Genomic DNA, 57,671 nt, shown 5'->3' on the forward strand with positions numbered 1-57,671 from the left:
CGAAGTAGCTCGTCCAGCATGAGTCATCTCGGTCTGTTGGCTACTTTGCATCATGCACCAAAGCGCGCGGGCGCCCAACCCCAAAACCGAAGGGCTGTCGCGAAACGACAACTTGCAGGGCCCTGCCGCTCACGCCAAGATAGGCAGACTTTCCAGGAACCCCAGCATGAATTTCTGCAGCCAGTGCGGTAAACCGGTCACCCAACGCATTCCCGAAGGCGACGCACGCCTGCGTTTTGTATGCGATCACTGTCATACCATTCACTACCAGAACCCCAATATCGTCGCCGGCACCGTGCCGGTGTGGGGCGATCAAGTGTTGTTGTGTCGCCGCGCCATCGAGCCCCGCCTGGGTTACTGGACCCTGCCCGCCGGTTTCATGGAGAACGGCGAGACCGTGGAACAGGCCGCCATGCGCGAGACCATGGAAGAAGCCTGCGCCCATGTACGCAACCTGAGCCTCTACACCCTGATCGACGTGCCGCATATCAGCCAGGTGCATGTGTTCTACCGCGCCGAGCTGATTGACCTGAACTTCGCCGCTGGCCCCGAAAGCCTGGAAGTGCGACTGTTCGACGAGGCCGATATCCCTTGGTCCGAGCTGGCTTTCCGCACAGTCGGGCGTACCTTAGAATACTTCTTCGCCGACCGTCGCCTACGGTCGTTCCCGGTGCGCAACGAAGCTGTGCCGCCGCTGTCCCAGCCCGCCCAATAACAAACCGGCAGATCGTCGTCCAAGGGAAATCGTTTTAATGCGTTGGTTGCTTGCTTTGCTCTGCCTGTCGTTCGCCACGTTGTCCTCAGCCACCACCCTGGAAACCCTGGGCGGCAAAACGGTCGAGAAAATTCTGGTCCTCAAGTCCGCCCATCAGTTGCAGTTGATCAACGACGGCAAACCCCTCAAGACCTACCGTATCTCCCTGGGCAAAAACCCCAAGGGCACCAAGCTGATCGAGGGCGACCGTCGCACGCCGGAAGGCTTGTATTGGATCGACTGGCGCAAAACCAGCGACCGCTACAACCTGTCCATGCACATCTCCTACCCCAATATCAGCGATTCGGCCCGTGCCCGCCGCCAAGGCGTGAACCCCGGCAGCATGATCATGATCCACGGCACGCCCGACACCGCGGAGTACCCGGAGCAGTGGTTTCACACCCTGGACTGGACCGACGGCTGCATCGGCATGCGTAACGTCGACATGCGCGAAGTCTGGAACCTGGTCAAGGACGGCACCCTGGTCGAGATCCGCCCGTAACCTTCGCCCCTCGGTCAATTAACTAAAAAAAGTTTCCTGCCCTCGGCAGCGCCTGCCGGTGAATACCAATTCACCCCGCAGGCTGCGCAGCTCTGCGCGCCTTAAAGACCTCTCTAATACCACTTGATACCAGACACCGTTAATGCGCCCTGAAACCAGGAGCCGAAGCGTTTTGGCAGCATTGACATGGTATTTAAGTGGTATTAGTTTCCGGCCAATACCGGGCGACAACACACTAATAACCGCATCGGAAACCTGACAGATGAACCCCATCCTGACGCTGCGTCCCGACGACAAGCAATCCACGCCGCTGTACCTGCAACTGGCCCGCAACCTGGAAGCGGCGATCCACGCCGGCCAATGGAAATCCGAACAGGCCCTGCCGTCGGAACGCGCCCTCAGCGAGCAGTTGAGCATCTCGCGCGTCACCGCCCGCAAGGCGCTGGAAGTCTTGTTTGCCCAAGGCCTGATCCGTCGCAGCCAAGGCTCCGGCACCTTTATCACGCCACGCCTGGAACAACCGCTGTCGCGCCTGTCGGGCTTCAGCGAGATGCTGCGACTCAAGGGGTTTGTGCCCAGCTCCCAGTGGCTGGAACGCGACATCAGCGCGCCGACCCACGAAGAGCTGATCCGCCTGGGCCTGTCGCCGACCGACAAAGTGGCGCGGCTCAAGCGTCTGCGCAAGGCGGACGACACGGTGATGGCCATCGAAATGACCACCATGCCCGCCGCGGTGCTGCCGCACCCGCAAGCCATCGGCCAGTCCCTCTACGAGTACCTCGAAGGCATCGGCAAACCCATCGTGCGCGCCCTGCAGCATATCCAGGCGATCAATGCCTCGGACGAGTTCGCCGCGCTGGTCGGCATCGCCCCCGGCACCGCCATGCTGTTGATGACCCGTGTCGGCTACACCGCCGACAACACACCGATCGAAATCACCGACACCTACTGCCGCAACGACTACTACGACTTTGTCGCCGAGCTGCGTCGATAGGCCTTTGCCGCGTACCGCGGCCTTAGAGAACTGCCCATGTCCGAAGACAATATCCTCACACCCCATGGCTGGATTCGCGGCCGCCTGGTGCATGAACACGGCAAGGTGATCGCCATTGAAGGCGCACCTTGCGACCCGGCCGACAACGATCTGCCCTACCTGCTGCCGGGTTTTATCGACCTGCACGTCCACGGCGGTGGCGGCAAAGACATCATGGAAGGTGCCGACGCCTTCGAAACCATCACCCGCACCCACGTGCGCTTTGGCACCACGTCGCTGCTGGCCACCACCATGACCGCGCCGGTGGATGAAATCTCCAGCGTGCTCGGCCAGCTCGGCAGCTTCTGCGCGCAACGCCCGAGCGGCAGCGCCCGGGTCCTCGGCGTACACCTGGAAGGGCCCTACATCAATCCGGGCAAACTCGGCGCGCAACCCAACTTCGCCCACACCGCATTGATGGAAGAAGTGGAAGCCTACCTGCGCCTGGCGCCGATCCGGGTGATCACCATCGCCCCGGAAATCGCCGGGCATGACCGCCTGATCCGCGCCCTCAGTACACGCGGCGTGCGTATGCAGATCGGCCACACCCTGGGCAGCTATGAAGAAGGTGTCGCCGCCCTCGCCGCCGGCGCCACCAGCTTCACGCATTTGTATAACGCCATGAGCCCGCTGCATCACCGCGAGCCCGGCATCGTCGGCGCGGCGCTGGCCCACGCGCAGTACGCGGAATTGATCCCGGATTTGCTCCACGTACACCCCGGCGCCATGCGCGTGGCCCTGCGCGCGATCCCATGCCTGTACTGCGTCACCGATTCCACCGCCGCCGCCGGCATGCCCGACGGCGAATACAAGCTGGGCAGCCACACCGTGACCAAATGCCTGGGCGGCGTGCGCCTGGCCGACGGCACCCTGGCTGGCAGCACCCTGACCATGGATCAGGCGCTGCGCAACCTGGTGAAGATCGGCCTGCCCATCAGCGAAGCCTCACAACGCCTGTCGCAATTTCCGGCGGACTACCTGGGCCTGGAACAATGCGGCCGCCTGCAACCCGGCAGCTTTGCCGACTGCGTGCGCCTGGACCGCTCCCTGCACCTCACCGACGTCATGGTCGAAGGAGAAACCATTGTCTTCAAAAATGCTTGAAGAGGCCCTCGCCTCCAGCGACGCGGTCGCGGCGCAGCTGCAACGCCTGGCCCCGCGCCTGCAAGACATCGCCGAGCGCCTGCGCCGTCAGCCGCCGCACGTGGCGATGACTGTCGCTCGCGGCAGTTCCGACCACGCCGCGAGCTACTTCGCCTACCTGGCCATGCAGCACGTGGGCATTCCGGTGGCGTCGTTGCCGATGTCGGTGGTGACCCTGCTGCACGCGCCGTTGAAGGTCAGCGGCCAGGTCGCATTCGGCTTCTCTCAGTCGGGCCAGAGCCCGGACCTGGTCGACAGCCTGCGCCTGCTGCGCCAACGCGGCGCCTTGAGCATCTCGCTGGTGAATGCCGAAGACTCGCCCCTGGAAGCCGCCTGCGAATTCCACGTGCCGCTGTGCGCCGGGCCGGAACTCAGCGTGGCCGCGACCAAGAGCTTTATCGCGACCCTCAGCGCCAGCGCGCTGTTGATCGGCCACTGGAACCAGGAAACCGACCTGCTGCACGCCTGCCGTGCGTTGCCCGATGGCCTGCGCGAGGCGGCCAAACAGGATTGGACAAACGCCATCGACGCCCTGCGCGACTGCCAGCAGTTGATGGTCATCGGCCGTGGCGCTGGTTTTGCCATCGCCCAGGAAGCCGCGCTCAAGCTCAAGGAAACCTCGGCGATCCAGGCCGAAGCCTTCAGCAGCGCCGAGGTGCGTCATGGGCCGATGGCCTTGATCGACGACAACTACCCGCTGCTGATATTCGCCCCACGCGGTGCCGAGCAAGCCGGCCTGTTGAGCCTGGCCGCCGATATGCGCCAACGCGGTGCCCGCGTGTTGCTGGCGGCGCCGGACGATATCGCCGAACGCGACCTGCCGCTGAGCCGCGCCGAACACCCGAGCCTGGACCCGATCCTGGCCATCCAGAGTTTCTATGTCATGGCCGCCGGCCTGGCGCTCGCCCGTGGCATGAACCCGGACCAGCCGCGCCACCTGAGCAAAGTGACCCGCACCCACTGAGTGGCGTGCCGCGATTTCCTGATGAGTACCGTGCCCATGTCCAACAACAATAATGCATTGACCCTCGGCGCCCCCCTCAGCGGGCCGGTGCTGGCCCTGGGCAACGTCCCCGACGAAGTATTCGCCAGCGGCGCCATGGGTGACGGCCTGGCCATCGATCCGCTGAACGATAGCCTGTACGCACCGTGCGACGGCGAGATCATCCATGTCGCGCGCACCGGGCATGCGCTGACGCTTCGCGCGCAGAACGGCGCCGAGCTGTTGATGCATGTGGGCATCGACACCGTAGAGTTGAACGGCGAAGGGTTCGCCCTGCTGGTGAAGAACGGTGCGCAGGTGAGCAAGGGCCAGGCGCTGATACAGTTCGATCTGGACCGGATTGCGCGCCAGTGCAAAAGCCTGGTCAGCCTGATCATTCTCACCAACAGCGAGCGCTTCGAACTGACACCGCTGCCGCAGCGCTCAGTCAAACACGGTGAACCGCTGGCGCGCGTGGCGCTGCGTTCCGGCGCCGCGCTGCAAACCGCTGTGGATAACTCCGTCGCGCAAGCCAGCGCCAACGTGCGGATCACCCATCGCGGCGGCTTGCATGCGCGTCCGGCGGCATTGATCCGCAAGACCGCACAAGCGTTCAGCAGCCAGACGCAGTTGCATTTCGCCGGCAAGTCGGCGGCGTGCGACAGCTTGATCGGCCTGATGGGGCTGGGCATCGGTGAGGGCGATGAGGTGCGTGTCACCTGTCGCGGCAAGGATTGTGCGGCGGCGTTACAGGCGCTGGTCGCCGCGCTGTCTGTCGCCATCGGCGAAGAACCTCACACGCCGATGGCGGCCGCTCCACGCCGCGCGAACACCGAGGTCGGTGTGTTGCAAGGTGTCTGTGCGGCACCGGGCCTGGTGTGCGGGCCGCTGTTCCGCCTGAGCACGATCGAGTTGCCGGCCGATACCGGCAACCACTGCGCCGACGAACAGTTGCAACGGCTGGACGCGGCCCTTGAGCAAGTGCGCGGCGAAATCCGCACCACCCTGGACCTCGCCCGCCAACGCCGAAATGCCGAAGAAGAAGACATCTTCGCCGCCCACCTCGCCTTGCTGGAAGACCCCGCCCTGCTGGACACCGCCACCCGCACCATCGAGCACGGCAGCGCCGCGACCCACGCCTGGCGCGATGCGATCCAGGCGCAATGCGCGGTGTTGCTGGGCCTGGGCAAGCCGTTGCTGGCCGAGCGCTCCAACGACCTGCGCGACCTGCAACAACGGGTACTGCGCGTGCTGCTCGGCGAAGCGTGGCACGTCGAGTTGCCTGCCGGGGCGATTGTCAGCGCCCACGAGCTGACGCCGTCGGACCTGCTGCAACTGAGCGCGCAACACGCCGCCGGCCTTTGCATGGCCGAGGGCGGCGCCACCTCCCATGTCGCGATCCTGGCCCGCGGGAAAGGCTTGCCGTGCGTGGTGGCATTGGGCGCCGAAGTGCTCGATGTGCCCCAAGGCCAACGCGTGGTGCTCGACGCGGCCAATGGTCGCCTGGAGCTGACACCCAGCGCGGCGCGCCACGCCGAAGTCGAGCGGATTCGCGACACGCAGAACCTGCGTCGCCAGGAACAACAGACCCAGGCCCGACTGCCAGCGAACACCCGCGATGGCATGACCATCGAAGTCGCCGCCAATGTCGCCTCCAGCGCCGAGGCCCAGGTGGCGTTTGAAAACGGCGCCGATGGCATCGGCCTGCTGCGCACCGAGTTCCTCTTCGTCGACCGCCGCACCGCGCCGGATGAACAGGAACAGCGCCAGGCCTATCAAGCCGTGCTGGATGCGATGGGCGACAAGTCGGTGATCATCCGCACCATCGACGTGGGCGGCGACAAACAGCTCGACTACCTGCCGCTGCCGGTCGAGGCCAACCCGGTGCTGGGCCTGCGCGGCATTCGCCTGGCCCAGGTGCGTCCCGACGTGCTCGACCAGCAACTGCGCGCACTGCTGCAAGTCAGCCCGCTGGCGCGCTGCCGCATCCTGCTGCCGATGGTCAGCGAAGTCGACGAACTGCTGCAGATCCGCCAACGCCTGGATGAACTGTGCGTCGAGCTGCAACTGACCCAACGCCCGGAACTGGGGGTGATGATCGAAGTGCCCGCCGCCGCGCTGATGGCCGAACAACTGGCCAGGCATGCCGACTTCCTGTCCATCGGCACCAATGACCTGTCCCAGTACACCCTGGCCATGGACCGCGACCACGCCGGCCTCGCCGCGCGGGTCGATGCGCTGCACCCGGCGCTGCTGCGGCTGATCGCCCAGACCTGCACGGGCGCGGCCAAACACGGGCGTTGGGTCGGCGTGTGCGGCGCCTTGGCATCCGACCCGCTGGCGACGCCGGTGTTGGTCGGGCTGGGGGTCAGCGAGCTGTCGGTCAGCCCGCCGCAGATCGGCGAAATCAAGGACCGCGTCCGCCACCTGGACGCGGCGCAATGCCGGCAACTGAGCCTGGGCCTGCTCGACCTGAGCAGCGCCAAGGCGGTACGCCAAGCCTGTCAACACCACTGGCCGCTGAGCTGACAACAACAAGAAAAGGGAGACACGCCATGTACCAACACCTTATCGAAGGCCTGCAACGCCTGGGCCGTGCGCTGATGCTGCCGATCGCGATCCTGCCGATCGCCGGCCTGCTGCTGCGCCTGGGCGACACCGACCTGCTCAACATCGCGGTGATGCACGACGCCGGGCAGGCGATCTTCGCCAACCTTGCGCTGATCTTCGCCATCGGCATCGCCGTGGGCTTTGCCCGCGACAATAACGGCACGGCCGGTTTGGCCGGGGCCATCGGCTACCTGGTGATGATCTCGACGCTCAAGGTGATGGACTCGACCATCAACATGGGCATGCTCGCCGGGATCGCCAGCGGCCTGATGGCGGGCGGGCTGTATAACCGCTTCAAGGACATCAAGCTGCCGGAGTACCTGGCGTTCTTCGGCGGGCGGCGATTCGTGCCGATTGTCACCGGGTTCAGCGCGGTCGGCCTGGGCGTGATCTTTGGCCTGATCTGGCCGCCGATCCAGCACGGCATCAACAGCTTCGGCGTGTTGCTGATGGAAAGCGGCAGCCTGGGGGCCTTCGTGTTTGGCGTGTTCAACCGCCTGCTGATCGTCACCGGCCTGCACCATATCCTCAACAACATGGCGTGGTTCGTGTTCGGCAGCTTTACCGACCCGGTGACCGGCGCGGTGGTGACCGGCGACCTGACCCGCTACTTCGCCGGTGACCCGAAAGGTGGCCAGTTCATGACCGGTATGTTCCCGGTGATGCTGTTCGGCCTGCCCGCCGCGTGCCTGGCGATGTACCGCAACGCCCTGCCGGAACGACGCAAAGTGATGGGCGGGATTTTCCTGTCGATGGCGCTGACCTCGTTCCTGACCGGCGTGACCGAGCCGATCGAATTCGCCTTCATGTTCCTCGCGCCGTTCCTGTACCTGCTGCACGCGCTGCTGACCGGGCTGTCGATGGCGGTCACCAACCTGCTGGATATCCACCTCGGGTTTACTTTTTCCGGCGGCTTTATCGACATGGTGCTGGGTTGGGGCAAGTCCACCAACGGTTGGCTGGTCGTACCGGTCGGCCTGGCTTATGCGGCGATTTACTACAGCGTGTTCAGCTACTGCATCCGCCGCTTCAACCTGAAGACACCGGGCCGCGAAGATATCCCGGTAGCGCAGGCCGAAGCGATGAGCGATAACCAGCGCGCCACGGCTTACATCCACGCGCTGGGAGGGGCGGACAACCTGCTCAGCGTCGGGGCTTGCACCACGCGCCTGCGCCTGGACATGGTCGACCGCAACAAAGCGGTGGATGCACAGTTGAAAGCCCTCGGCGCGATGGCCGTGGTGCGGCCGGGCAACGGCGGCAGTTTGCAGGTGGTGGTCGGGCCGATGGCCGACAGCATTGCCGATGAGATTCGCCTGGCGATGCCAGCGTTTGTGGCCGGCCCGCCGGTGGATAAACCGGTCGCGGTCAATGTGCAGGAAGCCGAGCAATGGTTGAGTGCATTGGGCGGCCGGGGGAATGTGCGCCAGCTGGAAGCGGTGGCGATGACCCGGTTGCGGGTGGAGTTGGGGGATGATTCGGTGGTGTCCGAGGCTCAACTGACGGCGCTTGGTTGCCAAGGCATCAGCCAACTTGATAGCGGTGTTTGGCACCTGCTGATTGGTGACAAGGCCTCGGGCTTGAGTGAGGTATTGGAGCGACTGGTCAGCGGCCATGAGGTCGGCGCCAGGGTTTAAGAGAGGTAGTGGTTGTTCTGGCCTCATCGCGGGCAAGCCCCCTCCCACATTTGACCGAGTTCCAACGCTGGAATGCGGGTAAATGTGGGAGCGGGCTTGCCCGCGATGAGGCCCTTACAGCCAACAAAAAACCCACTGACCAAACTGGCCCAGCGGGTTTCTCGTTCACGCAATCAACGAATCAGAAATCCGCCAACCGCCACACCTCATACGCCGGTGTCTCATAGGGATGGCTCTGCTTCAACGCAGCCACAACAGCCACGATCAGCTCATCCGCCACCACCAGCTCAACCTTCCACTCTTCAACCACTTCAACCTGGCCGACTTGCCCGAGAAACGGCTGGCTGCCGTCCAACGCGCGGAATTGGCCCTGGCCCAGCACTTGCCAGGCGCAGCTGTCGTAGTCGCCGATGCGCCCGCCGCCGGCTGCGAAGACGGCGGCTTTCACCGCCTCCACATGACTGCCGGGCACGAAGAAGCTGAGCTTGTACACCGCCTTAGTTCACCCACACGCGCGCGTTGCGGAACATCCGCATCCACGCGCCGTCTTCGTTCCACTCTTCCGGGCGCCACGAGTTCTGCACGGCGCGGAATACACGCTCCGGGTGCGGCATCATGATGGTGACGCGACCGTCGCGGCTGGTAAGGCCGGTGATCCCGCGCGGCGAGCCGTTCGGGTTGGCCGGGTAGCTTTCGGTGACCTTGCCGTGGTTGTCGACGAAACGCATGGCGACGCAACCGGACACATCGGCTTCGAGCAAGGCTTCTTCGCTGGCGAACTCGGCATGGCCTTCACCGTGGGCGATGGCGATTGGCATACGCGAACCGGCCATGCCTTGCAGGAAGATCGAGTTGGACTCCTGCACCTGCACCATGGCGACACGGGCTTCGAACTGCTCGGAACGGTTACGCACGAAGTGCGGCCAGAACTCGCTGCCCGGGATCAGTTCGTGGAGGTTGGACATCATCTGGCAACCGTTGCACACACCCAGGGTGAAGCTGTCGTTGCGTTCGAAGAAGCCCTGGAACGCGTCGCGGGCACGGCTGTTGAACAGGGCCGACTTGGCCCAGCCTTCACCGGCACCCAGCACGTCGCCGTAGGAGAAACCGCCGCAGGCCACCAGGCCTTTGAACTCGTTGAGGTCGACGCGACCGGCGAGGATGTCGCTCATGTGTACATCGATCGCATTGAAGCCGGCGCGGTCGAACGCGGCCGCCATTTCCACCTGGCCGTTGACGCCCTGCTCGCGCAGTACGGCAACCTGTGGGCGAATGCCTTTCTTGATGTACGGCGCGGCGATGTCCTGGTTGACGTCGAAGCTGAGCTTGGTGCTCAGGCCCGGGTTGTCTTCTTCCAGGATCACGTCGAATTCCTGCTCGGCGCAGTCGGCGTTATCGCGCAGGCGCTGGATCTGGTAGCTGGTCTCGGCCCACTGGCGTTGCAGCAGACGGCGCTGGCCTTCGAACACGGTGTCGCCGTTGAAGACGATGTCGATCTGACCGTTGTTGATCGGCTGGCCGATCACGGCCACGCAATCGCCCAGGCCGGCGGCGCTGAACTGTGCCAATACGTTTGGCGTCGCGTCCTGGCGCACCTGGATCACCGCACCCAGCTCTTCGTTGAACAGGATGCCGTTGAGTTCAGAGGCGTCCTCGGCAACGCTGTCGAGCACCAGGTTCAAGCCGCAGTGACCAGCGAAGGCCATCTCGACCACGCTGGTCAACAGACCACCGTCGGACCGGTCGTGGTAGGCCAGCAGGTGGCCGTCGGCGTTGAGGCCCTGGATCACGGCGAAGAAGGCTTTCAGGTCTTCGGCGTCATCGACGTCCGGCGCGTGTTTGCCGAGCTTGCCATGGGTTTGCGCGAGGATCGAGGCGCCCATGCGGTTCTGGCCACGGCCCAGGTCGATCAGGATCAGATCGGTGGTGCCCTTGTCCATGCGCAGTTGCGGGGTCAGGGTCTGGCGGATGTCGGTGACCGGCGCGAAACCGGTGACGATCAACGACAGTGGCGAGGTGACGCTCTTGTCCACGCCTTCGTCGTTCCAGCGGGTGGCCATGGACATGGAGTCCTTGCCCACCGGAATGGTGATCCCCAGTTCAGGGCACAGCTCCATGCCGACAGCCTTGACGGTGTCGTACAGGCGCGCGTCTTCGCCGGGGTGACCGGCAGCAGACATCCAGTTGGCCGACAACTTGATGTCGGACAGCTTGCCGATACGGGACGCGGCGATGTTGGTGAGGGTTTCACCAATGGCCATGCGGCCCGACGCCGGAGCGTCCAACAGGGCCAGCGGCGTGCGTTCGCCCATGGCCATGGCTTCACCGGTGTAGACGTCGAAGCTGGTGGCGGTGACGGCAACGTCGGCCACCGGCACTTGCCATGGGCCGACCATTTGGTCACGGGCAACCAGGCCGGTGATGGTGCGGTCGCCGATGGTGATCAGGAAACTTTTGCTCGCGACCGCCGGGTGGTGCAGCACGCGTTCGATGCTGTCGGCCAATTCCAGTGTGCTTGGGTCGAAGTCATCGCCCAGCTCGGTTTCACGTACCGCCGAGCGGTGCATGCGCGGGGCTTTGCCCAGCAGCACTTCGAGCGGCATGTCCACCGGGCTGTTGCCGAAGTGGCTGTCGGTGACCGTCAGTTGCGGCTCGGCAGTGGCTTCGCCGACCACGGCAAACGGGCAACGCTCGCGTTCGCAGATGGCCTGGAAGCGCGCGAAGTCTTCAGGACCGACGGCCAGGACGTAGCGTTCCTGGGACTCGTTGCTCCAGATTTCGTGCGGGGCCATGCCCGGCTCGTCGTTTGGAATGTTGCGCAGTTCGAAACGGCCGCCACGCTCGCCATCGTTGACCAGTTCCGGGAAGGCGTTGGACAAACCGCCGGCGCCGACGTCGTGGATGAAGCTGATCGGGTTCTTGTCACCCAACTGCCAGCAACGGTCGATGACTTCCTGGCAGCGACGCTCCATCTCTGGGTTTTCGCGCTGTACCGAAGCGAAGTCCAGGTCTGCCGAGCTGGTGCCGGTGGCCATGGAGGAAGCCGCGCCGCCGCCCAGGCCGATCAGCATCGCCGGGCCGCCGAGCACGATCAGCTTGGAGCCGACCAGGATCTCGCCTTTCTTGACGTGTTCTTCACGGATGTTGCCCATGCCGCCGGCCAACATGATCGGCTTGTGGTAACCGCGCACTTCGTCGCCACGCGGGGTGGTGATGGACTGTTCGAAGGTACGGAAATAACCGGTCAGCGCCGGACGGCCGAATTCGTTGTTGAACGCGGCGCCGCCCAGCGGGCCTTCGATCATGATGTCCAGCGCGGTGACGATGCGCTCCGGCTTGCCGTAGGGCACTTCCCACGGCTGTTCGAAGCCCGGGATCTGCAGGTTGGACACGGTAAAACCGGTCAGCCCGGCCTTGGGCTTGGCGCCACGGCCGGTGGCACCTTCGTCGCGGATCTCGCCGCCGGAACCGGTGGCTGCGCCCGGGAACGGGGCAATCGCGGTCGGGTGGTTGTGGGTCTCGACTTTCATCAGGATGTGTACCGGTTCCTGCACCGCGCCGTACTGGCGGGTTTCAGGGTCCGGGAAGAAACGGCCGGCGACGCTGCCGACGATGACCGAAGCGTTGTCCTTATAAGCCGACAGAACGCCTTCGCTGTGCATCACGTAGGTGTTCTTGATCATGCCGAACAGGCTTTTTTCCTGGCTTTCGCCGTCAATGTCCCAACTGGCGTTGAAGATCTTGTGACGGCAGTGCTCGGAGTTGGCCTGGGCGAACATCATCAGTTCGATGTCGTGCGGGTTGCGCTTCAAGCCGTTGAAGGCGTTGACCAGATAATCGATCTCGTCTTCGGCCAGGGCCAGGCCCAGCTCGGTGTTGGCCTTCGCGAGGGCGGCGCGGCCACCGCCGAGCACGTCAATCGCGGTCAGCGGCTTGGGCTCGGCGTGGCTGAACAGAGCACCGGCCTGTTCCAGCTGGCTGACGATGATCTGGGTCATGCGGTCGTGCAGGCTGCCGGCGATCAGCTCGGCTTCGGCCTCGCTGAACTGGCCCGCGACATAGAAGGCAATACCGCGTTCCAGGCGCTGGATTTTTTCCAGGCCGCAGTTGCGGGCGATATCGCTGGCCTTGCTCGACCAGGGCGAGATGGTGCCGAACCGCGGCAGAACCAGGAACAAGCGGCCAGTCGGCTCTTGAACGGGAACGCTTGGGCCGTACTTCAGAAGGCGTGCCAGCACTTGCTGTTCGTCGGCGGTCAAGACGCCGGTCACGTCGGCGAAATGAGCAAATTCAGCATACAGGCCTGTAACAGCTGGAACCTTCTGGCTCAGTTGCTCAAGGAGTTTGCTGTGGCGAAAGGCAGAAAGGGCAGGAGCGCCGCGCAGGATCAACATCTTCGGGACAGCCTCGGGAAGGGGTGTGCTTTGAGGCCGTGCATTCTAACGTAAACCGTCGTCAACGGCACCCGAAACACTAACGCTGGCCGCTGCCGAACGTCAGTTGGCTGGGTTTGCACGGTGCCGGGGCGTTATCCGGGGCGGCGGGCACAGTTATTTTAACCGTCACAATCGCTCTCCAAGCCACGTTTCTGCGGGCTGCAGCACAGTTTCAAGGCGGCTAGCAGACAAGTCCCCCGCTGTCGAGATATGGCGCCGTGGGCCGTTTGCGTATACTGCGCAGATGTTCTCCCCAACTGCTTTGCGCCCGCGATGCGCCAAATGGCTCATCGCCACCGGACTCTTCCTGATGCTCAGCGCCTGTGTTGATAAACCCAGCACGCTCGAGCGAATCAAGGAGGATGGCGTATTGCGGGTGATTACCCGGAACAGCCCGGCCACGTATTTCCAGGACCGCAACGGTGAAACCGGTTTCGAATACGAACTGGTCAAGCGCTTTGCCGACGACCTGGGGGTGAAGCTGGAAATCGAGACCGCCGACAACCTCGACGACCTGTTCGGCCAGTTGGGCAAACCTAACGGCCCGGTACTCGCCGCCGCCGGCTTGGTCAGCAGCGAGCGACGCAAGCAGCAGGTGCGCTTTTCCCACCCGTACCTGGAAGTCACCCCGCAGATCATCTACCGCAACGGCCAGTCGCGCCCCACCAACGCGGCAGACCTGGCGGGCAAGAAGATCATCGTGCTCAAGGGCAGCACCCACGCCGAACAACTGGCCGAGCTTAAAAAGCAGAACCCTGCGATCGAATACGAAGAATCCGACGCCGTTGAAGTGGTCGACCTGCTGCGCATGGTCGACGAGGGCCAGATCGACCTGACCCTGGTGGACTCCAACGAAGTGGCGATGAACCAGGTGTACTTCCCCAACGTGCGCGTGGCGTTCGACCTCGGCGATGCCAGCAACCAAAGCTGGGCCGTGGCCGCCGGCGAAGACAACAGCCTGCTCAACGAGGTCAACAGCTACCTGGACAAGGTCGGCAAGAACGGCACCTTGCAGCGCCTGAAAGATCGCTATTACGGGCACGTCGATGTGCTCGGCTACATGGGCGCCTACACCTTCGCCCAGCACTTGCAGCAGCGCCTGCCCAAGTACGAGAAACACTTCAAGACCTTCGCCAAGGAAGAAAAGGTCGACTGGCGCCTGTTGGCCGCCATCGGCTATCAGGAATCACTCTGGCAACCGGCGGTCACCTCCAAGACCGGCGTGCGCGGCCTGATGATGCTGACCCAGAACACCGCCCAGGCGATGGGCGTGTCCAACCGCCTGGACGCCAAGCAAAGCATCATGGGCGGCGCCAAGTACCTGGCGAAGATCAAGGACGAGCTGGACGACGATATCGCCGAGCCGGACCGCACCTGGTTTGCCCTGGCCGCCTACAACGTGGGCACCGGGCATCTGGACGACGCGCGCAAGCTGGCGCAGAAGGACGGCCTGAACCCGAACAAATGGCTGGACGTGAAGAAAATGCTGCCGCGCCTGTCGCAGAAGCAGTGGTACAGCAAGACCCGCTACGGCTATGCACGGGGCGGCGAGCCGGTACACTTCGTGGCGAACATCCGGCGCTACTACGACATCCTCACCTGGGTGACCCAGCCACAACTGGAAGGCAACCAGGTAGTCGAAGGCAACCTGCATGTGCCAGGGGTCAACAAGACCAAGCCGCCGGAAGAGAACCCGCGGCTGTAAACCCGAAGCCCCCAAACACCACCGCCCAATGTGGGAGGGGCTTGCCCCCGATAGCGGTGTGACAGTCAGCTTGTTTATCACTGACCCACCGCCATCGGGGGCAAGCCCCCTCCCACATTTGAATAGCTACTGGCCTTGGAGGCCGGTGAGCAGATGCACGATCCCACCCGCCAGCACCATCACTCCCGACACTCCCGCCGCCTTTAACGCCGCCGCATCCACCCGCGCCGCATCCCGCAGTTGCACACGCACCCGCGTCAGCGCCACGCGTTGTTGCGACTGGAGGTTATCCGCGCCACCGAGGGCATTCAGCACATCGGCGGACAACAGGTTCTCCGCCGCCGGCACAGGCGCCGCGACGGTTTCGGCGATCAAGTCCGGGGTCAGGGCTTTCCAGAACGCCCGCTGCAATTTCTCGAACATGCTCAGTGCTCCACGACAGGTGAGGTTTCAACGGTGGCCGCGTGGTACAGGCGCAAGGCCTCGCGCACCTGCGCGGCTTCTTCAAGGCCGAGCACCTGATGGGCGATGATCTGGCAATCCGCCAGGTCCAGCTCGCGCACGGTGGCCTTGATGGTCGGGATCAGCGGTACGCTGACCGACAGCTCGTCCACCCCCAGCCCGATCAACACCGGCACCGCCGACGCTTCAGACGCCAGCGCCCCGCACACGCCAACCCACTTGCCGTGGGCATGGGCGGCCTTGACGGTGGTGGCGATCAGACGCAGCACCGCAGGGTGAAAGCTGTCGGCCTGGCTGGCCAGGCGCGGGTGATCGCGGTCCATCGCCAGGGTGTATTGGGTCAGGTCGTTGGTGCCGATGGAGAAAAAGTCCACATGGGGCGCGAACACGTCCGCCATCAAGGCCGCGGACGGCACTTCGATCATGATGCCCAGCTTCGGCAGCTCGGCGAGCCCCAGCGCCAACGCTTCCTCTTCAAGCATCGTGCGCGCCAGGCGCAGCTCCGAGAGCAGGCTGACCATCGGCAGCATGATGTGCAGCCGCGTCAACCCGGCACTCGCGAGGATCGCGCGGAACTGTTCGCGCAACAACTCGGGGCGCTCCAGGCACAAACGAATACCGCGCAAGCCCAGGAACGGGTTGGTCTCGGCATCCATCGGCACATAGGCCAACGGCTTATCGCCGCCGACATCCAACGTGCGTACCACCAGGTTGCGCTCCGGGCCCAGGGCGCGAGCGATGGCGTTGTAGGTGCCGGCTTGCTCCTCGGGGCTCGGTGCGCGATGGCGGTCCAGGTACAGAAACTCTGACCGCAGCAGCCCCACGCCTTCGCCGCCCAGGCTCAGGGATTGCTCGACCTCCTGAAGCGACGCGACGTTGGCCGTGACTTCGACGTGATGACCATCGCGGGTGATGGCCGCCAGGCGTGCCTGCGCGACGTCGCGTTAGCGCCGCACTATTTGCTCCCGGTGGGTGGCCTGCAATTGCTCGATCTCGGCCAGGTCCGGGTCCAGGTGCAACTCGCCCTTGTCGGCGTCCAGCAACACCTGCCGACCGTCGGCCAACGCCAGTACCTGCGGCGGCACCCCGCAAATCGCCGGTAGCCCCAGCGCCCGGGCGAGGATCGCGACGTGGCTGGTCGCCCCGCCGCCGACGGTGACGAACCCGAGCACCTTGTGCGTGTCGAGGCTGGCGGTCTGCGACGGCGTCAGTTGCTCGGCGATCAGGATCGCGCGCTCGGGCAGTTCCCAGGCGCGGTCGTGAATGCCGAGGATCAGTTTCAGCACGCGCTGGCCGACGTCGGCCAGGTCCGCCGCACGCTCGGCGAGCAGGGCATTGCCCAGGCCCTGGAACAGTTGGGCGGTGGCGAGCGTGGCGCTGTTCCAGGCAAAGGCGGCGCTTTTGCCGACGGCCAGCAGGTCGTGGGCTTGCTCCAGCAGGGTCGGGTCTTCGAGCAGTTCCTGATGGGCGCGGAAGATCTGCGCCTGGGCACTGCCGACCGCCTTGGCCTGCAAGCTCTGCAAGGCCTCGGTAGCGGCGTGCAGGCCACGGTCCAACGCCGCGCGTTCGAGTGCTTCGCCGCCGCCCGTTTCGGGAATGCTCAGCGCCGGCTCTGCCACCTGGACCACCTGGCCAAACGCCGAGCCCGGCGACGCACACACGCCCCGCAGCAGGCTCGTGGACGCCAGCGACACACGCGGTTCGACGTCCTCGACCGGCGCCGCGACGCTCTCGCCGCACCCCTCGGCCAACAGCGCCACCAACGCCTTGATCGCGGCGGCGGCATCCTCTCCCGCCGCGCTCACCTGCAAGGTGTCGCCCTGCACGGTTTGCAGTGCCATGATCGCCACCAGCGACTTGGCGTTGGCGCTCTGGGTTTGCTTGTGCAGGTAAATACTGGCGTCGAACCCCTTCGCTGCCTGGGCAAACACCGCCGCCGGGCGCGCGTGCAAACCGTTGGCATTGGGCAACGTCAACGGTTTGGAGAACAGTGCGTCGCCCTCCTCTTCGTCTTCGGCTTCAGCCGTCTCGCCTGGCGACAGGCGCACCAGCGGCTGGCCCAGCGTGACCGGGCCGCTGTCCGACGCCAGCAGCGCAAACGGTTCGCCGCTGACCACCAGCATCAAGGTCAACAGGCTCCGGGCATTGAGCGCTACGTAGTCGGCGTCGAACTCGATCAACGGCTGCCCGGCCTCCACCCGCTGGCCTTCCCCGACCAAACGGCTGAACCCCTTGCCCGCCAGGTTCACGGTGTCCAGGCCGATATGCAGCAGCACCTGGACGCCATTGTCAGCCGTGATGCTCACCGCATGGCCAGTGTCCTGGATATTGCTGATCACCCCGGCCAACGGTGCGCAGAGGGTCTGCGAGGTCGGGTCGATGCACAGGCCGTCGCCGATCAGGCGGCTGGAGAACACCGGGTCGGGGACCTTGTCCAGTGCCAGCAGCACGCCCGACAAGGGCGCAAGCAATTCCAGGGGTTGAGTTGCGGTCATGACTTCACCTGCTGTTTTGTTCTGTAAAAATCATTGGGTGGATACAAATCCCGAGGTGACAAAGATCAAATGTGGGAAGGGCTTGCCCCCTGCCACATTTAAGCCTGTCTACATCCGAAGATTCACTTCCACCAGTACTCGACTTGCACACCGACGTTCGAGCCATGCCGCGCGGTGCCGTAGGCGCCGGTGTCAGACAACGCCGACCCAGCCGCCAGCTCATTCGCCGCGCGTTTGGCCGCTGCGTTCCAGCTCGCATAGGTGTAGTACAGACGCACTTCCGGGCGCGCCCAGAAATCCGGGCCCTTGGGCGACCAGGTCGGGGCGAAGGTGAATTTGCTCAGTTTGCGCGTACCGCCGGTGGCGTCGACCTGATCATGACCAAGCTCGGTGACCAGTTTGAACTGTTCACTGATGGCATAGGCCGGGCGCACACCGATGGACATCCAGGTCTGGTCCTGGCTGCCGGGGCGAATGTCTTTCTGGTACACGGCCTCGATCTGCCCACCGAAACGCGGGGTGAGCTGCCAGTCGAAAAACTCCACGGCGCGGTAGCTTTTGCTGCTGTTATCCAAGGCCGTATTACCGGTGTAGCCAAGGCCGGTGCCGGGACCTTCGCCATACTGCAGGGCGAACTTGTTCTTGCCGCCGAGGAAAGGTTTTTGCACATGTTGCGCGGTCAGCGCCCAACCGCTGTTGGCATCACGCCCACCGGCTTTTTCGATGTAGCTCAAGCCCAGTTCCAGCTCGCCGCCGGGGTTGGTCTTGAAGCCGGCCACGTTGAAGTCGTGACGCGTGGCGTATTCCTTCTGGTACAGGTTGTCCTTGCGCGAAAGCGCGTAGCTGTATTTCAGGTCGCCAATCAGCACATCCTCGATGCCGCCGCCCGTGGCGCTCTGGTTCCAGTAGTAGAAATCGGAGATATGGATGTCGTTACGCTTGTAGTAACGCCGCCCCGCCCACAGCGAGCCGCCGTTGAGGCTGGGCAGGTTGGACCACTGTGCATACATCTGCGGCATGCGCGCCGAGCCGTTGTCTTCGCCCTGGAATTTAAGCGCGCGGTCGTACTTGTTGTAGAGCGAAGCCATGGCGTCGACGCTGAGCACGGAGCCGTCGTCGAGGGTCAGCAGGTCCTGGCGCAGTTCCAGTTCGGCGTACTGTTCGCATTCGTTGCCCAACCGGTACTTGGATTGCGCGCCCGGCAGTTGGAAACATTGCTGCTTGCCACTGCCGGTCGACGTCCCCGCGCCGCTACGCAAGTAACCGGCAAACTCCAGAGCCTGAGCGCCGAACGGCAGGCTCAGACACGATGCAACGAGGCCCAGCTTTATTGTTGTTTTCATGAAGTACTCCGATATTTTTATTATGTTTGTGTGAAGCGCCCGGTGCTCCCACACCGGGAATTGACCTTCTGCTTCGCGTCGCGCGGGGCAGTTGCAACGACGTTCCAGCCGTCAGTCCTTGAGGTGCAGCACAAAGGATTCGTAAGGCCGCAACAGCAGCGGGCCCGTGCTGACCTGGCAATCGGGGTAGTTGCTGATCAGCAGGCGTTGTCGGGTAGCGGCGTTGAGGACGTGATCGGGCAGCTGGATTTCGCAGGGTTTGCCGTAGAAGTTGTTCAGCACCAGCAGGCGCTCGCCATGGCCTTCGCGCAGGTAGGCCCAGACCTGGAGGTGGCCCAGCAACAGTTCGCGGTAAACGCCGTCTTGAATCAGCGGTTCCTGGCGACGCAAGGCGATCAGGCTGCGGTAGTGATGCAGCACCGAATCCGGGTCATCCCGTTGGCTGTCGACGTTGATCTGCGCCGCGTTGGCCGGGATGCCGATCCACGGTTCGCCGCTGCTGAAACCGGCATGCTGGCGGGCACTCCACTGCATCGGCGTGCGCCCGTTGTCCCGCGACTTCTGCATGATCGCCGCCATGCTCGACGCCTCGGACTCACCGGCATCGCGCTTGAGGCGGTAGATGTTGAGGGTTTCGACATCGCGGTACTGCTCGATCGTGTCGAAGCCCGGATTGGTCATGCCCAACTCCTCGCCCTGGTACACATACGGCGTGCCCTGCAGGAAGTGCAGCGCCGTGGCGAGCATCTTGGCCGAGACCACACGATGCTCACCGTCATCCCCAAAGCGCGAGACCACCCGTGGCTGGTCGTGGTTACACCAGAACAGCGCGTTCCAACCGCCGCCGGCCTGCATGCCCAGTTGCCAGTCGGAAAAGATCTGCTTGAGCTGCAGGAAATCGAAGTCGGCCTTCACCCACTTCTGCAGGTTCGGGTAGTCGACTTTCAGGTGGTGGAAGTTGAAGGTCATCGACAGTTCTTTGGACTCCGGCCGCGAGTAGCGGATGCAGTGTTCCAGGCTGGTGGATGACATCTCGCCGACGTTGATCAGGTCATGGCCTGCGAAGACTTCGCGGTACATTTCCTGCAGGTACGCGTGTACGTTCGGACCGTCGGTGTAGAAACGCCGACCGTCGCTGGCGTCCTCGGGGAAATCGGCGGGCTTGGAGATCAGGTTGATCACATCCAGGCGGAAACCGCCGACGCCTTTGTCGCGCCAGAAACGCATCAGCTTGAACACCTCGGCGCGCACCTTGGGGTTGTCCCAATTCAGGTCGGCCTGGGTGTGATCGAACAGGTGCAGGAAGTACTGGCCGGTTTGCGCTTCGTATTCCCAGGCCGAGCCGCCGAATTTGGATTCCCAGTTGTTCGGCTGGTCGCGCCAGATGTAAAAGTCACGGTACGGGTTGTCGAGGCTGCTGCGCGCCTGCTGGAACCACTCGTGCTCGATGGAGGTGTGGTTGACCACGATGTCGAGCATCAACTTGATGCCGCGCTTGGCCGCTTCACTGATCAGTTGGTCGCAATCGGCCATGGTCCCGTAGCTCGGGTCGATGGCGTAGTAGTCGCTGATGTCGTAGCCGTTGTCGCGCTGCGGCGAGCGCAGGAACGGGGTGATCCACAGGCAGTCGACGCCCAGCCATTGCAGGTAGTCGAGTTTGTCCACGATACCCAGCAGGTCACCGGTGGCGTTACCCGCGTGGCTGTGAAAGCTTTTGGGGTAGATCTGGTAGATCACCGAGTGTTGCCAGTTTTGCATGGTGGGTTCCTTCAGTAAAATTGTGTACCCGCCGCTCGGGCCTCATCGGGAGCAAGCCCCCTCCCACAGGGGGAACGCATTCAACTGTGGGAGCGGGCTTGCTCGCGAACGCGGTAATTCAGGCAACGCGATACCCAGGCCGCACGATCTTCATGCTCAATGCACAGGTCAGAACAAACGGCACGACCATCGCGATGACCATCCCGATCACAAACATCGGGATGGCATGCGGCACGATCGAGATAAACCCGGGCAAGCCGCCGACCCCGATGGCCGAGGCCTGCACCTTGTTCAGCGACAGGAAAATGCTGCCCAGTGCCGAGCCCAGCAGCGCGGCATAAAACGGGAACTTGAAGCGCAGGTTCACGCCGAACATCGCCGGTTCAGTGATGCCGAAATACGCGGAGACAGCGGAAGTCGAGGCCATGCTTTTGTCCCGCGCATTGCGCGCCATGTAGAACACCGCCAGCGCGGCGCTGCCCTGGGCCAGGTTGGACATGACGATCATCGGCCAGATAAACGTGCCGCCCTGGGTGGAGATCAGTTGCAGGTCCACCGCCAGGAACATGTGGTGCATGCCGGTGATCACCAGCGGCGCATACAACAGGCCGAAAATCGCTCCGCCGAGCATCGGCGCCAGGTCAAACAGGGTGACCACGCCCTGGGTGATCAGGATGCCGAGGTGACGGGTCACCGGGCCGATGATCGCCAGCGCGAGCACGCCGGTGACGACGATGGTGGTGATCGGCACGACCAACAGTTGGATGGCATTCGGCACTCGCGCGCGCAGCCATTTCTCGATGACGCTCATCACATACGCCGCCATCAGGATCGGCAGGATCTGCCCCTGGTAGCCGACTTTCTCGATCTTGAACCATCCGAAAATATCGAAGTACGGCAGGCTCTGGCCATCGAGGCCGGCCACCGCCTTGCCGTAGTTCCAGGCGTTGAGCAGGTCCGGGTGGACCAGCATCAGGCCAAGCACGATGCCGAGGATTTCACTGCCGCCAAAACGCTTGGCCGCCGACCAGCCCACCAGCGCCGGCAGGAACACGAACGAGGTGTTGGCCATCAGGTTGATCAGGCTCCACAGGCCATCCAGGTTCGGGTAGGCCTCCAGCAGCGTCTTGCCCTCGATGAACATGCCCTTGGCGCCCATCAGGTTGTTCACGCCCATCAACAGGCCGGCGATGATCAACGCGGGCAGGATCGGCATGAACACATCGGAGAACACCCGCACCAGACGCTGCATGGCGTTGGTCTTGTCGGCGCCCTTCTTCTTGACGTCGGCGATGGTGGCGGCGGCGAGGCCGGTCTGTTCGCGCAGGGCGGCGTAGACCTTTTCCACTTCGCCGGGGCCGATCACCACCTGGAACAGGCCACCGGTAAAGAACGAGCCCTTGACCAGGTCGACTTGGTTCAACGCGCTGCCGTTGACCAGGCTCGGGTCCTTGAGCGCCAGGCGCAGGCGGGTCACGCAATGGGCGGCTTGCTCAAGATTATCGCGGCCCCCGAGGTGCTCGAGAATTTCGCGGGCGATGTTCGAATAGTCGTGGCTCATGCTTGGTTTCCACTTTGATTTTTTTATTTGGGGGGCAGTCATTGGCAGCACGCCGAAGGCAAAAGTACTCGTACAGACGAGTTAAAGCAACAACTCATCTGTACGAGTTACATATTGTCTATTTTTTCTGGATCAGGCCCCGCCACAGCCCACAGATTTCCATGGGCCCAATGGACAAACCCCAGCCGTGCCACTAAGGTTCCTGCCTTGAACGCAAACGCGGCACAGAGCCATCCCCATGAGCAAATACAACCAGATCTATACCGATCTGCTTGCCAACATCACCACCGAACGCCTGCAACGCGGCACCCGTCTTCCCTCTGAAACCGAACTGATGGATGCCTACCAGGCCAGTCGTGGCACCGTGCGGCGGGCCATCGAGCAGCTGCAGGAGCGTGGGTTTGCGCAGAAAATCCATGGCAAAGGCACGTTTGTGTTATCGCCCAACCCCATCGAGTTCCAACTGGGCGGCATCGTCAGCTTCCACGAAACCCACGCCGACCTGGGCGATGACGTCCACACCGACGTCGTCGAATTCACCCAGTTCCCGCTGGAAGGTTCGCTGCTGCAGCATATCGAGGCCGAACCCGGCACCCTGATCACCCGTATCAAACGGGTGCGGCGCATCGGCGGCAAACGGGTGATCCTCGACATCAACCACTTCGTCGCCGACCTGATCCCCGGCCTGGACCGCACCATCGCCGAGCAGTCGATCTACGCCTTCATCGAACAGACGTTGCAACTGCACATCAGCTACGCCCAACGCACCATCGAAGCCCTGCCCCGCGGCAAAGACGACCAGGCACACCTCGACCTCGAGGGGCAAAGCCATGTGATCGTGGTAAGCAACCAGACGTTTCTGCAGGACGGGCGGCAGTTTGAGTACACCGAGTCGCGGCATACGTTGGATAAGTTCTACTTTTCGGATATTGCGCGGCGCTAAGGCCGAGCGAAGCTCAAACGTAGCCGCGGGCCGCTATCGCGAGTAAGCCCGCTCCCACACTTTTGCTGCGGCGTTTGATTTATCGTGTTTCAGATGCGCAGAACCCCGGCACATGGCCGGGGTTCTGTTATTCAGCATCCACCTGCTAGGGCAGGATCATTCCCACTCAATCGTCGCCGGCGGCTTGCTCGACACGTCATACGTCACGCGCGAGATGCCTTCGATTTCATTGATGATACGGCCGCTGACGGTTTCCAGCAGTTCGTAAGGCAGGTGTGCCCAACGGGCGGTCATGAAGTCGATGGTTTCCACCGCACGCAGGGCCACGACCCAGGCGTAACGACGGCCGTCGCCGACCACGCCCACCGATTTCACCGGTTGGAACACTACGAACGCCTGGCTGACTTTGTGATACCAGTCGGCCTTGCGCAGTTCTTCGATGAAGATGTGGTCGGCGCGACGCAGCAGGTCGGCGTATTCCTTCTTCACTTCACCGAGGATCCGCACGCCCAGGCCCGGGCCCGGGAATGGGTGGCGGTAGACCATGTCGTAGGGCAGGCCCAGTTCCAGGCCGAGACGGCGGACTTCGTCCTTGAACAGCTCACGCAGCGGTTCGACCAGCTTGAGGTTCATTTCCTCGGGCAGGCCACCCACGTTGTGGTGGGACTTGATCACGTGGGCCTTGCCGCTCTTGGCGCCGGCCGACTCGATCACGTCGGGGTAGATGGTGCCCTGGGCGAGGTACTTGATGTTGTCCAGTTTGTTGGACTGGGCATCGAATACGTCGATGAAGGTGCGGCCGATGATCTTGCGCTTCTTCTCCGGGTCGGACTCGCCGGCCAGGTTGTTCAGGAACTGATCTTCAGCGTTGGCGCGGATCACCTTGACGCCCATGTTCTCGGCGAACATGGCCATCACTTGCTCGCCTTCGTGCAGGCGCAGCAGGCCGTTGTCGACGAATACGCAGGTCAGTTGGTCGCCAATGGCCTTGTGCAGCAGCGCGGCAACCACGGAGGAGTCAACGCCGCCGGACAGGCCGAGCAGGACGTTGTCGGTGCCGACCTGGGCACGCACGTGGGCGATGGCGTCTTCAGCGATTTTCGACGGGGTCCACAGGGCTTCACACTCGCAGATATCGAGGATGAAGCGCGACAGGATGCGCCCGCCTTGCTTGGTGTGGGTCACTTCCGGGTGGAACTGCACGCCGTAGTAACCACGCTCGTCGTTGAACATGCCGGCGATCGGGCAGCTCGGGGTGCTGGCCAGGATGTGGAAGTCTTGCGGCATCTTGGTGACTTTGTCACCGTGGCTCATCCACACGTCGAGGCCGAACAGGCCGTCGGCGTCGACGTGGTCTTCGATGCCGTCCAACAGGCGGCTCTTGCCGACCACGTCGACACGGGCATAACCGAATTCACGCAGCTCGGAACCTTCAACCTTGCCGCCCAACTGCTCGGCCATGGTCTGCATGCCATAGCAGATACCGAACACGGGCACGCCCAGGTCGAATACGGCTTGCGGGCAGCGCGGGCTGTTGGCTTCGTGTACCGACTCGGGGCCGCCGGCGAGGATGACGCCTTTCGGTGCGAATTCGCGGATCGCTGCGTCGTCCATGTCGAACGGATGCAGTTCGCAGTACACGCCGATTTCACGCACGCGACGGGCGATCAGTTGGGTGTACTGGGAACCGAAATCGAGGATCAGGATACGGTGGGCGTGAATGTCGAGGGCCATGAGATCAGTCTCGTCTAATGAATCAGAAACAACTCGGGGCTGAATAAGACAGCCCCGGTTACTTAACTTTATGCTGGAAGCCTCAACCTACGCGGTAGTTTGGCGCTTCCTTGGTGATCTGCACGTCATGGACGTGGGATTCGGCCATACCGGCGCCGGTGATCCGCACGAACTCTGGCTTGGTACGCATTTCGTCGATGTTGGCGCTACCGGTGTAGCCCATCGAGGAACGCAGGCCGCCCATCAGTTGATGGATGATCGCGCTCAGGGTGCCTTTGTACGGCACACGGCCTTCGATGCCTTCCGGAACGAGTTTCTCGGCGCCTGCCGAAGAGTCCTGGAAGTAACGGTCGGAAGAACCTTGCGCCTGGGACATGGCGCCCAGCGAACCCATGCCGCGGTAAGCCTTGTACGAACGCCCCTGGAACAGTTCGATCTCGCCCGGGGCTTCTTCAGTACCGGCGAACATCGAGCCCATCATCACGCAGGAAGCACCGGCGACGATGGCCTTGGACAGGTCACCGGAGAACCGGATACCGCCGTCGGCGATCAACGGAACGCCCGTGCCTTCGAGGGCCTCGGCGACGTTGGCGATGGCGCTGATTTGCGGCACGCCCACACCGGCGACGATACGCGTGGTGCAGATCGAGCCAGGGCCGATACCGACCTTGACCGCATCCGCGCCCGCTTCGGCCAGGGCCTTGGCGGCAGCGCCGGTGGCGATGTTGCCGCCGATCACCTGGACTTCAGGGAAATTCTGTTTGACCCAGCGAACGCGGTCGATCACGCCCTTGGAGTGACCGTGAGCGGTGTCGACCACCACCACGTCCACACCGGCAGCAACCAGGGCCGCTACGCGATCACCGGTGTCTTTACCGGTGCCGACTGCCGCGCCGACGCGCAGACGACCTTGGTCATCCTTGCTGGCCAGCGGGTAAGCCTTGGCTTTTTCGATGTCGTTGACGGTCATCATGCCCTTGAGGGCGAACTTGTCGTCGACGATCAGCACGCGCTCGATGCGGTGCTTGTGCAGCAATTCGCGCACGTCGTTCTTGTTGGCGCCTTCCTTGACCGTGACCAGACGCTCTTTAGGCGTCATCACTTCGCGGACGGTGACTTCAAGACGGTTCTCGAAACGCACGTCACGGGAGGTGACGATGCCGACGAGGTCACCATTGTGCAGCACCGGCACGCCGGAGATGTTGTGCAGACGGGTCAGTTCGAACAGGTCGCGCACGGTGGCGTCAGCGTCGATGGTGATCGGATCTTTCACCACACCGGCTTCATAACGCTTGACCTTGCGCACTTCGGCAGCTTGCTGCTCGACGGTCATGTTCTTGTGGATGATGCCGATACCGCCTTCCTGAGCCATGGCGATGGCCAGACGGGCTTCGGTGACGGTATCCATGGCAGCGGAAACCAGGGGAATATTCAGCTCGATGCCACGGGTTAGGCGGGTCTTGAGACTGACTTCGTTAGGAAGCACCTCGGAATAACCGGGCACTAGGAGAATGTCGTCGAATGTCAGAGCTTCTTGGCTGATACGCAGCATCGCGGGGGCTCCCGAGCGGGAAAATGGAAGCGCGCCATTATACTCAGACACCCCTCAGGTCTCAACGTAAAACTCTGACAAACTTGGTAATACTGATAGATGGAGAAAAGATGCTGCTTTTCTGTAGGAGCGAGCTTGCTCGCGAAGAACACCAAGACACCGCGTTCAACCAGACTACCCGGATTATCGTTGACGGTTTTCGCGAGCAAGCTCGCTCCTACAAAGGGTTGAGCTTGCAGCCTACAACTCGACTTTGACCCAACTGATCTTCTGGTCCAACCAATCGGCAAATTCGTCGATAAAGCTCTGCTTGAACCCCGCCTCCGCCCAGTTGTTGAAGATGAATCCGAGGTTGGAAAACCCACATTCCTGCAGGAACAGAAAACCGTTGATGTCATCCTCATGCCCACACAGCGGGCAGGTGAAGTTGTCGGTGTGGCCGGGCATCCACTCTTCCAGGCTGTCGAACAGCGCCTCGCCGATTTCCTTGAGGCATTCCGGGCAGCCGGCTTCTTCGAGAAAACCCTTGGCCGGTGTATAGATGCAACGCTTGTAGATGATTTCCAGGCCATTGACGGGTTCGTTGAACGGCAGCGCATCCGGGTGCAGCACCACGGCGCGGGCGCCGTCGGCCAGGGCGTAGGCCATGCGGTTGCCGGTGCGCCCGCAGGTGGTCAGCTCTTCCTTGATGATGTTCTTGCGCACCAGCCAGCGCACGATCGCCCGGGCACGGGGTTCGTGGACGGGCAAGGTGGAGATTTTCGGGACAAGGATGCTTTGGGAATTCATGGGAGCCCTGCGGTATGACGTCTGGCGCCGTCGCGGGCAAGCCCGGCTCCCACCTTGCAATGCGATCGACTGTGGGAGCGGGCTTGCTCGCGAAGAAGCCCTGAAGGCAGGCAGCTTAATCCCTGCCCGACACAGGTCAAGTACTCAGGTACCGCCCAATCAAGGCAATGCCACTGGCCAGCACCAGCCACGTGACCAATCGCACAAACGCCTCACGGGACATGCGCAGCGTCAGCCGCCGCCCACACCACAACCCCAGGGCCATCGCCGGCAGCAGGCAAACCGCCAGCAGCAACAGCGGCATGTCGGCATACACCCCGGCGATCAGGAACAGGCTCAGGCGCACCACGGTGCTGCAACTGATCAACGCGCTTTGCGTGGCGCGCGCGGCGTCCTTGGGCAAACGACTGCTCAAGTAGATCGCATATAGAAAGCCGCCACTGCCGAACAACGCACCGAACAAACCGCCGACGGTGCCCATGGGAACCGCCCAGCCCGCCGCCAGTTGCGCCGGCCGGGCCTTCACCGCCAAGGTGTAAATCGCGTAGGCGCTGATAAACAACCCCATCAACAACAGCAACAGATCCGAATGCAGGTTGAGCAAAAACACCACGCCCAGGGTGCAACCGATCGCCATGCACGGCAGCAGTCGCAACAGCTCCGGCTTGTCCACATCCCGTCGCGATTGCAGCAGGTTGCCGAAGGCCGCGATAAAATCCAGCAACACCAGCAGCGGGATGATCTTCGACAGCGGCATGAACATAAGCAGGATCGGCCCCGCCACCAGCGCCGTACCGAACCCGGCGATGCCAAACACGATATAGGCCACCGCAACGCCCAGGCCGATCACCAGCCAATCTGTACCGCCAAACGACCACTGACTCATCAGCTCAACCGGGCTCATGGGTAATTCCTTGAAAGAGATGTCCATCACTTTAGCCATCGGTGAGAGTTGCGACTAATATCTTCAAAGCCCTCCACCCATCTCGAAAAGGCATGACGTGTGATTTCCACCCGCCAACTGCGCTACTTCGTCGAAATCGCCGACAGCGGCAGCTTCAGCGCCGCCGCCGAGCGCCTGTTTGTCGCGCAATCGGCCCTGAGCCGGCAGATCAAAGAACTGGAAAACCAACTGCACACCCCGTTGTTCGAACGCACCGCGCGCCAGCCTCGGCTGACCGCCGCCGGTGAAGCCTTCTACCCGCGGGCGCGCAACCTGCTGAGTGAACTGCACAAGGCCAGCGAGATGGCGACGCAAGTGGGTAACGGCCAGGTCGGCACCCTGCGCTTGAGCCATTCGAGCACCGTGCCGATGAGCGGCGCGCTGCTGCGCGGCATCAGCACCTGGCTGGAGCGCTGCCCCGGCGTATCGATGGATATCGCCAAACTGTCCTCCGAAGCCCAACTCGAAGAAATTGCCGACGGTCGCCTGGACGTCGGCCTACTGCGCCTGCCGGTGCTACGCCAGCGCGAAGGCGTGCGTGTGGTGCCTTTATACAGTGAGCAGTTACTGCTGGCCGTACCGCCGAACCACGCGCTAGCCCGCTGCCAGGCACCGGTCGAATTGGCCCAACTCAAGGACGAAGCGTTTATCTCGGTCCCCCACCCCCAGCGCGGCGGGCTGAGCTATCTGTCGGCCGAGTTGTGCATGCGTGCCGGATTTTTCCCCAAGGCTGCACGGGTCATGTCGCGCAAGACCACGCAGTTGCAGTTGATCCAGGCCGGCTTCGGTATTGCCTTGTTACCAAAATCGATGCAGGACATCGCCCCGGCCGCCGTGCATTTTTTACCCCTGGCCGACCCGGACTGCCTGAGTACCGTGGCCCTGGCCTGCCCGCACACACCGAGCGCGTTGGTGGAGCAATTCTGCCAAACCTTGCGCGAATGCCTATAAACTGCCGCCCATGATTAAAGATCCCTCTCCATGATTAAAGATCCGTTCGCCCGCCTGGGCCTGGACCGCGAGGTCCTGACTGTCAGCCAACTCAACGGCCGTGCGCGGGTGTTGCTGGAAGACGTGTTCACCAATATCTGGGTCGAAGGCGAGATCTCCAACCTCGCCCGCCCGGCTTCCGGCCATGTGTACTTCACCCTCAAGGACAGCGGCGCCCAAGTGCGTTGCGCGCTGTTCCGGCAGAACGCCGCACGGGTGCGCCAGACCTTGAAGGACGGCCTGGCGGTGAAAGTGCGCGGCAAGGTCTCGCTGTTCGAGGGCCGTGGCGACTATCAACTGATCCTCGACACCGTCGAGCCCGCCGGCGATGGCGCGCTGCGCCTGGCCTTCGATGCGCTGAAGGAAAAACTCAGCGCCGAAGGCCTGTTCAGCGCCGACCGCAAGGTGGCGTTGCCGGCCCATCCGCAGCGCATCGGCATTATCAGCTCGCCGACCGGCGCGGTGATCCGCGACATCATCAGCGTGTTCCGCCGCCGCGCGCCGCAGGTGCAGCTCACCTTGATCCCCACGGCCGTACAAGGTCGCGAAGCGGTGGCGCAGATCGTGCGCGCGCTGAAGCTGGCCGACGCGCGTGGCTTCGACGCATTGATCCTGGCCCGTGGCGGCGGCTCGCTGGAAGACCTCTGGTGCTTCAACGAAGAAGCCGTGGCCCGGGCGGTGGATGCTTGCGTGACGCCGATCGTCAGCGCCATCGGCCATGAGACTGATGTGTCGATCAGCGACTTTGTCGCCGACGTGCGCGCGCCGACACCGTCTGCCGCCGCAGAACTGCTGGCTCCGGACGCCAGCAACCTGGTGCGCCAGGTCGACAGCCTGCACCGCCGCCTGGTGATGCTGATGCGCAACCGGCTGAGCCACGACCGCCTGCGCCTCGAAGGCATGGCCCGCCGCCTGCGCCACCCCGGCGAACGTCTGCGCCAACAGGCCCAGCGCCTGGATGACCTGGACATGCGCCTGCGCCGCGCCTTCGAACGCAGCCTCAACACCCGCCGCGAACGCTTGATCCGCCTGGAAACCCGCCTCGCCGGCCAACACCCCGGCCGCCAACTGGCCTTGCTGCGCCAACGCCTGGACAGCCTCGCCGAACGCCTGCCCCGCGCCATGCGCGAAGGCCTCAAGGCGCGCCGCCTGCAACTGCAAAGCCAGGTGCAGACGCTGCAAGTGGTCAGCCCGCTGGCGACTCTCGGCCGCGGCTACAGCATCCTGCTCGACGAGCGCGGCCAGGCGATTCGCAATGCCGCGCAGACCCACACCGGCCAGCGCCTGACTGCGCGCCTCGGTGAAGGCCAATTGCAAGTGCGGGTGGAAGACAACCACCTGACACCCGTCACCCTTTCGTTATTGGATTGATCGATGCCACGTTTTTTCAGCCTGTTGATGCTGCTGTGCCTGACCGTCAACGCCCACGCCGACAGCTTCATCATCCGGGCCTTGAACAAGCCGGTGCCCGGCGGTGTGGCCGTCGTCGACCTCGGCCCCGCGGCGACCGCGCCGAAAGCCACCTACCAGGGCAAGCCGGTCCTGGTGGTCAAGGAGCAGGCCAACTGGCTGGCGATTGTCGGCATTCCGTTGACGGTCAAACCGGGCAACGAACGCATCAGCAGCGGCGGGCGCAACCTGCCGTTTATCGTCGGCTACAAGCAGTACCCGGAACAGCGCATCACCCTGAAGAACAAAAGCCAGGTCAACCCCGCCCCGGCGCAACTCAAACGCATCGAGGCCGAGCTGGCGGTGCAGATCAAGGCTTACCGCAGTTTCAGCCCTAACCTGCCAAGCAACCTGCTGCTGGACAAACCGGTCAACGGGCCGCTGTCGAGCAAGTTCGGCGTGCGTCGCTTCTTCAACGGCGAAGAACGCAATCCGCATTCAGGCCTGGATTTCGCCGTCCCCGCCGGCACACCGATCAAGACCCCGGCGGCGGGCAAGGTGATCCTGACCGGCAACTACTTCTTCAACGGCAACACCGTGTTCGTCGACCACGGCCAGGGCTTTATCAGCATGTTCTGCCATATGTCGAAGATCGATGTCAGCGCGGGCCAGCAACTGGCACGCGGCGCGGTGGTGGGCAAGGTCGGCGCGACGGGTCGCGCGACCGGGCCGCATATGCACTGGAATGTCAGCCTGAACGATGCACGGGTGGATCCCGCGATCTTTATCGGCGCATTTCAACCTTGACCGACTCGATTGCGCAGCCGATAAAGGCTGCGCAATTAAAACCAGCCTCAGACTATTTACCAAGCATATAATCTCGTTTCCTACGCCCACAGAAGAACTTATCTCAATTTTTCTGGACTACTTGCCATCTTTCACCCCGGCGGTTAGGGTTGAGCTTATGAAAACCTCTCACACACTCATTTTGCTCCGCCAGCACCGCAGCCTGTGCCTTGTCAGCGCACGACTGCCAGGCTGAATCGATCTGCCTCGTCCCTTGTTTTATACCCCATAACAATTTTCCGGCAGGCCGCCCTTTTTCGGCCCCTCCACCAAAGGATTTCCCGATGAGCATGCTCAAAGACCCGTCTTCGAAGTACCGCGCGTTTCCGACCATCGATATTCCGGACCGCACCTGGCCGTCGAAAACCATCACCACCGCGCCGATCTGGTGCAGCTCCGACCTGCGTGATGGCAACCAGTCGCTGATCGAACCGATGGATGCAGTGAAAAAACTGCGCTTCTGGAAGACCCTGGTCGCCGTCGGCGTGAAGGAAATCGAAGCCTCGTTCCCGGCCGCTTCGCAAACCGACTTCGACTTCGTCCGCACCCTGATCGAAGGCAACCACATCCCCGAGGACACCACCATCCAGGTGCTGACCCAGGGCCGTGAAGACTTGATCGAGCGCACCTTCGAATCCCTGCGCGGCGCGAAAAAAGCCATCGTCCACCTGTACAACGCCACCTCGCCGTCCTTCCGTCGCATCGTGTTCAACCAGGACAAGGACGGGATCAAGGCCATCGCGGTCAACGCGGCCAAGCTGTTCGTCAAATACGCCGCCCAGCAGCCGGAAACCCAGTGGACGTTCGAATACTCGCCAGAGACCTTCAGCGCCACCGAACTGGAATTCGCCAAGGAAGTGTGTGACGCAGTGATCGAGGTGTGGAACCCGACGCCCGAGCACAAGATGATCCTCAACCTGCCGGCCACCGTTGAATGCGCCACGCCGAACATCTATGCCGACCAGATCGAGTGGTTCGGTCGTCATGTCAACCGTCGTGACAGCGTGATCATCAGCCTGCACACCCACAACGACCGTGGCACCGGCGTAGCCGCCACCGAATTGGGCCTGATGGCCGGCGCCGACCGTGTCGAAGGCTGCCTGTTCGGCAACGGCGAGCGTACCGGTAACGTCGACCTGGTCAACGTGGCGTTGAACCTCTACACCCAGGGCGTGAACCCTGAGCTGGACTTCTCCGACATCGACGGCGTACGCAAAGTGGTCGAGGAATGCAACCAGATCCAGGTGCATCCACGTCACCCGTATGTCGGCGACCTGGTACACACCGCATTCTCCGGCTCCCACCAGGACGCAATCCGCAAGGGCTTCGCCCAGCAGAAACCCGACGCCCTGTGGGAAGTGCCGTACTTGCCGATCGACCCGGCCGACATCGGCCGCAGCTACGAGGCGGTGATCCGGGTGAACAGCCAGTCGGGCAAAGGCGGCATCGCCTACCTGCTGGAGCAGGAATACGGCATCAGCTTGCCGCGTCGCATGCAGATCGAGTTCAGCCAAGTGGTTCAGGCCGAAACCGACCGCGTGGGCCTGGAGATGAGCGCTTCGCAGATTCACGCGCTGTTGCAGCGTGAATACCTGCAAGCCAACACGCCCTACGCGCTGGTCAGCCATCGTCTGCAGGAAGAAAACGGTAACAGCACCGTGGAAGTGGAAGTCTCGGGCAAAGGCCAGGGCGAAACCAACCTGCGCTGGCACGGCAAGGGCAACGGCGCGCTCGAAGCCCTGGTCGCCAGCCTGCCGATTGGCGTGGAAATCATGGACTACAACGAACACGCGATCGGTGCCGGCACCAACGCCAAGGCTGCGGCCTACATCGAGCTGCGAGTGAACGGTGAGCGTCCGGTGCATGGCGTGGGCATTGATGAAAACTTCACCACGGCCAGCTTCAAGGCGGTATTCAGCGCCCTGAACCGCTCGTTGAGCCATCTGGAAGCGAAAGCGGCGTAAACACTGAGCGCTGACATGCAAAAGGCCCCTGGGTGAGAACTCAGGGGCCTTTTTTGTTGGGCTTTGGATGTGTGTGGTCTGTTGGGGCCTCATCGCGGGCAAGCCCACTCCCACATTTTGACCGTGTTCGGCTCGAATGTGGGAGTGGGCTTGCCCGCGATAGCGGTATGTCAGACAAACTGAAAAGTATCGGCATCCAGGTTCGCCGGAAATTTGCTGCGGTAAGCCGCCAATTCATCCGCTTTGAGGCACACCGTAAACACCCCGTCCGCCTCCCCCGCACTCAACAGGCTCTCACCCTGGAAGTCCAGCACCTGGCTATCCCCGGTATAAGCGAAGCCTTTGCCGTCGGTACCCACCCGATTCACCGCCGCCACATAACACAGGTTCTCGATCGCCCGCGCCGGCAGCAACCGGTTCCAATGCTGGCGTCGCGCCCCCGGCCAGTTGGCGGTGTACAGCAGCAGGTCGGTATCCTGGGCGTCACGACTCCACACCGGAAAGCGCAGGTCGTAGCAAATCAATGGGCGAATACGCCAGCCCTTTATCTCGAACAGCACCTGGCGCTCGCCGGGCGTGTAGTGATTGTGCTCGCCGGCCATGCGGAACAGGTGGCGCTTATCGTAATGCAGCACCTCGCCATCCGGCCGCGCCCATAACAGGCGGTTGCGGTGGCTGCCGTCGGCGGCCTGGATGATCACACTGCCGGTGATCACCGCGTTGTACTTCGCCGCCTGGCTCTGGAGCCAGCGATGGGTCGAGCCATTTTCCGGTTCGGCCTGGGTGGCCGAGTCCATGGAGAAACCGGTGGTGAACATCTCCGGCAGGATGATCAGGTCAGCGCCACGAGCCTGTTCCAGCAACAGTTCGAAGTGATCGAGGTTGGCCTGGCGGTTGTGCCAGGCCAGGCTGGTCTGGACCAGGGCGATGTTCAGGTCGGGTAGTGCATTCAGATCACGCATAGTTTCTCAGCTGCTTGTTGCAGCGTCTCCTCGCGTTTGGCAAAGCACAGGCGCACCAGGCGCTGGCCTTGGGGTGGATGCTGGTAGAACACCGAAACCGGGATCGTCGCTACGCCATGCTCGCGGGTCATCCACAACGACATGGCGACGTCATCCAGGTCTGGGCGAATCGCTGAATAATCCACCAGTTGGAAGTAAGTACCGGTGACCCGGGTAAAGCTGAAACGCGACGGCGTCAACAGGTCGCAGAACAGGTCGCGCTTGGCCTGGTAAAAGGCCGGCAGTTCTTCGACGTGTTCCGGGTGTTCGGCCATGAAGTCTGCCAACGCGTACTGCAGCGGGGTCACGCCGCAAAAGTTGACATATTGATGCACCTTGCGCAATTCGACGGTCAGTGCCGGTGGCGCGACCACGTAGCCGGTTTTCCAGCCGGTGACGTGATAGGTCTTGCCGAAGGAACTGACCACGAACGCACGTTGATACAGTTCTTCGTGGGCCAGCACGCTGACATGAGGCACACCGTCAAACACCAGATGTTCGTAGACCTCATCGCTGACCAGGTAAATATCGCGGTCGCGGATCAAGGCCGCCAACAGGTCCAGCTCGGCGCGGCTGATCAGTGCGCCGGTGGGGTTATGCGGCGTGTTCAGGATGATCATGCGCGTGCGCGCAGACAACGCCGCCTGGATCTTTTCAAAGTCGAGGCTGAAGTTTTCCAGGTTCAGTTGCACATGCACACAGCGACCGCCGGCCAACTCGACCGAAGGCTCATAACTGTCGTAGCACGGGTCGAACACGATGACCTCATCGCCGCTGCGGATCACCGCCTGGATCGCGCAGAAGATCGCCGCCGTGGCTCCGGGCGTGATCGTCACTTCGCTGTCGGGGCTGACCGTGGCGCCATAGCTGCGCGCGATCTTGGCCGCCACTTGCTGGCGCAGGGCTGGCAGGCCGGTCATCGGTGCGTATTGGTTATGGCCGCTGGCGACATGCTTGCCCACGGCATCGAGCAAACCCTGCGGGCCATTGAAGTCAGGGAAGCCCTGGGACAGGTTGAGCGCGCCGGTTTCGGCAGCGAGTTGCGACATGGTGGTGAAAATGGTCGTGCCGACATTTGGCAGCTTGCTGTTGATCATCGGAGGCCCCTGCAGGTGAACCGCAAGTTTTAAGCTGCCAACTGCATCGGGTCAAGGCGCAAACCACCGCGCACAAAAAAGGGCCCGTAAAGAGCCCTTTTTGCGAGGTCGGAATCAGCGCTTGTCGCGGCGCTTCTTGTCGGCCTTCTTGTGGTGAGTCATCAAACGACGCTTCTTGTTCACCTGACGGTCAGTCAGTGTGTTCTTGTTGCCTTCGTATGGGTTCTCGCCACCCTTGAACTCGATGCGGATCGGCGTACCGACCAGCTTCAAGACACGGCGGTAGGTGTTTTCCAGGTAACGCACGTAGGATTTAGGCACCTTCTCGATCTGGTTACCGTGGATCACGATAATCGGCGGGTTGGCACCACCCAAGTGGGCGTAACGCAGCTTGATCCGGCGGTTGTTGACCATCGGCGGTGCGTGCTCGCCGACCGCGTCTTCGAGGATCTGGGTCAGACGGTTGGTCGGCCAGCGGGTGACCGCGGACTTGAACGAGTTCTGTACGGACGCGTAGAGGTTGCCCACGCCGGTACCGTGCAGTGCCGAGATAAAGTGGATATCGGCGAACTCGACGAAGAACAGACGACGCTGCAGTTCGATCTTGACGAAATCGCGCTCGCTCGGCGTCATGCCGTCCCACTTGTTGATCGCGATCACCAGCGCCCGACCAGCCTCAAGGGCGAAGCCCAGCAGGTTGAGGTCGTGGTCCACCACGCCTTCGCGGGCGTCCATCACGAAGATCACCACGTTGGCGTCTTTGATCGCCTGCAGGGTTTTCACCACGGAGAACTTTTCAACTTCCTCGTGGATCTTGCCGCGCTTGCGCACACCAGCGGTGTCGATCAGCGTGTACTTCTCGTCGTTACGCTCGAACGGGATGTAGATACTGTCGCGAGTAGTGCCGGGCTGGTCATACACGATGACCCGGTCTTCACCGAGCATACGGTTGACCAGGGTCGACTTGCCGACGTTGGGACGGCCGATGATGGCGATCTTGATACCGTCTTTTTCGCTCGGGCCCGGAATGCGCTTGGCTTCCTCACCTTCGGCGACGACCTCTTCTTCGCCCTCTTCTTCCTCGGCGTCATCCTTAGGGAAGTCGCGCAGGGCGATTTCCAACATCTGGGTGATGCCGCGACCGTGGGCACCGGCGATCGGGATCGCGTCGCCCAGGCCCATCGGGCTGAATTCGGCACGGGCCATTTCAGGATCGATGTTGTCGATCTTGTTGGCGACCACGTAGGAACGCTTGTTGCGCTTGCGCAGGTGCTCGCCGATCATCTGGTCGGCAGCGGTGTAGCCCGCGCGGGCGTCCACCAGGAACAACACGACATCGGCTTCTTCAATGGCCAGCAGCGACTGCTCGGCCATCTTTTCATCCATGCCATGCTCATCACCGGAGATACCACCGGTGTCGACAATAATGTAGGAGCGCCCTTGCCACTTTGCCTCACCGTATTGGCGATCACGGGTCAGACCGGACAAGTCGCCGACAATGGCGTCGCGAGTCCTGGTCAGGCGGTTGAACAAGGTGGACTTGCCGACGTTAGGTCGGCCCACCAGGGCGATTACGGGAACCATGCGGCTCTCCACTTCGTTATTTCAGAAAATACAAAAGCCGCTGCAAGGCAGCGGCTGGTGCTCGGGGCGGCATTTGAAATGCCACATACCCTGCCCGACACTGGTTCCTGTAGGAGCGAGCTTGCTCGCGAAAAACCTGAGGACGCCGCGTTTATCCAGAAACCCGCGTGAGCGTTGACGTCCTTCGCGAGCAAGCTCGCTCCTACATTAAGCAATGAAGCAGGGCCGCCTGGGGGTAACCCCAAGCATAGTCAAACCTTTACTTGATGGTCAGGGCTTCCAGCTTGCCGCTGTTGCCAAACACATAAAGCATGTTACCCACGACCAGCGGACGCGCACGCAGGCCGTCGCTGTCGATGCGCTCGCGACCCACAAAGCGACCGTCTACCTGGCTCAGCAGGTGCAGGTAGCCTTCGAAGTCGCCTACCGCTACGTAGCTGGAGAACACTTCCGGTGCCGACAGTTGACGGCGGGCCAGAGAGTCGTTGCTCCACAGCGCAGTGGTAGAACGTTCGTCGACACTTTCAACGGTGCCAGACGACAGGCTTACGTAGACGCTGCCAAACCCTTGGGCGACACCGGCGTAGCTGGAAGCATCACGCTGCCAGTTGACGCGACCGCTTTGCAGGTCCAGTGCCGCGACACGGCCCTGGTAGGTAGCGACGTAGAGGGTTTCGCCGGACAGCAGCAAGCCACCGTCGATGTCGACGACGCGATCCAGTTCCGAACGACCTTGCGGGATCGCCACACGCGTTTCCCAGATCGGCACGCCGTTCTGGGTATTCAGGGCGACCACTTTACCGGTCGACAGTCCCGCAACGGCCAGATTATTGGTCACAACCGGACCACTGGTACCGCGCAGGGTCAGCACCGCAGGGGTGCTGTCGTACAACCAGCGCTGGGCGCCGGTGCTGGCGTCGAGGCCGATCACACGGTCGTCCTGGGTTTGCACCACGACGATGTCGCCGTTGGTGGCAGGCGGTGCGAGAACTTCACTGGTCACGCGAGCGCGCCATTTCTCTTCACCGGTGCTGGAGTCCAGCGCCACGACTTCGCCCTTGAGCGTGCCGAGCATGACCATGCCGTAACCCACGCCGACGGCGCCGGATACAGGCAGTTCGAGGTCTTTCTTCCACTTCACGTCGCCGTTCATGCGATCCATGGAGATCACCACGCCGGTCACGTCAGCGGCTACAATGTTGTCACCGTCGATTGCCGGTACCAACATGTTGTAGGTTTCGCCCTGACCGTCACCGATGGAGCGGCTCCACTGCTTTTGCAGGACCACTTCTTCCTTGAAGCTGGTCAGCTCGGCCGGAGGCAGTTCTTTTTTACTGTTGCTGCTGCAACCCGCGGCCAGAACGGCCAGAGCCAGCAATGCTGCATGTTTCCAACGGATCACGTCACGCATCCCCTTTGGCCAAGTCGTCGAGCTTGATTTGTAAGCCACCGACCGCCGCTTCATCAGACAGCGCCGCCTTGGCTTTTTTGTACGCAGCATTGGCTTCGTCGGTACGACCCAATTGGACCAACAGGTCACCCTTGAGCTCTTCGCGAGTGGCTACAAATGCCTTGTCAGCGTCGCCGTCGAGCAGTTTGAGTGCTTCGTCGGCCTTGTTCTGTGCCGCCAATACCTGAGCCAGGCGCTGACGTGCGATTTCACCCAGGGTCGGGTTGGTCGGCTTGTCGGCGATGGCCTTCAGTTCGGCGACGGCGTCATCCAGCTTGCCGGTGTCGACCGCGACTTTCGCGACGAACAGGCTACCGTATTGGGCGTAGGTGCTACCGCCAAATTCGCTCTTGAGCTTGCCGGCCAGGTCTGCCACTTGCGCAGGATCGGGCTTGCCGCTCGGCGTCAGCGTGCTTTCCAGCAATTGCTGATAGAGGATCGAGGCGCCTTGGGACTGGTTGGCCTGATACTTGTGCCAGGCTTGCCAGCCGAACACCACCACTAAAGCCAGCAGGCCGCCGGTAACCAGGGGCTTGCCGTTACGCTGCCACCAGTCCTTGAACTCGGCCAGCTGCTCATCATCAGTACTCGACACCCCAACACTCCTTAATCGCTAAATTCGGCTGTTCGACAGCTTCAACCCTGCACGACGCAGGTGGCCAAGTGCGCGGCGAGCGCATCAAAGGCAATGTTCTGTTGCTCGCCCTGGCCACGCAGGGGTTTGAAACCTATCACTTGCTGGGCCAATTCGTCATCGCCGAGGATCAGTGCGTACAGCGCACCGCTCTTGTCGGCCTTCTTGAACTGGCTCTTGAAGCTGCCGGCGCCGGCATTGATCTGCAGGCGCAGGTTCGGCAACTGGTCGCGCACTTTTTCGCTCAGGGCCAGGGCAGCCAGTTCGGCGGCCTCGCCAAAGGCGCACAGGTACACATCCACCTGACGGGAGATTTCTTCCGGAACCTGTTCCAGGGTTTCCAGCAGCAGGATCAGGCGCTCGATACCCATGGCAAAACCCACGCCGGGGGTCGGCTTGCCGCCCATCTGCTCGACCAGGCCATCATAACGGCCACCGGCACACACGGTGCCCTGGGCGCCGAGCTTGTCGGTGACCCACTCGAACACGGTCTTGCTGTAGTAATCGAGGCCGCGCACCAGTTTCGGGTTGATCACGTAAGGAATCCCGGCGGCTTCCAGGCGCGCCTTGAGCCCCTCGAAGTGGGTGCGGGATTCGTCGTCCAGGTAATCGGCCATCTTCGGCGCATTGACCAGCACGGCCTGCGTGTCGGCGTTCTTGGTATCGAGGACGCGCAACGGGTTGGTTTTCAGACGGCGCTGGCTGTCTTCGTCCAACTTGTCCAGGTGGGCAGACAGGTACTCGACCAGGGCGATGCGATAGCGGCCCCGGGACTCACTGGTGCCCAGGCTGTTGAGTTCAAGCTTGACCGCATCGCGGATGCCCAGCAGGCCCCACAGGCGCCAGGTCAGCACGATCAGTTCGGCGTCGATGTCCGGACCGTCGAGGTTGAACACTTCCAGGCCGATCTGGTGGAACTGGCGATAACGGCCTTTCTGCGGGCGCTCGTGGCGGAACATCGGCCCGATGTACCACAGCTTCTGCGGCTGGCCACCGCCGGTGAGGCCATGCTCGAGCACGGCGCGCACGCACGCGGCGGTGCCTTCCGGACGCAAGGTCAGGGAATCACCGTTGCGGTCTTCGAAGGTGTACATCTCTTTTTCAACGATGTCGGTCACTTCACCGATGGAGCGCTTGAACAGCTCGGTGAACTCGACGATCGGCATACGGATCTGTTTGTAACCGTAGTTATCCAGCAGACGCGCAACGGTGTTCTCGAAGTAGCGCCACAGCGGCGTCTGCTCCGGAAGGATGTCGTTCATGCCACGAATGGCTTGCAGAGACTTGCTCACATCTATTCCTTAAATTCGCTGGATCAGCCGCGCGCGATAACTGCAGCGTCAGCCTCGACCTTTTCGGCCGCTTTCTGGCGGATCAGTCTTTCGAGCTCATCCACCAGATTGTCATTCGTCAGTTTCTGCGACGGCTTGCCGTCGATGTAAATCAGGTTCGGCGTGCCGCCGGTCAAGCCGATATGGGCTTCCTTGGCTTCACCCGGCCCGTTGACCACACAACCGATCACCGCGACATCCAGCGGCACCAGCAGGTCTTCGAGGCGCCCTTCCAGTTCGTTCATGGTTTTCACCACGTCGAAGTTCTGCCGCGAGCAGCTCGGGCAGGCAATGAAGTTGATGCCACGGGAACGCAAATGCAGGGATTTGAGAATGTCGTAACCGACCTTCACTTCCTCTACCGGGTCTGCCGCCAGGGAGATGCGGATAGTATCGCCAATCCCTTCGGCGAGCAGCATACCGAGACCCACCGCAGATTTCACTGTGCCTGAGCGCAAACCGCCCGCTTCAGTGATACCCAGGTGCAGCGGCTGCACGATTTCCTTGGCCAGCAGGCGGTAGGCTTCTACCGCCATGAACACGTCGGAGGCCTTTACGCTGACCTTGAAGTCCTGGAAGTTCAGACGCTCAAGGTGTTCAACGTGGCGCAGCGCCGATTCAACCAGCGCGGCCGGGGTCGGCTCGCCGTATTTTTTTTGCAGGTCTTTTTCCAGGGAACCGGCGTTGACGCCGATGCGGATCGGAATCCCGCGATCACGGGCAGCATCCACCACCGCGCGTACACGGTCTTCGCGACCGATGTTGCCCGGGTTGATGCGCAGGCAATCGACGCCCAGTTCGGCCACGCGCAAAGCGATCCGGTAGTCGAAGTGGATGTCGGCAACCAGCGGCACCTTGACCAGTTGCTTGATGCGGCCGAAGGCTTCGGCGGCATCCATATCCGGTACGGAAACCCGCACGATGTCGACGCCGGCGGCTTCCAGACGGTTGATCTGGGCGACGGTGGCAGCGACATCGTTGGTGTCGCTGTTGGTCATGCTCTGTACCGCGATGGGGGCGTCGCCACCCACCGGCACCGAGCCGACCCAGATCTTGCGCGATACGCGACGTTTGATTGGAGATTCGCCGTGCATGACTATTGTCCCAACTTCAGGCGAGCAGTTTCGCCACTGGTGAACGGCGCTACGTCGACAGGCTGGCCGTTGTAGGCCACTTGCGCGCCACGGGCAAAGCCCAGACGCAGCGTCAAAGGAGGCTTGCCGCCCTGGTCGAGCGTATCTCCCTTACGCTTCAGACCGCTAAACAGCACTTTGCCGTTGCCATCGCTGAGTTGCGTCCAGCAGTCAGCAATGAAGGTAATTTGTACGTGCCCGTCACCGGCGATCAACGCGGGGGTGGTCGGCGGCGAAATCGCGGGGGCCGCCGGGGCGGCGGCAGGCGCTGGCGCCGGCACGGGAGCGACCGGGGCGGTGGCTTGCGCCACAGGCGCCGCCGGAGTGTGCGCCGGTGCAGCCGGTACGACCGGGGCGTGCGCCGGTACGGCTGGAGCCGGCACCGCAGCAGTGGTGGCCGCCGGGGCCGATTCCGCCGCGGGTTGCTCGGCCGTCACTGGCGCTTCGGGCGCAGCCTGGCCTTCGGCGACAGCCTGGTCTTCCGGCTCGTCCAACGGGTGAATCTGCGTGGTGCCGTCGGCGCTTTCGACTTCGACGTGCTCCATGGCGTTGCTGGTCAGGTCCTTGGTGCGCTGGGAGGCCTGGTCCTGCCACCAGACGAAACCGCCACCAATCACGGCGATCAGCAGCAACAGGCTGACGATGCGCAGGATCGTGTGGGACACCCGCACCGGCTCTTCGATGCGCCCCAGGCCATGGACGTTGCTGCCCTGGGAGTCGGTGCCGGTGACCTGGTCGAATTGCTGGACCAAGATGGCCTGGTCGATACCCAACAATTTGGCGTAGGCGCGAATATAGCCGCGGGCGAAGGTATGCCCTGGCAGCTTATCGAACGCGCCGGCTTCCAGGTTGCCCAGTGACGTGGTGGTCAAATTGAGCTTGAGGGCCACTTCCGCCAGCGACCAACCATTGCTTTCGCGGGCCTGACGCAAGGTGTCGCCTGGGTTTACGCGATTAGCTGCTACAACTTCCGGGTGCGCCGCTTTCATCATTGCTCCGACAGGTATTGCTGATATTCCGGCGTACCGGGATAGAGTCGTTCGAGTTGCTGGCCATAACGTGCGGCCGTGTCGCGTTCTTCATGAACCGTCGCCAGGCGCACACCGAGCAATAGACTACGTGCATTTTGCCCGCTGAGCAGGCTAAAACGTTCGTAATAGTCACGTGCCGGCACATAATGCCTGTCTTCGTAAGACAACTCAGCCATTTCGAGCAAAGCGCGAGGCTGGCGACTGTTCAGGTGCAGGGCTTTTTCCAGGTGTTGGCGCGCGATGTCACGCTGGCCGAGACGCTTGGAGGCCACCCCAAGGTTCTCGAACACGCGCGACCGCTCTGGGTAGAGGGTATCGGCGCTGGCTTGCTGGAAATAACGGGAAGCCTGGTCATAGCGTTTCTGCTCGAACAGGAAGCTGCCGTAGTTGTTCAGCAGCCGGGGATCGGCAGGACGGGAAGCCAGGGCCTTGCTGAAATACTGCTCGGCCAACTCAGGCTCGGCCTGGGCCTGGAACACCAGGGCGAGTGCGCCATTGGCCTCGGCATCGTCGCCGTCCAGTTCAAGGGCCTTTTTCAACGGCACCTTGGCCTGCTCGCTCATGCCCTGGCGCAGGTAACCCAAGCCCAGTTGCACATAAGCCACTCGCGCCTCTTCGCGGCCCTTGCCGGTTTGCAAAGGGCTGTCATAGCCCGATGAAACACAACCGGCCGCGAGACCGGTAACAAGCAAAAGCAGCGCAAGGCGCAAGGGCATAGAGATCCTCTCTCAGGTTCGAGTCGCGGCGCTTTGCGGCACATCGTCGGCGGCGCTCAGTTCGCGCACGGCGATATAACGTTCGCTGCGACGGGTGCGATCCAGCACCTGTCCTACCAATTGGCCACAGGCGGCATCGATGTCTTCACCACGGGTGGTACGCACGGTGACGTTGAAGCCGGCCTGGTGCAGTTGATCCTGGAAACGGCGGATGGCGTTGTTGCTCGGCCGCTCATAGCCAGAATGGGGAAACGGGTTGAACGGAATCAGGTTGATCTTGCACGGGATGTTCTTGAGCAACTCGATCATCTCGATCGCGTGTTCGACCTTGTCGTTGATGTCCTTGAGCAAGGTGTACTCGATGGTCAGCACGCGCTTTTCGCCCAGGGACGACATGTAGCGCTGGCAAGATTCAAGCAGCATCTTAAGCGGATACTTCTTGTTGATCGGCACCAATTGGTTACGCAATGCGTCGTTGGGTGCGTGCAGCGACAACGCCAGGGAGACGTCGATGTGCTTGGACAGCTCATCGATCATCGGCACCACGCCGGAGGTCGACAGGGTCACACGGCGCTTGGAGATGCCGTAACCCAGGTCGTCCATCATCAGGTGCATGGCCGCGATCACGTTGTCGAAGTTCAGCAGCGGCTCACCCATGCCCATCATCACCACGTTGGTGATGGCACGGTCGACGGTCGCCGGGACGCTGCCAAAGGATTTGTTGGCAATCCACACCTGGCCGATGACTTCGGCGGCGGTGAGGTTGCTATTGAAGCCTTGCTTGCCGGTGGAGCAGAAACTGCAGTCCAGGGCACAGCCTGCCTGGGACGAAACGCACAAGGTGCCACGTTTGCCCTGGGGAATGTAGACGGTCTCGACGCAGCTGCCGGACGCCACGCGCACCACCCACTTACGGGTGCCGTCGCTGGAGATGTCCTCGCTGACAACTTCGGGACCACGGACCTCGGCAATAGCCTTGAGCTTGTCGCGCAGGGCCTTGCTGACGTTCGTCATGGCGTCGAAATCATCGACGCCAAAGTGGTGAATCCATTTCATTACCTGACCGGCACGGAAACGCTTCTCCCCGATCGAGTCGAAGAATTTTTCCATTTCCTGTTGAGTCAGACCCAGCAGGTTGGTTTTTACAGTCGATGTAGTCATGGATTCACCTTCACTCTTAAGCCAATGCTTAGCGAGTGGTTACTTCAGTAGCTGCGAAGAAGTACGAGATTTCGCGGGCAGCAGCGGCTTCGGAGTCCGAACCGTGTACAGCGTTGGCGTCGATGGAATCAGCGAAATCAGCACGGATGGTGCCGGCAGCTGCTTCTTTAGGGTTGGTAGCGCCCATCAGCTCACGGTTCAGAGCGATAGCGTTTTCGCCTTCCAGAACCTGAACGACAACAGGACCGGAGATCATGAAGGCAACCAGGTCGCCGAAGAAGCCACGAGCGCTGTGCTCAGCGTAGAAGCCTTCAGCTTCAGCCTTGGACAGTTGCTTGAGTTTCGAGGCTACAACCTTCAGGCCGGCTTTTTCGAAACGAGTGGTGATCTCGCCGATGACGTTTTTTGCAACAGCGTCAGGCTTGATGATGGAGAAAGTACGTTGAACAGCCATGGTGTAACTCCAGAAACGGTAATTTGCGAAAAATTAAACCCGCGAATTATACGCGGGTTCTTGGGTATTGCCTAACTGCGTAAAGGAGGCGTCAGTCCTGTTCTTCTTTCCAGGCAGTCTGGATCGCTTCCAGGACCTTTTCACCGCCGCGGTCGCGCTCATCGTCAAACCCAGGCAAAGCCATGACCATGTCACGCAAAGCGACAAAGTTCAGCGAGTAGGGATCCATATCCGGATTGCCATCGGCCAACAGGATAGCGATCTCTTGCACATCAACCCATTTAAGACTCATGACACTTCCTTGAATCAATGCGGCGCTTCGGCCGCATGGTTGAGCGAATATTTCGGAATTTCGACGGTGACGTCTTCGGTCCCGACCTTGGCCTGACAGCTTAGGCGAGAAGTCGGCTCCAGGCCCCAGGCACGGTCAAGATAGTCTTCTTCCAACTCGTCAGCTTCTTCCAGAGAGTCGAAACCCTCGCGAATGATGCAGTGACAAGTGGTGCAAGCGCAGACACCGCCGCAGGCACTTTCGATCTCGATGTGGTTTTCATGGGCAACTTCGAGGATGGACTTGCCGGTCTCAGCCTCCACGACCATACCGTCCGGGCAATGCTCGGCGTGTGGCAGAAAAATGACCTGCGGCATCAATTATTCCTCAATTTCATTCAGGTTGCGGCCCGCCAGGGCGGCTTTTACCGTCTGGTTCATGCGGCGGGCAGCGAAGGCATCGGTCACTTGCGACAGGCGCTTGGTCTGCTGCTCGATGGCATAGCCATCGGAGCCTTTCATCAATTCAGCGAGTTCCTGCATCTGCAGGTCGATGACCATGCGCTCTTCGGCATCCAACAGGCGTTCGCCATCGACATCCAGGGCGCCCTGCACCGCTTCGAGCAGGCGCTGGGCATCGACTTGCTGCTCGCGCAGCACGCGGGCGACCTTGTCGTCACTGGCATACTGGAACGAATCCTTGAGCATCTTGGCGATTTCGCCGTCGGTCAGACCGTAGGACGGCTTAACCTGGATGCTGGCCTCAACGCCCGAGCCCAATTCACGCGCAGCCACGCTGAGCAGGCCATCGGCGTCGACCTGGAAGGTCACGCGAATCTTCGCCGCGCCCGCGACCATCGCCGGGATACCACGCAATTCAAAGCGCGCCAGGGAGCGGCAGTCGCTGATCAGCTCGCGCTCGCCCTGCAGCACATGAATCATCATGGCCGTCTGGCCGTCTTTGTAGGTGGTGAAGTCCTGGGCGCGGGCGACGGGGATGGTGGTGTTGCGCGGAATCACCTTCTCCATCAGGCCGCCCATGGTTTCCAGGCCCAGGGACAGCGGAATCACGTCGAGCAGCAACAGTTCGCCACCGTCGCGCTTGTTGCCCGCCAGGGTATCGGCCTGGATCGCGGCACCAATGGCCACCACTTGATCCGGGTCGATTTCTGTCAGCGGCTGACGACCGAACGCTTCGGCAACGGCTTCGCGCACGCGCGGCACGCGGGTCGAACCACCGACCATGACCACGGCAGCCACGTCTTCGAGCTCTACGCCGGAGTCACGCACGGCGCGGCGACAGGCTTTGAGGCTGCGGGCGACCATCGGCTCGATCAGCGCATCGAAGGCTTCGCGGGTCAGTTTGGCCGACCAATTGCCGTAGGAAACGTCAACAGAGGCCGCGTCAGTCAGGGCTTCTTTGGCGGCGCAGGCGGTTTGCAGCAGATGGCGCTGCTCGCCCGGGTCCAGGTCATCGGACAAACCGGCACTGCTGATGATCCAGCGCGCGATCGCATGGTCGAAGTCATCGCCGCCCAGGGCGGTATCGCCGCCGGTGGCCAACACCTCGAAGACCCCGCCGGTCAGGCGCAGGATCGAAATATCAAAGGTACCGCCGCCCAGGTCGTAAATGGCGACCAAGCCTTCGGCCTGCTGGTCGAGGCCATAGGCCACGGCGGCCGCGGTCGGCTCATTGAGCAGGCGCAGTACGTTCAGGCCGGCGAGTTTCGCCGCGTCCTTGGTCGCCTGGCGCTGGGCGTCGTCGAAATACGCCGGCACGGTGATCACCGCCCCCACCAGTTCGCCGCCCAGGGTGGTCTCTGCGCGCTGGCGCAGCACCTTGAGGATATCGGCCGACACTTCCACCGGGCTTTTCGGGCCCTGGACGGTGTCGATGAACGGCATGTGCGACTCGCCGCCGACAAAGCGGTACGGCAGTTGATCGCCCAATTGCTTGACGTCGGACAACCCACGACCCATCAAGCGCTTGACCGACAGCACGGTGTTCAACGGGTCGGTGGACGCCGCCAACTTGGCCGACTCACCGACTTCGGTGCGATCGGCGTGATAGCGCACCGCCGACGGCAGGATCACCTGGCCATCAGCATCGGGCAACGGCTCGGACAGGCCGCTGCGCAAGGCGGCGACCAGGGAATTGGTGGTGCCCAAGTCAATCCCGACCGCCAGGCGACGCTGGTGCGGTTGAGGACTTTGGCCGGGTTCGGCGATCTGCAGTAGGGCCATGGTAATCAGGTCTTATCTGTCTTTCAGGCGTGCAACAGGGGCAGCGCTGGGTTAATCGTCGAGGCGCTCTTCTAACTGGCGCACTTCGTAGGAGAGCTTGTCGAGGAACTGCATGCGCCGCATCAGGCGTTCGGCCTGCTCACGTTGCGCTGCATTGTCCCAACAGGCTGCGAAGCTTTCGTTGAGCTCATCCTGGGCCACTTTCAGACGCCGCTTGAAGACCGCGACACCCGCCAGATCGGCTTCGTCCTGCAAGTCTTCGAGTTCCTCGCGCCACTGCATCTGCTGCATCAGAAAGTCCGGATCATGCACCGTGACTTCCAGCGGCAACTCACCACCGTTCATCGCGAGCAGGTAACGCGCGCGCTTGGGGGGGCTTTTGAGGGTCTGATAGGCTTCGTTGAGGCTGGCCGACTGCTCCAGCGCCAGGCGCTGTTCACGCTCGGAAGCGTCGGCAAAGCGGTCCGGATGCACGCCACGCGCCAATTCACGGTAGCGCGTGGCAAGCTGCTCGAGGTCCAGCCGAAAGCTCGGTTGCAACTCGAATAAAGCGAAATGACAAGGAGTGCCCACAAGTAGCCTCAGATGTTGAAGCTTTCGCCGCAGCCACATTCACCGCGCACGTTGGGGTTGTTGAACTTGAAGCCTTCGTTCAACCCTTCCTTGACGAAATCGAGTTCGGTGCCGTCCAGGTAGGTCAGGCTTTTCGGGTCGATGATCACTTTCTCGCCGTGACTTTCGAACACCTGATCTTCCGCCACTACCTCGTCGACGAACTCCAGCACATAGGCAAGGCCGGAACAGCCCGTGGTGCGAACACCCAGACGAATCCCCTCACCTTTACCGCGCCCATCCAGGGAGCGTCGCACGTGCCGCGCAGCCGCTTCTGTCATGCTGATAGCCATCGTTGACTCCTTACTCGTCGCCAAATGCTTTAGATCAAGCCTTTCTTCTGCTTGTAGTCGCGAACGGCCGCCTTGATGGCGTCTTCTGCGAGTACGGAGCAGTGAATCTTCACTGGCGGCAAGGCCAGTTCTTCGGCCAGCTGAGTGTTCTTGATGGTCTCTGCTTCATCCAGAGTCTTGCCTTTCATCCACTCGGTCGCCAGGGAGCTGGAGGCGATGGCCGAACCGCAGCCGTAAGTCTTGAACTTGGCGTCTTCGATGATGCCTTGTTCGTTGACCTTGATCTGCAGGCGCATCACATCGCCGCACGCCGGAGCGCCGACCATGCCGGTGCCGACATCAGGGTCTTCCGCGTCCATCTTGCCGACGTTGCGCGGGTTTTCGTAGTGGTCGATGACCTTTTCGCTGTAAGCCATGGTACTGAATCCTCACTCATCAGGGCCGCTCTGGAACCCTGTAAAAACGTCTGCGTTTTCCGCCACGTTCCTACAGAGCTGGGGTGGCGGCTTCTATAGTTAGTGTGCCGCCCACTCGATCTTGGAAATGTCGATGCCGTCTTTGTACATGTCCCACAGCGGCGACAAGGTGCGCAGCTTGGTGACGGCCTCGCAGACTTTCTGCGCGGCGTAGTCGACTTCTTCTTCGGTGGTGAAACGGCCAAACGTAAAGCGGATCGAGCTGTGCGCCAGTTCGTCGTTGCGGCCCAGGGCGCGCAGCACGTAGGACGGCTCAAGGGAGGCCGAGGTGCAGGCCGAACCGGACGAAACCGCCAGGTCCTTGAGCGCCATGATCAGCGACTCGCCTTCGACGTAGTTGAAGCTCAAATTCAGGTTGTGCGGTACACGGGCAGTCATGCTGCCGTTGATGTACAGCTCTTCAAGGTTTTCGACCTGCTTGTAGAAGCGATCGCTCAGGCCCTTGATACGCACGTTTTCGGCAGCCATTTCTTCCTTGGCGATACGGAACGCTTCGCCCATGCCGACGATCTGGTGAGTCGCCAGGGTGCCCGAACGCATGCCGCGCTCGTGACCGCCGCCGTGCATGGTGGCTTCGATGCGAACGCGAGGCTTGCGGCTCACGTACAGGGCGCCGATGCCTTTGGGGCCGTAGGTTTTGTGCGCCGAGAACGACATCAGGTCGACTTTCAGCTTCGACAGGTCGATGTCGACCTTGCCGGTGGACTGAGCCGCGTCGACGTGCAGCAACACACCTTTGGAGCGGGTCAGCTCGCCGATGGCCGCGATGTCGTTGATGGTGCCGATTTCGTTGTTCACGTGGATCACGGAAACCAGGATGGTGTCTTCACGCATGGCCGCTTCGATCATCGCCGGCGTCACGATACCGTCGGTGGTCGGTTCGATGTAGGTGACTTCGAACCCTTCACGCTCCAGTTGGCGCATGGTGTCGAGGACCGCCTTGTGCTCGATCTTGGTGGTGATCAGGTGCTTGCCTTTGGTCGCGTAGAAATGCGCGGCGCCCTTGATTGCCAGGTTGTCGGATTCGGTGGCACCGGAGGTCCAGACGATTTCGCGTGGATCTGCACCCACCAGGTCGGCGACTTGGCGACGAGCGTTTTCAACCGCTTCTTCGGCTTTCCAGCCGAATACGTGGGAACGCGACGCCGGGTTGCCGAAGTTTCCGTCAACCAGCAGGCATTCGCTCATCTTTTGCGCGACACGCGGATCAACCGGGGTGGTCGCTGAGTAATCAAGGTAAATCGGCAATTTCATGGACTTTCTCCTAAATCAGGCTGGCTGGCGTGCCGTTAGCTCTTCGGCTGTCACTCGACGGCGGACGCTTCAATCTTGTCCAGACGCGGCGCCTTGGTGTTGCAACGGCGCTGGTCCTGACGCTGGGCTACTTCTTGCACCTCACGGCGAGTCACAAGATCAGCCAAGCTGATACCACTCAAAAACTCATGGATCTGCAGGCTCAAGTCACACCACAAGTGGTGGGTCAGGCAGGTGTCGCCGGCATGGCAATCACCCAAACCCTGGCATTTGGTGGCATCGACGGATTCGTTGACCGCGTCGATCACCTGGGCCACCTGGATGCCCTGCATGTCGCGGGACAGTTGATAGCCACCACCCGGCCCACGCACACTGGAGACCAGATTGCTGCGGCGCAATTTGGCGAACAGCTGCTCGAGGTAGGACAGGGAAATGCCTTGGCGCTCGGAGATATCGGCCAGGGACACCGGCCCAGTTTGCGCGTGCAAAGCCAAGTCAAGCATGGCGGTCACCGCGTATCGGCCTTTTGTAGTCAGTCTCATGGACAAGTACCAAGGTGTTTCAGAATGGGAGCAAGTATGCTATTCCCGAGTATTTAAGTCAACTATAAGACCTAGTACTTTAGTCAGGATTACCCGTAAAAAGGGCGCGCAAATAATAGCAGGATGGGGTGGGGACGAACAGAAGGAACAGCGGTCAAGCAGGAATTCCAAGACCAATGGAGAACAACCTGTGGGAGGGGGCTTGCTCCCGATGGCGAAGGACCAGTCAATGTATAGGTGACTGCCCCACCGCTATCGGGAGCAAGCCCCTTCCCACAGGGGACTTTTGGTGATCGCGAGGCTTCAGCCAGCCTTGGTGGCGGCTTCGTCTTTGATCTCGGCGAAGTCCTCTTCGCGCAGCTCAGGCAGGTCTTTCGCACAATAGTTACTGCCCAGTTCCTTCAGCGCGCCGCACATGCCGTCCAGCTTGCCATCTACCGCCTGCAGGTGGTCGAGCAACTGGCCGATGGCACGGGCCACCGGGTCGGGCATGTCTTCGCTGACGCCGTAGGCATCGAAGCCGATCTTCTCAGCCATGGCCTTGCGCTTGGCTTCCTGCTCATCGCCGACTTCCGGCTTGACGATGATGCGCCCCGGAATGCCGACCACGGTTGCGCCCGGCGGCACCGCCTTGGTCACCACCGCATTGGAGCCGACCTTGGCCCCTGCCCCCACGGTGAACGGACCCAACACCTTGGCGCCCGCCCCGACCACTACACCGTTTTCCAGGGTCGGGTGACGCTTGCCCTTGTTCCAGCTGGTGCCGCCCAGGGTTACGCCCTGGTACAGGGTCACGTCGTCACCGATTTCGGCGGTCTCGCCAATCACGATGCCCATGCCATGGTCGATAAAGAAGCGGCGGCCGACCTTGGCGCCCGGGTGAATCTCGATGCCGGTCAACCAGCGCCCAAAGTTGGACACCACCCGCGCCAGCCATTTCCAGCCCATGCCCCACAAGGCACCGGACAGGCGATGAATCCAGATCGCATGCATGCCCGGGTAGCAGGTCAGTACTTCAAAGGCGTTGCGCGCCGCCGGGTCACGGTGGAAAACACTCTGGATATCTTCTCGCAAACGCTCGAACATTTTTAATCCTTCCGCTTAAGAAGCTCGCCACGGGCCGCTTTCTGGGTTTCCGTGAGGATGCCACGCAATATATTCATTTCCGCCCGGCTGACCGAGCTGCGTCCGTACAGACGACGCAGGCGCGCCATCAAGTGCCGCGGTTTTTCCGGATCGAGGAATTCGATGGCCACCAGGGTTTGCTCCAGGTGTTCATAGAACCGCTCCAGCTCGTCCATGGTGGCCAACTCGCCACTCTTGGTCGACGCCACTTCATCCTTCTCAACCTTGCTCGGCTGCCCTTCAGCGGCCAGCCAGGCCATGCGTACTTCGTAACTCAACACCTGCACCGCCGCCCCGAGGTTCAGCGAGCTGAACTCCGGGTCTGATGGAATATGCACGTGATAATGACATCGCTGCAGCTCTTCGTTGGTCAGGCCGGAGTCTTCACGGCCGAACACCAGGGCGATTTCAGCGCCGCCGGCGGCCTCTTCCACCACTTTGGTCCCGCATTCACGCGGATCGAGCAATGGCCAGGGGATGCGCCGGTCGCGGGCGCTGGTGCCGAGCACCAGGTTGCAGCCGACCAATGCGTCTTCCAAAGTGGCGACGACCTGGGCTTTTTCAAGGATGTCATTGGCGCCGGATGCGCGGGCATCGGCCTCGTGGTGCGGGAACACGCGCGGCTCGACCAGCACCAGGCGCGTCAGCCCCATGTTTTTCATGGCTCGCGCCACCCCGCCGATATTGCCGGGATGACTGGTATTGACCAAGACGACACGAATGTTTTGCAGCAAGGGAGGCGCTCTCGGACACGGGAAAGGGGAGCAAATCTTACAGAACAGCCTAAGGTTATGCCACGAAAGCTCACGCCGTCCTTCACCTGAAGAAAGTTTCTGCTAGAATGCTCGGCTTTCTTTAACAACCTTAGGTGACACATCCATGCAGCCCATGCTGAATATCGCGCTGCGCGCCGCCCGCAGCGCCAGTGAATTGATCTTCCGCTCCATCGAGCGCCTGGATACCATCAAGGTCGACGAAAAAGACGCCAAGGATTATGTATCCGAGGTGGATCGCGCCGCCGAACAGAAAATCATCGACGCCCTGCGCAAGGCCTACCCGACCCACGGCATTCTCGGCGAAGAAACCGGCCTGCACAAAGGCAGCGGCGAAGGCGAAGACTACCTGTGGATCATCGACCCGCTGGATGGCACCACCAACTTCCTGCGCGGTATCCCGCACTTTGCCGTGAGCATTGTCTGCAAATACCGTGGCCGCCTGGAACACGCCGTTGTGCTGGACCCGGTTCGCCAGGAAGAATTCACCGCCAGCCGTGGCCGTGGCGCCCAACTGAACGGTCGTCGCCTGCGCGTCAGCGGCCGCACCAGCCTGGACGGCGCCCTGCTGGGCACCGGCTTCCCATTCCGTGACGACCAGATGGACAACCTGGACAACTACCTGGGTATGTTCCGCGCCCTGGTTGGCCAGACCGCCGGCATCCGCCGCGCCGGTGCAGCCAGCCTGGACCTGGCCTACGTCGCCGCTGGTCGTTTCGATGCCTTCTGGGAATCGGGCCTGTCCGAGTGGGACATGGCAGCGGGCGCCCTGCTGATCCAAGAGGCCGGCGGCCTGGTGAGCGACTTCACCGGCGGTCATGACTTTCTGGAGAAAGGCCACGTGGTAGCCGGCAACACCAAATGCTTCAAGGCAGTGCTGACGGCGATCCAGCCGCACCTGCCGGCTTCGCTGAAGCGCTAAGCGAGCGAGCACAAAAAAGCACCCTTCGAGGTGCTTTTTTTACGCCTGGAATTTGGTGTGAGCTTAAATACCAGCAACACCACAAGCCAACTGTGGGAGGGGGGCTTGCCCCCGATAGCGGAGTTTCAGCTACAGATAGGCTGACTGACACACCGCCATCGGGGGCAAGCCCCCTCCCACATTGTGAACTGTGCCAGGCCCGGGGTTATTGCTGGTTCTGGCCCAGGATCAGACGCCCCTCTTTATCGACCGGGATCTGGCCGCCTGGGTCACGGTCCATACGCACCGAACCTTCCTTGCCATCCAAGGTGTAACGCACGTCATAACCGACGACCTTGTCGCTGATGTCGTTGACGGTGTTACAACGGGTTTGCGTGGTGGTGTAGGTATCGCGGTTCTGCATGCCTTCCTGCACCTTGTTACCGGCATAACCGCCACCGACCGCACCGGCCACGGTGGCCAGCTTCTTACCGTTACCGCCACCGATCTGGTTGCCCAACAGGCCACCGGCCAGCGCACCGACCACCGTACCGACGATCTGGTGTTGATCCTGCACCGGCTTCTGCCGGGTCACGGCGACGTCCTTGCAGACCTCGCGCGGGGTTTTAATCTGGGTTTTCACCGGCTGCACCGCCAGCACTTGCGCATACTCAGGGCCGCTTTTTACCAGGCTGTAGGTGGCAACAGCACCCCCGGCAGTCACACCGACAGCACCCAATACCGCACCAACCAGTAACGACTTGTTCACGTTGAACCTCCTGACCATCACAAACGGACCGAAAGATCCGCGCTATACCCAGCCTTGGAGCAAAAAAAAAGGCGCGAGTTCAATACTCGCGCCTTCTTTGTAACAGCAGATCAACAACCACCCATCAAGGGCGGTCGTCGACCTCCTTGCCAGTCGCGGCCGGAGGGATCAGGTCTTCGCTGTTGAGGTTCAGCCAGATCAGCACCACGTTGGCGATGTAGATCGACGAGTAGGTGCCCGCCAGAACGCCGATAAACAGCGCCAGGGAGAAGCCCCACAGGTTGTCACCACCGAAGATCATCAGTGCTGCGATCGCCAGCAAGGTGGAGATCGACGTCGCCATGGTGCGCAACAGGGTCTGGGTAGTGGAGATGTTGATGTTCTCGATCAACGTCGCCTTGCGCAGTACGCGGAAGTTCTCGCGAACCCGGTCGAATACCACGATGGTGTCGTTGAGCGAGTAACCAATGATCGCCAGCACCGCGGCCAGCACAGTCAGGTCGAAGGTGATCTGGAAGTACGCCAGGATGCCCACGGTCACAACCACGTCGTGGATCAGCGAGACAATGGCGCCGACACCGAACTTCCACTGAAATCGGAACGCCAGGTAGATCATGATGCCGACCAGCGCCATCAGCATGCCGAGGCCGCCCTGGTCGCGCAGCTCTTCACCCACTTGCGGGCCGACGAACTCGACGCGCTTGACCGCCGCCGGGTTATCACCGCCGACCTTCTGCAAGGCCTCGGCAACCTGGTGACCCAGTTGCGGGTCTTCGCCCGGCATCCGCACCAGCAGATCGGTGGTCGCACCGAAGCTCTGCACGATAGCTTCGTGATAGCCGGCCTTGACCAGCTCTTCGCGCACCTGAGTCACGTCGGCCGGCTTCTCGTAGGTCAGCTCGATGAGCGTACCGCCGGTGAAGTCCAGACCGTAGTTCAGGCCCTTATGGAACCAGCTGAACAACGCCAGAACGGTAAGGAGCACGGTGACGCCGAACGCAATATTGCGAACGCCCATGAAGTTGATTGTACGTAACATGGCAGCCCCTTAAATCCACAACTTCTTGAAGTCACGCCCGCCAAAGATCAGGTTGACCATTGCGCGGGTCACCATGATGGCCGTGAACATCGAGGTAAAGATACCGAGGGACATGGTCACCGCAAAACCTTTGACCGGGCCGGTGCCCATGGCAAAGAGAATCCCGCCGACCAGCAATGTGGTCAGGTTGGAGTCGAGAATCGCGGTAAATGCCCGGCCGAAGCCTTCGTTGATTGCGCGCTGCACGGTCATGCCGGCGGCGATCTCTTCACGAATCCGCGAGAAGATCAGCACGTTGGCGTCCACCGCCATCCCCATGGTGAGGACGATACCGGCGATGCCTGGCAGGGTCAGCGTAGCGCCCAGCAACGACATCAAGGCCAGCAGCATCACCATGTTGCCCGCCAGGGCCACGGTGGCGATGATGCCGAAGAAGCGGTAGATGGCGATGATGAACAGCGACACGAACAGCATGCCCCACAAGGCCGCATCGATACCCTTGGTGATGTTGTCGGCACCCAGGCTCGGGCCGATGGTGCGTTCTTCAGCGAAGTACATCGGCGCAGCCAGGCCACCGGCACGCAGCAGCAGGGCCAGCTCGGACGATTCGCCCTGGCCGTTCAGGCCGGTGATGCGGAACTGAGCACCCAGCGGCGACTGAATGGTCGCCAGGCTGATGATCTTCTTCTCTTCCTTGAAGGTCTGCACCGGCACGTCTTTCTCGACGCCGTTGACCATTTGCTTGGTGTAGGTGGTGACCGGGCGCTGCTCGATGAAGATCACCGCCATGCTGCGCCCGACGTTGCTGCGCGTGGCGCGGCTCATCAGTTCGCCACCATGGCCATCCAGGCGGATGTTCACTTCAGGCGTACCGTGTTCGCCGAAACCGGCCTTGGCGTCAGTCACCTGGTCGCCGGTGATGATCAAGCCACGCTCGATCTGCGCCGCAGGGCGGTTGCCCTCACGGAACTCGAACGTCTCGGAAGTGGCTTTGGAAGCACCCGGCTCGGCGGCCAGACGGAATTCCAGGTTGGCGGTCTTGCCGAGGATACGCTTGGCTTCAGCGGTATCCTGCACGCCCGGCAACTCAACCACGATGCGGTTGGCGCCCTGGCGCTGAACGATCGGCTCGGCCACACCCAGCTCGTTGACGCGGTTACGCACCGTGGTCAAGTTCTGCTTGATGGAGTATTCGCGGATTTCCGCCAGCTTGGCCGGGGTCATCGCCAGACGCAGCACAGGTTGACCGTTGAGGTCGGCCGGTACGATGTCGAAATCGTTGAAGTTCTTGCGGATCAGCGCACGGGCCTGCTCGCGGGACGCTTCGTCAGAGAAGCCCAGCTGGATGGCACCGTTGAGCTGCGGCAGGCTGCGATAACGCAACTTCTCTTTACGCAGCAGGCTCTTCACGTCGCCTTCGTAGACTTTCAGGCGCGCGTCGAGGGCTTTGTCCATGTCGACTTCCAGCAGGAAGTGCACACCACCGGACAAGTCCAGACCCAGCTTCATCGGGTGCGCGCCAATGCTGCGCAGCCATTTTGGCGTGGTCTGTGCCAGGTTGAGCGCGACAACGTAGTCGTCACCCATGGCCTTGCGCACGACGTCTTTGGCCGGCAATTGGTCTTCTTGCTTGGTCAGGCGCAACAAGCCGCCCTTCGCATCAGCTGCCAACGTTGCCGCTTTGACCTGGATGCCCGCATCGGTGAGCGCTTTGCTCGCGCGTTCCAGGTCAGCCTGATTGACCTTCAGCGAAGTGCTGGCGCCAGAGATCTGGATCGCAGGGTCATCAGGATAGAGATTGGGAGCGGAATAAATAAAACCGATCGCCAGCACCGCCAGGATCAGTAGGTATTTCCACAGAGGGTATTTGTTCAGCATCACGCCGCCCGCTTATAACGCGGGGCGCCTTGCGCGCCCCGTCGATTGGTAAAAGTTGTTACTCAGATCGCTTTGAGCGTGCCTTTAGGCAGCGTGGCGGCGATGGCGCCCTTCTGGAACTTCATTTCGACGGTGTCGGAGACTTCCAGAACCACGAAAGCATCGGAAACCTTGGTGATCTTGCCCGCGATACCGCCGGTGGTCACGACTTCGTCACCTTTCTGCAGGCTGCCGAGCAGGTTTTTCTGCTCTTTGGCGCGCTTGGCCTGTGGACGCCAGATCATCAGGTAGAAGATGACCAGGAAGCCGACCAGGAAAATCCACTCGAAACC

The 57,671-nt window shown here is 61.9% G+C and carries 50 protein-coding genes and 1 pseudogene (2 of these 51 running past the window's edge); 14 read left to right on the plus strand and 37 right to left on the minus strand.

Annotated elements, in window-relative coordinates; genetic code table 11:
• Nucleotides 1-20 carry the beginning of a CoA pyrophosphatase gene (locus tag PverR02_RS25570; RefSeq protein WP_017846144.1) on the minus strand. 583 nt of this gene lie to the left of the window's left edge, so the window shows 20 of its 603 coding nt (coding positions 1-20); the start codon lies at nucleotides 18-20; its stop codon lies off the left edge, out of view.
• 146 nt (nucleotides 21-166) lie between these two features.
• Between PverR02_RS25570 and PverR02_RS25575 the strand changes: the two genes are divergently transcribed.
• From PverR02_RS25575 to nagE, 7 genes are all read left to right on the plus strand, one after another.
• Nucleotides 167-715, plus strand: a complete 549-nt coding sequence (locus PverR02_RS25575; RefSeq protein ID WP_017846145.1) for an NUDIX hydrolase — start codon at nucleotides 167-169, stop codon at nucleotides 713-715.
• 37 nt (nucleotides 716-752) lie between these two features.
• Nucleotides 753-1,256, plus strand: coding sequence for a L,D-transpeptidase family protein (locus PverR02_RS25580; RefSeq protein ID WP_017846146.1), 504 nt, complete (start codon nucleotides 753-755; stop codon nucleotides 1,254-1,256).
• A gap of 262 nt (nucleotides 1,257-1,518) precedes the next feature.
• Nucleotides 1,519-2,250 carry a GntR family transcriptional regulator gene (locus PverR02_RS25585; protein ID WP_017846147.1) on the plus strand — a complete coding sequence of 244 codons (732 nt, stop codon included), beginning with the start codon at nucleotides 1,519-1,521 and terminating at the stop codon, nucleotides 2,248-2,250.
• A gap of 36 nt (nucleotides 2,251-2,286) precedes the next feature.
• The gene (nagA, locus tag PverR02_RS25590; RefSeq protein WP_079444623.1) at nucleotides 2,287-3,393 is read left to right on the plus strand and encodes an N-acetylglucosamine-6-phosphate deacetylase; all 1,107 of its coding nucleotides are present in this window, start codon (nucleotides 2,287-2,289) and stop codon (nucleotides 3,391-3,393) included.
• Nucleotides 3,386-4,396 (plus strand): SIS domain-containing protein, encoded by a 1,011-nt coding sequence (locus tag PverR02_RS25595; protein ID WP_017846149.1) that lies wholly within the window; start codon nucleotides 3,386-3,388, stop codon nucleotides 4,394-4,396. The genes nagA and PverR02_RS25595 overlap by 8 nt, the downstream gene beginning before the upstream one ends.
• Nucleotides 4,397-4,432: 36 nt before the next feature.
• A complete protein-coding gene (ptsP, locus tag PverR02_RS25600; RefSeq protein ID WP_079444624.1) occupies nucleotides 4,433-6,943 on the plus strand; it encodes a phosphoenolpyruvate--protein phosphotransferase in 2,511 nt (836 codons plus the stop codon).
• Between the two features lie 26 nt (nucleotides 6,944-6,969).
• A complete protein-coding gene (nagE, locus tag PverR02_RS25605; RefSeq protein ID WP_079444625.1) occupies nucleotides 6,970-8,661 on the plus strand; it encodes an N-acetylglucosamine-specific PTS transporter subunit IIBC in 1,692 nt (563 codons plus the stop codon).
• A 181-nt stretch (nucleotides 8,662-8,842) separates the two neighbouring features.
• On the opposite strand, the gene PverR02_RS25610 is transcribed toward nagE, so the two are convergent.
• Together PverR02_RS25610 and purL are read right to left on the minus strand one after the other, a co-directional pair.
• On the minus strand, nucleotides 8,843-9,154 hold the full coding sequence (locus PverR02_RS25610; RefSeq protein ID WP_046382193.1) for an NGG1p interacting factor 3 protein, NIF3: 312 nt from the start codon (nucleotides 9,152-9,154) through the stop codon (nucleotides 8,843-8,845).
• Between the two features lie 4 nt (nucleotides 9,155-9,158).
• Nucleotides 9,159-13,055 carry a phosphoribosylformylglycinamidine synthase gene (gene purL, locus PverR02_RS25615; RefSeq protein WP_017846153.1) on the minus strand — a complete coding sequence of 1,299 codons (3,897 nt, stop codon included), beginning with the start codon at nucleotides 13,053-13,055 and terminating at the stop codon, nucleotides 9,159-9,161.
• A 286-nt stretch (nucleotides 13,056-13,341) separates the two neighbouring features.
• Between purL and mltF the strand changes: the two genes are divergently transcribed.
• Nucleotides 13,342-14,802 (plus strand): membrane-bound lytic murein transglycosylase MltF, encoded by a 1,461-nt coding sequence (gene mltF / locus PverR02_RS25620; RefSeq protein ID WP_079444626.1) that lies wholly within the window; start codon nucleotides 13,342-13,344, stop codon nucleotides 14,800-14,802.
• Nucleotides 14,803-14,928: 126 nt separating this feature from the next.
• Here mltF and PverR02_RS25625 read toward each other — a convergent pair whose 3' ends face one another.
• The 5 genes and pseudogenes from PverR02_RS25625 to treP all read right to left on the minus strand — a co-directional run bounded on the left by PverR02_RS25625 (nucleotide 14,929) and on the right by treP (nucleotide 22,421).
• On the minus strand, nucleotides 14,929-15,225 hold the full coding sequence (locus PverR02_RS25625) for a PTS transporter subunit EIIB (protein ID WP_079444627.1): 297 nt from the start codon (nucleotides 15,223-15,225) through the stop codon (nucleotides 14,929-14,931).
• A 2-nt stretch (nucleotides 15,226-15,227) separates the two neighbouring features.
• Nucleotides 15,228-17,759 (minus strand): annotated as a pseudogene (ptsP, locus tag PverR02_RS25630) (phosphoenolpyruvate--protein phosphotransferase).
• Between the two features lie 122 nt (nucleotides 17,760-17,881).
• Nucleotides 17,882-19,102: a maltoporin gene (locus PverR02_RS25635; protein WP_046489808.1), complete on the minus strand. Its 1,221-nt coding sequence runs from the start codon at nucleotides 19,100-19,102 to the stop codon at nucleotides 17,882-17,884.
• A gap of 111 nt (nucleotides 19,103-19,213) precedes the next feature.
• Nucleotides 19,214-20,860, minus strand: a complete 1,647-nt coding sequence (treC, locus tag PverR02_RS25640; RefSeq protein ID WP_079444628.1) for an alpha,alpha-phosphotrehalase — start codon at nucleotides 20,858-20,860, stop codon at nucleotides 19,214-19,216.
• Between the two features lie 118 nt (nucleotides 20,861-20,978).
• Nucleotides 20,979-22,421 carry a PTS system trehalose-specific EIIBC component gene (treP, locus tag PverR02_RS25645; protein WP_017846159.1) on the minus strand — a complete coding sequence of 481 codons (1,443 nt, stop codon included), beginning with the start codon at nucleotides 22,419-22,421 and terminating at the stop codon, nucleotides 20,979-20,981.
• Between the two features lie 238 nt (nucleotides 22,422-22,659).
• On the opposite strand from treP, the gene treR reads away from it, so the two are divergent.
• Nucleotides 22,660-23,364, plus strand: a complete 705-nt coding sequence (gene treR, locus PverR02_RS25650) for a trehalose operon repressor (RefSeq protein ID WP_017846160.1) — start codon at nucleotides 22,660-22,662, stop codon at nucleotides 23,362-23,364.
• A gap of 156 nt (nucleotides 23,365-23,520) precedes the next feature.
• Here treR and guaA read toward each other — a convergent pair whose 3' ends face one another.
• The 4 genes from guaA to PverR02_RS25675 form a co-directional block, all read right to left on the minus strand.
• Entirely contained in the window at nucleotides 23,521-25,098 is a 1,578-nt protein-coding gene (gene guaA / locus PverR02_RS25655) for a glutamine-hydrolyzing GMP synthase (RefSeq protein WP_017846161.1), read from the minus strand.
• Nucleotides 25,099-25,180: 82 nt separating this feature from the next.
• Nucleotides 25,181-26,650: an IMP dehydrogenase gene (gene guaB / locus PverR02_RS25660; protein WP_017846162.1), complete on the minus strand. Its 1,470-nt coding sequence runs from the start codon at nucleotides 26,648-26,650 to the stop codon at nucleotides 25,181-25,183.
• A 240-nt stretch (nucleotides 26,651-26,890) separates the two neighbouring features.
• Nucleotides 26,891-27,439: a hypothetical protein gene (locus PverR02_RS25670; RefSeq protein ID WP_017846163.1), complete on the minus strand. Its 549-nt coding sequence runs from the start codon at nucleotides 27,437-27,439 to the stop codon at nucleotides 26,891-26,893.
• A 136-nt stretch (nucleotides 27,440-27,575) separates the two neighbouring features.
• Complete coding sequence (locus tag PverR02_RS25675) at nucleotides 27,576-28,343, minus strand: sulfite exporter TauE/SafE family protein (protein WP_079444630.1); 768 nt, start codon at nucleotides 28,341-28,343, stop codon at nucleotides 27,576-27,578.
• A 99-nt stretch (nucleotides 28,344-28,442) separates the two neighbouring features.
• Here PverR02_RS25675 and PverR02_RS25680 point away from each other — a divergent pair, with 99 nt between their 5' ends.
• From PverR02_RS25680 to leuA, 4 genes are all read left to right on the plus strand, one after another.
• Nucleotides 28,443-29,333: a LysR family transcriptional regulator gene (locus tag PverR02_RS25680; protein WP_079444631.1), complete on the plus strand. Its 891-nt coding sequence runs from the start codon at nucleotides 28,443-28,445 to the stop codon at nucleotides 29,331-29,333.
• A 30-nt stretch (nucleotides 29,334-29,363) separates the two neighbouring features.
• Nucleotides 29,364-30,743 carry an exodeoxyribonuclease VII large subunit gene (gene xseA, locus PverR02_RS25685; RefSeq protein WP_079444632.1) on the plus strand — a complete coding sequence of 460 codons (1,380 nt, stop codon included), beginning with the start codon at nucleotides 29,364-29,366 and terminating at the stop codon, nucleotides 30,741-30,743.
• A 3-nt stretch (nucleotides 30,744-30,746) separates the two neighbouring features.
• Nucleotides 30,747-31,568 carry a M23 family metallopeptidase gene (locus tag PverR02_RS25690; protein WP_079444633.1) on the plus strand — a complete coding sequence of 274 codons (822 nt, stop codon included), beginning with the start codon at nucleotides 30,747-30,749 and terminating at the stop codon, nucleotides 31,566-31,568.
• Nucleotides 31,569-31,891: 323 nt separating this feature from the next.
• On the plus strand, nucleotides 31,892-33,571 hold the full coding sequence (leuA, locus tag PverR02_RS25700; RefSeq protein ID WP_057004577.1) for a 2-isopropylmalate synthase: 1,680 nt from the start codon (nucleotides 31,892-31,894) through the stop codon (nucleotides 33,569-33,571).
• 170 nt (nucleotides 33,572-33,741) lie between these two features.
• Here the strand turns inward: leuA and PverR02_RS25705 are convergent, their stop codons facing one another.
• The 21 genes from PverR02_RS25705 to trmJ form a co-directional block, all read right to left on the minus strand.
• The gene (locus PverR02_RS25705; protein ID WP_079444635.1) at nucleotides 33,742-34,533 is read right to left on the minus strand and encodes an amidohydrolase; all 792 of its coding nucleotides are present in this window, start codon (nucleotides 34,531-34,533) and stop codon (nucleotides 33,742-33,744) included.
• The gene (locus PverR02_RS25710) at nucleotides 34,521-35,669 is read right to left on the minus strand and encodes a pyridoxal phosphate-dependent aminotransferase (RefSeq protein WP_057004578.1); all 1,149 of its coding nucleotides are present in this window, start codon (nucleotides 35,667-35,669) and stop codon (nucleotides 34,521-34,523) included. Before PverR02_RS25710 ends, PverR02_RS25705 begins: the two co-directional genes overlap by 13 nt.
• Nucleotides 35,670-35,783: 114 nt before the next feature.
• Nucleotides 35,784-37,253 carry a ribosome biogenesis GTPase Der gene (gene der, locus PverR02_RS25715; RefSeq protein WP_017846171.1) on the minus strand — a complete coding sequence of 490 codons (1,470 nt, stop codon included), beginning with the start codon at nucleotides 37,251-37,253 and terminating at the stop codon, nucleotides 35,784-35,786.
• Nucleotides 37,254-37,512: 259 nt separating this feature from the next.
• Nucleotides 37,513-38,664, minus strand: a complete 1,152-nt coding sequence (gene bamB / locus PverR02_RS25720) for an outer membrane protein assembly factor BamB (RefSeq protein ID WP_017846172.1) — start codon at nucleotides 38,662-38,664, stop codon at nucleotides 37,513-37,515.
• Nucleotides 38,657-39,298, minus strand: a complete 642-nt coding sequence (locus PverR02_RS25725; RefSeq protein ID WP_046382180.1) for a YfgM family protein — start codon at nucleotides 39,296-39,298, stop codon at nucleotides 38,657-38,659. The genes bamB and PverR02_RS25725 overlap by 8 nt, the downstream gene beginning before the upstream one ends.
• Before the next feature lie 41 nt (nucleotides 39,299-39,339).
• The gene (gene hisS, locus PverR02_RS25730; RefSeq protein ID WP_079444636.1) at nucleotides 39,340-40,629 is read right to left on the minus strand and encodes a histidine--tRNA ligase; all 1,290 of its coding nucleotides are present in this window, start codon (nucleotides 40,627-40,629) and stop codon (nucleotides 39,340-39,342) included.
• 23 nt (nucleotides 40,630-40,652) lie between these two features.
• Entirely contained in the window at nucleotides 40,653-41,762 is a 1,110-nt protein-coding gene (gene ispG, locus PverR02_RS25735; protein ID WP_017846175.1) for a flavodoxin-dependent (E)-4-hydroxy-3-methylbut-2-enyl-diphosphate synthase, read from the minus strand.
• A 2-nt stretch (nucleotides 41,763-41,764) separates the two neighbouring features.
• Nucleotides 41,765-42,790, minus strand: coding sequence for a RodZ domain-containing protein (locus tag PverR02_RS25740; RefSeq protein ID WP_079444637.1), 1,026 nt, complete (start codon nucleotides 42,788-42,790; stop codon nucleotides 41,765-41,767).
• On the minus strand, nucleotides 42,790-43,548 hold the full coding sequence (pilW, locus tag PverR02_RS25745; protein ID WP_057004580.1) for a type IV pilus biogenesis/stability protein PilW: 759 nt from the start codon (nucleotides 43,546-43,548) through the stop codon (nucleotides 42,790-42,792). Before pilW ends, PverR02_RS25740 begins: the two co-directional genes overlap by 1 nt.
• A 12-nt stretch (nucleotides 43,549-43,560) precedes the next feature.
• Complete coding sequence (rlmN, locus tag PverR02_RS25750; protein WP_017846178.1) at nucleotides 43,561-44,709, minus strand: 23S rRNA (adenine(2503)-C(2))-methyltransferase RlmN; 1,149 nt, start codon at nucleotides 44,707-44,709, stop codon at nucleotides 43,561-43,563.
• Nucleotides 44,710-44,737: 28 nt separating this feature from the next.
• Nucleotides 44,738-45,163 carry a nucleoside-diphosphate kinase gene (ndk, locus tag PverR02_RS25755; protein WP_017846179.1) on the minus strand — a complete coding sequence of 142 codons (426 nt, stop codon included), beginning with the start codon at nucleotides 45,161-45,163 and terminating at the stop codon, nucleotides 44,738-44,740.
• A gap of 91 nt (nucleotides 45,164-45,254) precedes the next feature.
• Complete coding sequence (gene iscX, locus PverR02_RS25760) at nucleotides 45,255-45,455, minus strand: Fe-S cluster assembly protein IscX (protein ID WP_017846180.1); 201 nt, start codon at nucleotides 45,453-45,455, stop codon at nucleotides 45,255-45,257.
• A gap of 14 nt (nucleotides 45,456-45,469) precedes the next feature.
• Complete coding sequence (fdx, locus tag PverR02_RS25765) at nucleotides 45,470-45,811, minus strand: ISC system 2Fe-2S type ferredoxin (RefSeq protein ID WP_079444638.1); 342 nt, start codon at nucleotides 45,809-45,811, stop codon at nucleotides 45,470-45,472.
• A gap of 3 nt (nucleotides 45,812-45,814) precedes the next feature.
• The gene (gene hscA, locus PverR02_RS25770) at nucleotides 45,815-47,677 is read right to left on the minus strand and encodes a Fe-S protein assembly chaperone HscA (RefSeq protein WP_046382175.1); all 1,863 of its coding nucleotides are present in this window, start codon (nucleotides 47,675-47,677) and stop codon (nucleotides 45,815-45,817) included.
• 51 nt (nucleotides 47,678-47,728) lie between these two features.
• Nucleotides 47,729-48,250: a co-chaperone HscB gene (gene hscB, locus PverR02_RS25775; protein ID WP_079444639.1), complete on the minus strand. Its 522-nt coding sequence runs from the start codon at nucleotides 48,248-48,250 to the stop codon at nucleotides 47,729-47,731.
• An 8-nt stretch (nucleotides 48,251-48,258) separates the two neighbouring features.
• Nucleotides 48,259-48,582, minus strand: coding sequence for an iron-sulfur cluster assembly protein IscA (iscA, locus tag PverR02_RS25780; protein ID WP_010565230.1), 324 nt, complete (start codon nucleotides 48,580-48,582; stop codon nucleotides 48,259-48,261).
• Between the two features lie 29 nt (nucleotides 48,583-48,611).
• Nucleotides 48,612-48,998 carry a Fe-S cluster assembly scaffold IscU gene (gene iscU / locus PverR02_RS25785; protein ID WP_003443374.1) on the minus strand — a complete coding sequence of 129 codons (387 nt, stop codon included), beginning with the start codon at nucleotides 48,996-48,998 and terminating at the stop codon, nucleotides 48,612-48,614.
• 99 nt (nucleotides 48,999-49,097) lie between these two features.
• On the minus strand, nucleotides 49,098-50,312 hold the full coding sequence (locus PverR02_RS25790; protein ID WP_046382173.1) for an IscS subfamily cysteine desulfurase: 1,215 nt from the start codon (nucleotides 50,310-50,312) through the stop codon (nucleotides 49,098-49,100).
• A gap of 50 nt (nucleotides 50,313-50,362) precedes the next feature.
• Entirely contained in the window at nucleotides 50,363-50,854 is a 492-nt protein-coding gene (iscR, locus tag PverR02_RS25795; protein ID WP_003194020.1) for a Fe-S cluster assembly transcriptional regulator IscR, read from the minus strand.
• A 303-nt stretch (nucleotides 50,855-51,157) separates the two neighbouring features.
• Nucleotides 51,158-51,940, minus strand: coding sequence for a serine O-acetyltransferase (cysE, locus tag PverR02_RS25800; protein WP_046382172.1), 783 nt, complete (start codon nucleotides 51,938-51,940; stop codon nucleotides 51,158-51,160).
• Between the two features lie 2 nt (nucleotides 51,941-51,942).
• Entirely contained in the window at nucleotides 51,943-52,713 is a 771-nt protein-coding gene (trmJ, locus tag PverR02_RS25805; protein ID WP_003210307.1) for a tRNA (cytosine(32)/uridine(32)-2'-O)-methyltransferase TrmJ, read from the minus strand.
• Nucleotides 52,714-52,858: 145 nt separating this feature from the next.
• Here trmJ and suhB point away from each other — a divergent pair, with 145 nt between their 5' ends.
• Nucleotides 52,859-53,674 carry a type III secretion system regulator SuhB gene (gene suhB, locus PverR02_RS25810; RefSeq protein WP_079444640.1) on the plus strand — a complete coding sequence of 272 codons (816 nt, stop codon included), beginning with the start codon at nucleotides 52,859-52,861 and terminating at the stop codon, nucleotides 53,672-53,674.
• Between the two features lie 205 nt (nucleotides 53,675-53,879).
• On the opposite strand, the gene PverR02_RS25815 is transcribed toward suhB, so the two are convergent.
• The 4 genes from PverR02_RS25815 to yajC all read right to left on the minus strand — a co-directional run.
• Nucleotides 53,880-54,422: a glycine zipper 2TM domain-containing protein gene (locus tag PverR02_RS25815; RefSeq protein ID WP_017846187.1), complete on the minus strand. Its 543-nt coding sequence runs from the start codon at nucleotides 54,420-54,422 to the stop codon at nucleotides 53,880-53,882.
• A gap of 124 nt (nucleotides 54,423-54,546) precedes the next feature.
• Nucleotides 54,547-55,461 (minus strand): protein translocase subunit SecF, encoded by a 915-nt coding sequence (gene secF, locus PverR02_RS25820; RefSeq protein ID WP_017846188.1) that lies wholly within the window; start codon nucleotides 55,459-55,461, stop codon nucleotides 54,547-54,549.
• 9 nt (nucleotides 55,462-55,470) lie between these two features.
• Nucleotides 55,471-57,339, minus strand: coding sequence for a protein translocase subunit SecD (secD, locus tag PverR02_RS25825; RefSeq protein ID WP_079444641.1), 1,869 nt, complete (start codon nucleotides 57,337-57,339; stop codon nucleotides 55,471-55,473).
• A 62-nt stretch (nucleotides 57,340-57,401) separates the two neighbouring features.
• Nucleotides 57,402-57,671: the 3' portion of a preprotein translocase subunit YajC gene (yajC, locus tag PverR02_RS25830; protein ID WP_003175975.1), read on the minus strand. The gene runs 69 nt beyond the window's last position; only the last 270 of its 339 coding nucleotides appear in the window; its start codon lies off the right edge, out of view; it ends in the stop codon at nucleotides 57,402-57,404.

It is taken from the genome of Pseudomonas veronii, from assembly GCF_002028325.1.
Lineage (GTDB): Bacteria > Pseudomonadota > Gammaproteobacteria > Pseudomonadales > Pseudomonadaceae > Aquipseudomonas > Aquipseudomonas veronii.

Coding starts and splice junctions, on each gene's coding strand:
- PverR02_RS25710 (WP_057004578.1), bottom strand. CDS start 35,669: ATGATCAACAGCAAGCTGCCAAATGTCGGCACGACCATTTTCACCACC.
- PverR02_RS25635 (WP_046489808.1), bottom strand. CDS start 19,102: ATGAAAACAACAATAAAGCTGGGCCTCGTTGCATCGTGTCTGAGCCTG.
- PverR02_RS25690 (WP_079444633.1), top strand. CDS start 30,747: ATGCCACGTTTTTTCAGCCTGTTGATGCTGCTGTGCCTGACCGTCAAC.
- PverR02_RS25670 (WP_017846163.1), bottom strand. CDS start 27,439: ATGAATTCCCAAAGCATCCTTGTCCCGAAAATCTCCACCTTGCCCGTC.
- treP (WP_017846159.1), bottom strand. CDS start 22,421: ATGAGCCACGACTATTCGAACATCGCCCGCGAAATTCTCGAGCACCTC.
- PverR02_RS25790 (WP_046382173.1), bottom strand. CDS start 50,312: ATGAAATTGCCGATTTACCTTGATTACTCAGCGACCACCCCGGTTGAT.
- der (WP_017846171.1), bottom strand. CDS start 37,253: ATGGTTCCCGTAATCGCCCTGGTGGGCCGACCTAACGTCGGCAAGTCC.
- PverR02_RS25595 (WP_017846149.1), top strand. CDS start 3,386: ATGCTTGAAGAGGCCCTCGCCTCCAGCGACGCGGTCGCGGCGCAGCTG.
- secF (WP_017846188.1), bottom strand. CDS start 55,461: ATGTTACGTACAATCAACTTCATGGGCGTTCGCAATATTGCGTTCGGC.
- ptsP (WP_079444624.1), top strand. CDS start 4,433: ATGTCCAACAACAATAATGCATTGACCCTCGGCGCCCCCCTCAGCGGG.
- guaB (WP_017846162.1), bottom strand. CDS start 26,650: ATGCTGCGTATCAGCCAAGAAGCTCTGACATTCGACGACATTCTCCTA.
- nagA (WP_079444623.1), top strand. CDS start 2,287: ATGTCCGAAGACAATATCCTCACACCCCATGGCTGGATTCGCGGCCGC.
- nagE (WP_079444625.1), top strand. CDS start 6,970: ATGTACCAACACCTTATCGAAGGCCTGCAACGCCTGGGCCGTGCGCTG.
- suhB (WP_079444640.1), top strand. CDS start 52,859: ATGCAGCCCATGCTGAATATCGCGCTGCGCGCCGCCCGCAGCGCCAGT.
- iscA (WP_010565230.1), bottom strand. CDS start 48,582: ATGGCTATCAGCATGACAGAAGCGGCTGCGCGGCACGTGCGACGCTCC.
- iscU (WP_003443374.1), bottom strand. CDS start 48,998: ATGGCTTACAGCGAAAAGGTCATCGACCACTACGAAAACCCGCGCAAC.
- PverR02_RS25580 (WP_017846146.1), top strand. CDS start 753: ATGCGTTGGTTGCTTGCTTTGCTCTGCCTGTCGTTCGCCACGTTGTCC.
- PverR02_RS25575 (WP_017846145.1), top strand. CDS start 167: ATGAATTTCTGCAGCCAGTGCGGTAAACCGGTCACCCAACGCATTCCC.
- PverR02_RS25675 (WP_079444630.1), bottom strand. CDS start 28,343: ATGAGCCCGGTTGAGCTGATGAGTCAGTGGTCGTTTGGCGGTACAGAT.
- PverR02_RS25740 (WP_079444637.1), bottom strand. CDS start 42,790: ATGAAAGCGGCGCACCCGGAAGTTGTAGCAGCTAATCGCGTAAACCCA.
- treC (WP_079444628.1), bottom strand. CDS start 20,860: ATGCAAAACTGGCAACACTCGGTGATCTACCAGATCTACCCCAAAAGC.
- ispG (WP_017846175.1), bottom strand. CDS start 41,762: ATGCACGGCGAATCTCCAATCAAACGTCGCGTATCGCGCAAGATCTGG.
- leuA (WP_057004577.1), top strand. CDS start 31,892: ATGAGCATGCTCAAAGACCCGTCTTCGAAGTACCGCGCGTTTCCGACC.
- hscA (WP_046382175.1), bottom strand. CDS start 47,677: ATGGCCCTACTGCAGATCGCCGAACCCGGCCAAAGTCCTCAACCGCAC.
- PverR02_RS25585 (WP_017846147.1), top strand. CDS start 1,519: ATGAACCCCATCCTGACGCTGCGTCCCGACGACAAGCAATCCACGCCG.
- fdx (WP_079444638.1), bottom strand. CDS start 45,811: ATGCCGCAGGTCATTTTTCTGCCACACGCCGAGCATTGCCCGGACGGT.
- mltF (WP_079444626.1), top strand. CDS start 13,342: ATGTTCTCCCCAACTGCTTTGCGCCCGCGATGCGCCAAATGGCTCATC.
- iscR (WP_003194020.1), bottom strand. CDS start 50,854: ATGAGACTGACTACAAAAGGCCGATACGCGGTGACCGCCATGCTTGAC.
- pilW (WP_057004580.1), bottom strand. CDS start 43,548: ATGCCCTTGCGCCTTGCGCTGCTTTTGCTTGTTACCGGTCTCGCGGCC.
- PverR02_RS25625 (WP_079444627.1), bottom strand. CDS start 15,225: ATGTTCGAGAAATTGCAGCGGGCGTTCTGGAAAGCCCTGACCCCGGAC.
- secD (WP_079444641.1), bottom strand. CDS start 57,339: ATGCTGAACAAATACCCTCTGTGGAAATACCTACTGATCCTGGCGGTG.
- rlmN (WP_017846178.1), bottom strand. CDS start 44,709: ATGACTACATCGACTGTAAAAACCAACCTGCTGGGTCTGACTCAACAG.
- purL (WP_017846153.1), bottom strand. CDS start 13,055: ATGTTGATCCTGCGCGGCGCTCCTGCCCTTTCTGCCTTTCGCCACAGC.
- ndk (WP_017846179.1), bottom strand. CDS start 45,163: ATGGCTGTTCAACGTACTTTCTCCATCATCAAGCCTGACGCTGTTGCA.
- iscX (WP_017846180.1), bottom strand. CDS start 45,455: ATGAGTCTTAAATGGGTTGATGTGCAAGAGATCGCTATCCTGTTGGCC.
- treR (WP_017846160.1), top strand. CDS start 22,660: ATGAGCAAATACAACCAGATCTATACCGATCTGCTTGCCAACATCACC.
- cysE (WP_046382172.1), bottom strand. CDS start 51,940: ATGTTCGAGCGTTTGCGAGAAGATATCCAGAGTGTTTTCCACCGTGAC.
- xseA (WP_079444632.1), top strand. CDS start 29,364: ATGATTAAAGATCCGTTCGCCCGCCTGGGCCTGGACCGCGAGGTCCTG.
- bamB (WP_017846172.1), bottom strand. CDS start 38,664: ATGCGTGACGTGATCCGTTGGAAACATGCAGCATTGCTGGCTCTGGCC.
- PverR02_RS25705 (WP_079444635.1), bottom strand. CDS start 34,533: ATGCGTGATCTGAATGCACTACCCGACCTGAACATCGCCCTGGTCCAG.
- guaA (WP_017846161.1), bottom strand. CDS start 25,098: ATGGCCCTCGACATTCACGCCCACCGTATCCTGATCCTCGATTTCGGT.